The sequence below is a fragment of the uncultured Mucilaginibacter sp. genome (genome assembly GCF_903893715.1).
Taxonomy (GTDB): Bacteria; Bacteroidota; Bacteroidia; order Sphingobacteriales; family Sphingobacteriaceae; genus Mucilaginibacter.
Genome location: NZ_CAITNG010000119.1, coordinates 1 through 57,671 on the forward strand (window position 1 = coordinate 1; position 57,671 = coordinate 57,671).

At 44.3% G+C, this 57,671-nt stretch carries 62 protein-coding genes (1 of these 62 running past the window's edge); 23 read left to right on the forward strand and 39 right to left on the reverse strand.

Annotated elements, in window-relative coordinates; all coding sequences use genetic code 11:
- From QZX97_RS13470 to QZX97_RS13485, 4 genes are all read right to left on the reverse strand, one after another.
- Window positions 1-809 (reverse strand): terminase small subunit (locus QZX97_RS13470; protein WP_295647813.1); only part of this gene is annotated, 809 nt, incomplete at its 3' end.
- Between the two features lie 50 nt (window positions 810-859).
- On the reverse strand, window positions 860-1,027 hold the full coding sequence (locus QZX97_RS13475; RefSeq protein WP_295664722.1) for a hypothetical protein: 168 nt from the start codon (window positions 1,025-1,027) through the stop codon (window positions 860-862).
- A 223-nt stretch (window positions 1,028-1,250) separates the two neighbouring features.
- A complete protein-coding gene (locus tag QZX97_RS13480) occupies window positions 1,251-1,646 on the reverse strand; it encodes a type II toxin-antitoxin system VapC family toxin (RefSeq protein ID WP_295647815.1) in 396 nt (131 codons plus the stop codon).
- A gap of 3 nt (window positions 1,647-1,649) precedes the next feature.
- Window positions 1,650-1,865, reverse strand: a complete 216-nt coding sequence (locus QZX97_RS13485; RefSeq protein WP_295647818.1) for a DUF2281 domain-containing protein — start codon at window positions 1,863-1,865, stop codon at window positions 1,650-1,652.
- A gap of 275 nt (window positions 1,866-2,140) precedes the next feature.
- Between QZX97_RS13485 and QZX97_RS13490 the strand changes: the two genes are divergently transcribed.
- Genes QZX97_RS13490 through QZX97_RS13515 form a run of 6 tightly spaced genes read left to right on the forward strand, consistent with a single transcriptional unit; the run spans window position 2,141 to window position 5,376 of the window.
- Window positions 2,141-2,479, forward strand: a complete 339-nt coding sequence (locus tag QZX97_RS13490; RefSeq protein ID WP_295647821.1) for a metalloregulator ArsR/SmtB family transcription factor — start codon at window positions 2,141-2,143, stop codon at window positions 2,477-2,479.
- 33 nt (window positions 2,480-2,512) lie between these two features.
- The gene (locus QZX97_RS13495; RefSeq protein ID WP_295647824.1) at window positions 2,513-3,358 is read left to right on the forward strand and encodes an arsenite methyltransferase; all 846 of its coding nucleotides are present in this window, start codon (window positions 2,513-2,515) and stop codon (window positions 3,356-3,358) included.
- Window positions 3,359-3,364: 6 nt separating this feature from the next.
- On the forward strand, window positions 3,365-3,796 hold the full coding sequence (arsN2, locus tag QZX97_RS13500; protein ID WP_295647826.1) for an arsenic resistance N-acetyltransferase ArsN2: 432 nt from the start codon (window positions 3,365-3,367) through the stop codon (window positions 3,794-3,796).
- A gap of 24 nt (window positions 3,797-3,820) precedes the next feature.
- Window positions 3,821-4,270, forward strand: coding sequence for an arsenate reductase ArsC (locus QZX97_RS13505; RefSeq protein WP_295647829.1), 450 nt, complete (start codon window positions 3,821-3,823; stop codon window positions 4,268-4,270).
- 42 nt (window positions 4,271-4,312) lie between these two features.
- A complete protein-coding gene (locus QZX97_RS13510) occupies window positions 4,313-4,726 on the forward strand; it encodes an arsenate reductase ArsC (protein ID WP_295647832.1) in 414 nt (137 codons plus the stop codon).
- Window positions 4,723-5,376: an aquaporin gene (locus tag QZX97_RS13515; protein WP_295647834.1), complete on the forward strand. Its 654-nt coding sequence runs from the start codon at window positions 4,723-4,725 to the stop codon at window positions 5,374-5,376. The genes QZX97_RS13510 and QZX97_RS13515 overlap by 4 nt, the downstream gene beginning before the upstream one ends.
- A gap of 79 nt (window positions 5,377-5,455) precedes the next feature.
- On the opposite strand, the gene QZX97_RS13520 is transcribed toward QZX97_RS13515, so the two are convergent.
- A complete protein-coding gene (locus QZX97_RS13520; protein ID WP_295647836.1) occupies window positions 5,456-5,911 on the reverse strand; it encodes a dCMP deaminase family protein in 456 nt (151 codons plus the stop codon).
- Between the two features lie 3 nt (window positions 5,912-5,914).
- A complete protein-coding gene (locus QZX97_RS13525; protein ID WP_295647839.1) occupies window positions 5,915-7,522 on the reverse strand; it encodes an MFS transporter in 1,608 nt (535 codons plus the stop codon).
- Window positions 7,523-7,683: 161 nt separating this feature from the next.
- Here QZX97_RS13525 and QZX97_RS13530 point away from each other — a divergent pair, with 161 nt between their 5' ends.
- The 3 genes from QZX97_RS13530 (at window position 7,684) to QZX97_RS13540 (ending at window position 9,022) form a co-directional block, all read left to right on the forward strand.
- The gene (locus QZX97_RS13530) at window positions 7,684-8,325 is read left to right on the forward strand and encodes a LysE family transporter (RefSeq protein WP_295647842.1); all 642 of its coding nucleotides are present in this window, start codon (window positions 7,684-7,686) and stop codon (window positions 8,323-8,325) included.
- Between the two features lie 78 nt (window positions 8,326-8,403).
- On the forward strand, window positions 8,404-8,616 hold the full coding sequence (locus QZX97_RS13535; protein ID WP_295647845.1) for a hypothetical protein: 213 nt from the start codon (window positions 8,404-8,406) through the stop codon (window positions 8,614-8,616).
- Between the two features lie 13 nt (window positions 8,617-8,629).
- Complete coding sequence (locus tag QZX97_RS13540) at window positions 8,630-9,022, forward strand: hypothetical protein (protein WP_295647847.1); 393 nt, start codon at window positions 8,630-8,632, stop codon at window positions 9,020-9,022.
- Between the two features lie 152 nt (window positions 9,023-9,174).
- Here the strand turns inward: QZX97_RS13540 and QZX97_RS13545 are convergent, their stop codons facing one another.
- From QZX97_RS13545 to QZX97_RS13625, 17 genes are all read right to left on the reverse strand, one after another.
- A complete protein-coding gene (locus QZX97_RS13545) occupies window positions 9,175-11,082 on the reverse strand; it encodes a class II glutamine amidotransferase (protein ID WP_295647849.1) in 1,908 nt (635 codons plus the stop codon).
- Between the two features lie 199 nt (window positions 11,083-11,281).
- Window positions 11,282-12,586, reverse strand: a complete 1,305-nt coding sequence (locus QZX97_RS13550; protein ID WP_295647851.1) for an ammonium transporter — start codon at window positions 12,584-12,586, stop codon at window positions 11,282-11,284.
- A 151-nt stretch (window positions 12,587-12,737) separates the two neighbouring features.
- Window positions 12,738-13,070 carry a hypothetical protein gene (locus tag QZX97_RS13555; RefSeq protein WP_295647854.1) on the reverse strand — a complete coding sequence of 111 codons (333 nt, stop codon included), beginning with the start codon at window positions 13,068-13,070 and terminating at the stop codon, window positions 12,738-12,740.
- Window positions 13,071-13,082: 12 nt separating this feature from the next.
- Window positions 13,083-14,585 carry an NADH-quinone oxidoreductase subunit N gene (locus tag QZX97_RS13560; RefSeq protein WP_295647856.1) on the reverse strand — a complete coding sequence of 501 codons (1,503 nt, stop codon included), beginning with the start codon at window positions 14,583-14,585 and terminating at the stop codon, window positions 13,083-13,085.
- A 3-nt stretch (window positions 14,586-14,588) separates the two neighbouring features.
- Window positions 14,589-16,712, reverse strand: a complete 2,124-nt coding sequence (locus QZX97_RS13565; RefSeq protein ID WP_295647859.1) for a mucoidy inhibitor MuiA family protein — start codon at window positions 16,710-16,712, stop codon at window positions 14,589-14,591.
- Window positions 16,713-16,716: 4 nt separating this feature from the next.
- Entirely contained in the window at window positions 16,717-18,321 is a 1,605-nt protein-coding gene (locus QZX97_RS13570) for an NADH-quinone oxidoreductase subunit M (RefSeq protein WP_295647862.1), read from the reverse strand.
- On the reverse strand, window positions 18,322-20,346 hold the full coding sequence (gene nuoL / locus QZX97_RS13575) for an NADH-quinone oxidoreductase subunit L (RefSeq protein ID WP_295647865.1): 2,025 nt from the start codon (window positions 20,344-20,346) through the stop codon (window positions 18,322-18,324). It lies immediately after the preceding gene.
- Window position 20,347: 1 nt separating this feature from the next.
- Window positions 20,348-21,106, reverse strand: coding sequence for a hypothetical protein (locus QZX97_RS13580; RefSeq protein ID WP_295664723.1), 759 nt, complete (start codon window positions 21,104-21,106; stop codon window positions 20,348-20,350).
- Window positions 21,106-21,411, reverse strand: a complete 306-nt coding sequence (nuoK, locus tag QZX97_RS13585) for an NADH-quinone oxidoreductase subunit NuoK (RefSeq protein ID WP_295647870.1) — start codon at window positions 21,409-21,411, stop codon at window positions 21,106-21,108. Before nuoK ends, QZX97_RS13580 begins: the two co-directional genes overlap by 1 nt.
- Complete coding sequence (locus tag QZX97_RS13590) at window positions 21,408-21,962, reverse strand: NADH-quinone oxidoreductase subunit J (RefSeq protein ID WP_295647873.1); 555 nt, start codon at window positions 21,960-21,962, stop codon at window positions 21,408-21,410. The genes nuoK and QZX97_RS13590 overlap by 4 nt, the downstream gene beginning before the upstream one ends.
- A complete protein-coding gene (locus tag QZX97_RS13595; protein ID WP_295647876.1) occupies window positions 21,959-22,549 on the reverse strand; it encodes a 4Fe-4S dicluster domain-containing protein in 591 nt (196 codons plus the stop codon). Before QZX97_RS13595 ends, QZX97_RS13590 begins: the two co-directional genes overlap by 4 nt.
- Before the next feature lie 6 nt (window positions 22,550-22,555).
- Window positions 22,556-23,647: an NADH-quinone oxidoreductase subunit NuoH gene (nuoH, locus tag QZX97_RS13600; protein ID WP_295647879.1), complete on the reverse strand. Its 1,092-nt coding sequence runs from the start codon at window positions 23,645-23,647 to the stop codon at window positions 22,556-22,558.
- 73 nt (window positions 23,648-23,720) lie between these two features.
- Window positions 23,721-24,551: a glutamate racemase gene (gene murI / locus QZX97_RS13605; RefSeq protein WP_295647881.1), complete on the reverse strand. Its 831-nt coding sequence runs from the start codon at window positions 24,549-24,551 to the stop codon at window positions 23,721-23,723.
- 73 nt (window positions 24,552-24,624) lie between these two features.
- Complete coding sequence (locus tag QZX97_RS13610) at window positions 24,625-25,161, reverse strand: OmpH family outer membrane protein (RefSeq protein WP_295647883.1); 537 nt, start codon at window positions 25,159-25,161, stop codon at window positions 24,625-24,627.
- Between the two features lie 49 nt (window positions 25,162-25,210).
- Window positions 25,211-25,741 carry an OmpH family outer membrane protein gene (locus QZX97_RS13615; RefSeq protein WP_295647886.1) on the reverse strand — a complete coding sequence of 177 codons (531 nt, stop codon included), beginning with the start codon at window positions 25,739-25,741 and terminating at the stop codon, window positions 25,211-25,213.
- 7 nt (window positions 25,742-25,748) lie between these two features.
- Window positions 25,749-28,301, reverse strand: coding sequence for an outer membrane protein assembly factor BamA (gene bamA, locus QZX97_RS13620; protein ID WP_295647887.1), 2,553 nt, complete (start codon window positions 28,299-28,301; stop codon window positions 25,749-25,751).
- A 62-nt stretch (window positions 28,302-28,363) separates the two neighbouring features.
- Window positions 28,364-29,104: an isoprenyl transferase gene (locus QZX97_RS13625; protein WP_295647889.1), complete on the reverse strand. Its 741-nt coding sequence runs from the start codon at window positions 29,102-29,104 to the stop codon at window positions 28,364-28,366.
- A 375-nt stretch (window positions 29,105-29,479) separates the two neighbouring features.
- On the opposite strand from QZX97_RS13625, the gene QZX97_RS13630 reads away from it, so the two are divergent.
- Window positions 29,480-29,821: a hypothetical protein gene (locus QZX97_RS13630; RefSeq protein WP_295664724.1), complete on the forward strand. Its 342-nt coding sequence runs from the start codon at window positions 29,480-29,482 to the stop codon at window positions 29,819-29,821.
- Here the strand turns inward: QZX97_RS13630 and QZX97_RS13635 are convergent.
- From QZX97_RS13635 to QZX97_RS13675, 9 genes are all read right to left on the reverse strand, one after another.
- The gene (locus tag QZX97_RS13635) at window positions 29,818-30,603 is read right to left on the reverse strand and encodes a DUF6089 family protein (protein ID WP_295647894.1); all 786 of its coding nucleotides are present in this window, start codon (window positions 30,601-30,603) and stop codon (window positions 29,818-29,820) included. The two genes, QZX97_RS13630 and QZX97_RS13635, sit on opposite strands and share 4 nt — an antisense overlap.
- Window position 30,604: 1 nt before the next feature.
- Entirely contained in the window at window positions 30,605-31,486 is an 882-nt protein-coding gene (locus QZX97_RS13640) for an NAD kinase (RefSeq protein ID WP_295647897.1), read from the reverse strand.
- Window positions 31,487-31,497: 11 nt separating this feature from the next.
- Window positions 31,498-32,160 carry a CBS domain-containing protein gene (locus tag QZX97_RS13645; RefSeq protein WP_295647898.1) on the reverse strand — a complete coding sequence of 221 codons (663 nt, stop codon included), beginning with the start codon at window positions 32,158-32,160 and terminating at the stop codon, window positions 31,498-31,500.
- Complete coding sequence (locus QZX97_RS13650; RefSeq protein ID WP_295647900.1) at window positions 32,161-32,922, reverse strand: alpha/beta hydrolase; 762 nt, start codon at window positions 32,920-32,922, stop codon at window positions 32,161-32,163.
- A gap of 123 nt (window positions 32,923-33,045) precedes the next feature.
- Complete coding sequence (locus QZX97_RS13655) at window positions 33,046-33,495, reverse strand: GatB/YqeY domain-containing protein (protein WP_295647903.1); 450 nt, start codon at window positions 33,493-33,495, stop codon at window positions 33,046-33,048.
- A gap of 60 nt (window positions 33,496-33,555) precedes the next feature.
- Entirely contained in the window at window positions 33,556-34,317 is a 762-nt protein-coding gene (locus QZX97_RS13660; protein WP_295647906.1) for an SDR family NAD(P)-dependent oxidoreductase, read from the reverse strand.
- 50 nt (window positions 34,318-34,367) lie between these two features.
- Window positions 34,368-35,102 carry an outer membrane beta-barrel protein gene (locus QZX97_RS13665; protein ID WP_295647909.1) on the reverse strand — a complete coding sequence of 245 codons (735 nt, stop codon included), beginning with the start codon at window positions 35,100-35,102 and terminating at the stop codon, window positions 34,368-34,370.
- Window positions 35,099-35,830, reverse strand: coding sequence for a bifunctional demethylmenaquinone methyltransferase/2-methoxy-6-polyprenyl-1,4-benzoquinol methylase UbiE (gene ubiE, locus QZX97_RS13670; protein WP_295647910.1), 732 nt, complete (start codon window positions 35,828-35,830; stop codon window positions 35,099-35,101). Before ubiE ends, QZX97_RS13665 begins: the two co-directional genes overlap by 4 nt.
- A 112-nt stretch (window positions 35,831-35,942) precedes the next feature.
- Complete coding sequence (locus tag QZX97_RS13675) at window positions 35,943-36,431, reverse strand: VOC family protein (protein WP_295647913.1); 489 nt, start codon at window positions 36,429-36,431, stop codon at window positions 35,943-35,945.
- Window positions 36,432-36,483: 52 nt separating this feature from the next.
- Between QZX97_RS13675 and yihA the strand changes: the two genes are divergently transcribed.
- Window positions 36,484-37,128: a ribosome biogenesis GTP-binding protein YihA/YsxC gene (yihA, locus tag QZX97_RS13680; RefSeq protein ID WP_295647915.1), complete on the forward strand. Its 645-nt coding sequence runs from the start codon at window positions 36,484-36,486 to the stop codon at window positions 37,126-37,128.
- Complete coding sequence (locus tag QZX97_RS13685; RefSeq protein ID WP_295647916.1) at window positions 37,125-37,982, forward strand: UbiA-like polyprenyltransferase; 858 nt, start codon at window positions 37,125-37,127, stop codon at window positions 37,980-37,982. The genes yihA and QZX97_RS13685 overlap by 4 nt, the downstream gene beginning before the upstream one ends.
- A gap of 64 nt (window positions 37,983-38,046) precedes the next feature.
- Here the strand turns inward: QZX97_RS13685 and QZX97_RS13690 are convergent, their stop codons facing one another.
- Window positions 38,047-41,106, reverse strand: a complete 3,060-nt coding sequence (locus QZX97_RS13690) for a DUF2723 domain-containing protein (protein WP_295647919.1) — start codon at window positions 41,104-41,106, stop codon at window positions 38,047-38,049.
- Between the two features lie 46 nt (window positions 41,107-41,152).
- Window positions 41,153-41,524, reverse strand: a complete 372-nt coding sequence (locus QZX97_RS13695; RefSeq protein WP_295647921.1) for a twin-arginine translocase TatA/TatE family subunit — start codon at window positions 41,522-41,524, stop codon at window positions 41,153-41,155.
- A 292-nt stretch (window positions 41,525-41,816) separates the two neighbouring features.
- Between QZX97_RS13695 and QZX97_RS13700 the strand changes: the two genes are divergently transcribed.
- Window positions 41,817-43,124: a divalent metal cation transporter gene (locus QZX97_RS13700; protein WP_295647924.1), complete on the forward strand. Its 1,308-nt coding sequence runs from the start codon at window positions 41,817-41,819 to the stop codon at window positions 43,122-43,124.
- A gap of 16 nt (window positions 43,125-43,140) precedes the next feature.
- Here the strand turns inward: QZX97_RS13700 and QZX97_RS13705 are convergent, their stop codons facing one another.
- The 4 genes from QZX97_RS13705 to QZX97_RS13720 all read right to left on the reverse strand — a co-directional run bounded on the left by QZX97_RS13705 (window position 43,141) and on the right by QZX97_RS13720 (window position 47,331).
- Window positions 43,141-44,220, reverse strand: a complete 1,080-nt coding sequence (locus QZX97_RS13705; protein ID WP_295647927.1) for a fatty acid desaturase — start codon at window positions 44,218-44,220, stop codon at window positions 43,141-43,143.
- A 124-nt stretch (window positions 44,221-44,344) separates the two neighbouring features.
- Window positions 44,345-45,349, reverse strand: a complete 1,005-nt coding sequence (locus QZX97_RS13710) for a hypothetical protein (RefSeq protein ID WP_295647930.1) — start codon at window positions 45,347-45,349, stop codon at window positions 44,345-44,347.
- A gap of 54 nt (window positions 45,350-45,403) precedes the next feature.
- A complete protein-coding gene (locus tag QZX97_RS13715; RefSeq protein ID WP_295647933.1) occupies window positions 45,404-46,657 on the reverse strand; it encodes a HAMP domain-containing sensor histidine kinase in 1,254 nt (417 codons plus the stop codon).
- On the reverse strand, window positions 46,654-47,331 hold the full coding sequence (locus QZX97_RS13720) for a response regulator transcription factor (protein ID WP_295647935.1): 678 nt from the start codon (window positions 47,329-47,331) through the stop codon (window positions 46,654-46,656). The genes QZX97_RS13715 and QZX97_RS13720 overlap by 4 nt, the downstream gene beginning before the upstream one ends.
- A 786-nt stretch (window positions 47,332-48,117) precedes the next feature.
- On the opposite strand from QZX97_RS13720, the gene QZX97_RS13725 reads away from it, so the two are divergent.
- From QZX97_RS13725 to QZX97_RS13770, 10 genes are all read left to right on the forward strand, one after another.
- Window positions 48,118-48,651 (forward strand): hypothetical protein, encoded by a 534-nt coding sequence (locus QZX97_RS13725; protein WP_295647938.1) that lies wholly within the window; start codon window positions 48,118-48,120, stop codon window positions 48,649-48,651.
- 55 nt (window positions 48,652-48,706) lie between these two features.
- Window positions 48,707-50,098 (forward strand): SUMF1/EgtB/PvdO family nonheme iron enzyme, encoded by a 1,392-nt coding sequence (locus QZX97_RS13730; RefSeq protein WP_295647941.1) that lies wholly within the window; start codon window positions 48,707-48,709, stop codon window positions 50,096-50,098.
- A 35-nt stretch (window positions 50,099-50,133) separates the two neighbouring features.
- On the forward strand, window positions 50,134-51,258 hold the full coding sequence (gene gldN, locus QZX97_RS13735) for a gliding motility protein GldN (RefSeq protein ID WP_295647944.1): 1,125 nt from the start codon (window positions 50,134-50,136) through the stop codon (window positions 51,256-51,258).
- 401 nt (window positions 51,259-51,659) lie between these two features.
- On the forward strand, window positions 51,660-52,301 hold the full coding sequence (locus QZX97_RS13740; RefSeq protein ID WP_295647947.1) for a GNAT family N-acetyltransferase: 642 nt from the start codon (window positions 51,660-51,662) through the stop codon (window positions 52,299-52,301).
- A 22-nt stretch (window positions 52,302-52,323) separates the two neighbouring features.
- Window positions 52,324-53,511, forward strand: a complete 1,188-nt coding sequence (locus QZX97_RS13745; RefSeq protein ID WP_295647948.1) for an argininosuccinate synthase domain-containing protein — start codon at window positions 52,324-52,326, stop codon at window positions 53,509-53,511.
- A gap of 44 nt (window positions 53,512-53,555) precedes the next feature.
- A complete protein-coding gene (locus QZX97_RS13750; protein WP_295647950.1) occupies window positions 53,556-53,942 on the forward strand; it encodes a cupin domain-containing protein in 387 nt (128 codons plus the stop codon).
- Complete coding sequence (argC, locus tag QZX97_RS13755; protein WP_295647952.1) at window positions 53,939-54,964, forward strand: N-acetyl-gamma-glutamyl-phosphate reductase; 1,026 nt, start codon at window positions 53,939-53,941, stop codon at window positions 54,962-54,964. Before QZX97_RS13750 ends, argC begins: the two co-directional genes overlap by 4 nt.
- A 53-nt stretch (window positions 54,965-55,017) precedes the next feature.
- Window positions 55,018-55,374: a four helix bundle protein gene (locus QZX97_RS13760; protein ID WP_295647955.1), complete on the forward strand. Its 357-nt coding sequence runs from the start codon at window positions 55,018-55,020 to the stop codon at window positions 55,372-55,374.
- A gap of 67 nt (window positions 55,375-55,441) precedes the next feature.
- On the forward strand, window positions 55,442-56,593 hold the full coding sequence (locus QZX97_RS13765; RefSeq protein WP_295647958.1) for an aminotransferase class III-fold pyridoxal phosphate-dependent enzyme: 1,152 nt from the start codon (window positions 55,442-55,444) through the stop codon (window positions 56,591-56,593).
- Between the two features lie 57 nt (window positions 56,594-56,650).
- The gene (locus QZX97_RS13770; RefSeq protein WP_295647959.1) at window positions 56,651-57,598 is read left to right on the forward strand and encodes an acetylornithine carbamoyltransferase; all 948 of its coding nucleotides are present in this window, start codon (window positions 56,651-56,653) and stop codon (window positions 57,596-57,598) included.
- Window positions 57,599-57,663: 65 nt separating this feature from the next.
- On the opposite strand, the gene QZX97_RS13775 is transcribed toward QZX97_RS13770, so the two are convergent.
- Window positions 57,664-57,671: the final stretch of a hypothetical protein gene (locus QZX97_RS13775; protein WP_295647961.1), read on the reverse strand. Its footprint extends 445 nt past the window's final position; 8 of the gene's 453 nt are visible here — the last part of the coding sequence; the start codon falls outside the window, past its right edge; its stop codon occupies window positions 57,664-57,666.

The window sequence follows — 57,671 nt, forward strand, 5'->3', positions numbered from 1 at the left end:
GACTCAGAACTCCCGACTCCACACTCAGGGCTTCCATCCTCCACATCACCCACGCCGTTGTTGGTGTCCCGATAGCTATCGGGATCACCAACAACCGAAAAAACCCCGTCATCATCAGAACTCTGATCGCCGACATCCGACATCTGACCTCCGTCCTCCGACTTCTCAACCACAGTCTCTCCCATATACCACCCCGCGGCCCTCATCTTGTCCCCATCACGCTCCAGCAATTGTGCATACAATTCGTCGCTCACCTCTTGGGTAAAAGCCGCGCTGGGCCGTGTTTGCCCGTGCTCCGCTTCAAAAGCAATATCCTCGGCCGTTTCCGTCCGGTCAACCTCGGGCAAAGGCTTCCAATTCGCTTTGTAAAAACCCGTATGTTTACAAAGCCTGTCCAAAGCCGCCATTTTGTTGTGGAGTTTTATTTTGACGAGTTCACCAAAAATGTGCCCGTCCTGGTAGCACATATCCGCCCTCTGGTAATAGCTTACCGCCGCTTTTTCTTCGTCCGTCAACTGGTGCATCTTCTTAGGTAGCCCATAATCGTCATAATAATTACCCATATTACAAAATGCGATTTTCATCAGTTCGCGTAGCAGCATATCATGCGTCAGTTCCGCACGTGCCGCGCTGCGGCTCATCGCCGCCTTTAAATACGCCTGTATCTTGGGCACGTGCAACAAATCGCCCTTCAAGGCTGTGTTCTCGCTATACCCCGCCGCCACTGCGGCCCGGTAAGCGTTAAAACTCAATAGATACTCCTCACAAAATTTTTGTTGTTTAAACGATAGTTCCTCTAAAATTGCCATAATGTTGTTGTTTTTGGGTTTGATAATGAATTAATGTTAAATACCTAAAATTATGTTCGCACCCAGTCGGTAAATAAGCTTCGGCCAAAAGCAGAGAAAACTATGGTGGCCTCGCGCGTTGGCAGGGCATAGCAAATTTTGTCCGAAGCATGGGCCTTGCGCACAATAGCGACAAAAGATTGCAGCACAGGTTTTCTCAGCTTGTGTGCGAAGGCCAAGAGCGTAAAGAAGCCTATTTCCCGACTTGATTTTTTGTTTCTTTTGTATCAAGACAAAAGAAAAAGAACGACTTACAAATGTCGGAACAATTCACATCAAATTAAAGAAATTTCGGAAATTTTTTTTAGTTAAGATATTGAATTCCAATAACTTACTCGAATTCTAAAAACACTGATAAGCTACCACAAAAGTCACCGTTATAGCATCAGAAAATAAAAAAAATTAAATAATCGAAACCAACGATGAGTATAACTGAAACTTAGCATCCGAAGTCATAATGGTAAATTTCTCGTGTTGGGCAACCGCAATCAAAAAGCGGTCGAAGGGGTCTTTATGTTCCGAAAACAGCGGTAAATGCTCATACAAAAATATATGCGTATTGGTCAACGGCAGCAGTTCAAAACCATTGCGCAACAATTGCTCTGTTACGGTTTTAATATCAGGCACAAAACCGGGCAATTTGTTGATGTTCTTTTTGATGGCAAGCTCCATCAAGCTTATCTGGCTTACAAAAATTGTGTTCGCACTATCCTCAAGCAATTTCCGGTGCGTATCGCTTAGCGGCGAATATACATCGAACGACCAAACAAGTATTTGGGTGTCAACCAGGATATTCATTGGCTACATATAATCTTTCAGGTCGTCCAACGGCTCGTTAAAATCCTCGGGAATAGCCACCTTACCTTCCAAACCGCCCAATTTCCTTTTCGGTGACGGTTTTACTACGGCCTCTTCAGTCAAAAAGGTAACCATCACCTCGGTTTTCACATCAACCGGGGGCTGTTCCTGTAAAACGATTTTGCCATGGTCATAATAACCCTTTATCGTGGTCAACATACTGCGTCTCTTTTTCGTAAAGTAAAAATACAAAATTTTTGGCTTTTATAATAAGGCAATACTGGTCGATGTTTAGCGGCAGCGTAAATCGTCCAAAAATATCGAAAGCATCCTGCTTGCATAAACACCGCATTTAATCAACCCCGCTGTTCGATTCTCCGACCTCAAACCCCTATGCCTGTTTCTGCGACTACAGCCTCCCTTCCCACAATTTTCAAATTTATTTGCATTTCAAATTTTTATCATCGTATATTTACGATATATAATTTGATACCATGGCCATCAACAAAAAAGAAGCCTTTACCGATACCGACCAAAAGCTGGCCGACCTGGCCAAAGCCATGGCGCACCCGGCGCGTATAGCCATACTGCGCATATTGGCCCAACGCAATACCTGCATCTGCGGCGAAATTGTCGAAGTAATGCCCCTGGCACAGGCCACCGTATCGCAGCATTTAAAAGAGCTTTTGAACGCCAACCTCATCAAAGGCACCATCGACGGTAAAAAATCATGCTATTGCATCAACTGGGAAACCTTTAAAAACTTTAATGCCGACTTTAATACCCTCTTTGGCGATTTGCAGGTTTCGGCCGCCAACCAGGCTTGTTGTTGATTTTTTTATGAACTGATATTCATCCCAAATAAAATGGAAAACGAAAAAGAACTGAAGGAACTGGTGAGGCAAAAATACAGCGAGATTGCTTTGCAGGACAAAGAAACAAACGAAACCTCCTGCTGCGGCTCGGGCTGCTGCTCAACCGAGGTGCACAACATCATGAACGACGATTATAGCGGGCTTGCCGGCTATAACCCCGATGCCGACCTTGCTCTGGGCTGCGGTATGCCTACGCAATTCGCCAAAATAAAAAAGGGCGATGTAGTGATTGATTTAGGCTCAGGCGCAGGCAACGACTGTTTTGTGGCCCGTGCCGAAACCGGCGAAACCGGCAAGGTGATCGGCATCGATTTTACCGAAGCCATGATCAACAAGGCGCGTTATAATGCCGAAACGCTGGGCTTTAACAATGTGGAGTTCCGCTTTGGCGATATTGAGCACATGCCCGTTACCGCCAACATAGGCGATGTGGTGGTGAGCAATTGCGTGTTGAACCTGGTACCCAATAAATCGGCCGTGCTTAAGGACATCTACCGCGTATTGAAACCGGGTGGGCATTTCAGCATATCTGATGTAGTGTTGGTGGGCAATTTGCCCGATCAACTCAAAAACAAAGCCGAAATGTATGCCGGTTGTGTATCCGGTGCCATCCAAAAGGACGTTTACCTCGAACTCATCAAGCTGAACGGCTTTGAAGATATCACCCTCCAAAAACAAAAAGTAATCACCATACCCGATGATATTTTGAGCCGCTATTTAACTGCCGACGAACTGACCAATTTTAAAAATGGCGGCATGGGCATTTTCAGTATCACCGTTTACGCGCAAAAACCATTAACAAAAGCACCCTGCTGCGCACCCGGATGCTGCGATTGAACCGAAATGACAACACATAAAGCAAACCCCAACCGCGATGACGTTATCGCCCTGCTCGCTGCCGAAAAGCTGCCCGTTGATGACCTGCCCGAAACTTTAAACAATTTCGTGGTAGCAACGGATGGCGAAACGTTGACCGGTGTAGCCGGATTGGAAATTTACGGCCAATATGGCCTGTTGCGCTCTTTGGCTGTTGATAAAGCTTATCGCGATAAAGGCATTGCCAACAACCTGCTGGCCCAAATAGAAGGCCTTGCAAAAACGGAAAAGCTATCGGCAATTTACCTGCTCACCGAAACCGCGCCCGATTATTTTTTCCGAAAAGGTTATCGGGTTATCAACAGGAGTTCTGTTCCATCCGAGGTGCAGCAATCCACCGAATTTAGTCATGTATGCCCGGCATCGGCCATCGTAATGAAAAAACCAATCCAATTATAAACACTAACCATTAAACCTATTATTATGATACAGCACAGCGTTTTGTTTGTTTGCATTCACAATTCGGCCCGCAGCCAAATGGCCGAAGCATTTTTGAACACCTTTGGCGGCGATTACTTTATTGCCGAAAGCGCCGGCCTGGAAGCCGGGAAACTAAACCCCAACGTGGTAAAGGTAATGCAGGAAGTTGACATCGACATCAGCCATAAAGGCACACAGGATGCTTTTGAGCTTTTCAAAAAAGGGCGTTCGTTTAATGCAGTTATTACTGTTTGTGATGAAGCCAGTGCCGAAGGCTGCCCTATTTTTCCGGGTGTGATTAAAAGGCTGGGCTGGTCATTCCCCGATCCTTCAACTTTTACGGGTACGCACGAAGAAATATTGGAAAAAATCCGAAAAGTGAGGGACCAGATCAAGGAATCGGTATTGGCCTTTATCGAAGAAGGTAAACACATGGAATATTGGATCAAATAAAAATAACTTTACCCATCACAATTAAATACGTTTAAACCCCAAATGAAAAACATCTTAGTACTATGCACCGGCAACAGTTGCCGCAGCCAGATAGCCGAAGGCTATTTGCAACATTTCGCCGGCGACAAAGCCAAAATATACAGCGCGGGCATCGAAACTCATGGCGTAAACCCCAAAGCCATACAGGTAATGGCCGAAGACGGTATCGATATCTCACACCACACTTCCAACAATGTCGACGAGTACATCAACATCCCTTTCGACTACGTCATTACCGTATGCGATAACGCCAAAGAGAACTGCCCCTACTTCCCTACCACCGCCGAACGCTTCCACTACAACTTCCCCGACCCGGCCAAAGCAACCGGCACGCCCGAAGAAGTGATGGCCGAGTTTCGCCGTGTACGCCAAATGATCAAAACCTATTCCGAAGAGTTTATAAAAGCACATTTATGATGCTGCGTAAATACACCGCCGAGCTGTTGGGCACCTTTATACTGGTGTTTTGCGGCTGCGGCGCCATGGTAATCGACCAGCAAACCGGTGGCGCCATTACCCACGTAGGCGTGGCTATCACCTGGGGGCTCATTGTTATGGGTCTCATATACGCCCTCGGCGATGTGTCAGGCTGCCATATCAACCCCGCGGTCAGCATTGCTTTTACCTTGGCGGGACGTTTTAAGGCCATCCATTTGCCCGGTTATATCGCCAGCCAGTTGGCGGGGGCTTTGCTGGCAAGTATGGTGCTAAAGCTGCTGTTCCCCTCAAGTCCGTTATTAGGCGCTACCATGCCCGCCGGTACCGAAATGCAATCCTTTATCCTCGAACTGTTGCTCACGTTCATCCTCATGCTGGTGATTATGCAGGTGGCCCATGGCAGTAAAGAGCAAGGCCAGGCAGCAGCAATCGCCATCGGTGCCATCGTAGGCCTCGAAGCCATGTTCGCCGGCCCCATCTGTGGCGCATCCATGAACCCAACACGTTCTTTGGCGCCTGCGCTAATATCCGGTCATTTTGAACACTTGTGGATATATCTCACCGCACCCTTCTTCGGGGCTGCATTGGCCATACCCCTTTGGCGATATTTGGCCAAGCAAGACAACTAATACCTAATCTAATCTACCGATTTACAACCCAATGCCCAATGACCAATGACCAATGACCAATGACCCAATGACCAATGACTCAACCACCCATCTTCCCCGCAACCACACCAAACCGGTTCAAAAACTCCACGCCTTCGTCAAGGGCAATACCCTTATACTCTGCATACGAATGTTTGAAATACACCCGTTTTATCCCGGCCGAGTAAATCAACCTCGCGCAAGGCAAACAAGGGGATAAGGTGGTGTACAGCGTGGCACCCTCCAGTTTGGTGCCGTTCTTCACCGCGTACAAAATGGCGTTCTCTTCAGCGTGCAAAGCCAGCGAGCAACTCCCTTTCGAGTCGCGCGGACAACCTGCATCCGGCCATTCTTCATCGCAATTATGCGTACCGGCCGGCGGCCCGTTATAACCGATGGAAATAATGCGCGTATCCTTGGTCAGCACTGCCCCCACCTGCGCCTTCATGCAATGCGAACGCTTGGCCAAATCGAGCGCAAGGTTCATAAAAATATCATCAAAACTTAGTTTGCTCATAGCTTAGTGCGCCTCCGCCGTTTCCAATGCCTCTACATCTACACCCTGTTTCTTCAACTCGCCGCTCACTTTCCAGGCAAAAAAGGTAAGGTAGGCAAAGCCCAATAATGGTACAATGTACGAGTGGTGTATACCGCTGGTATCGGCCAAAAAGCCCTGTATCGGCGGGATAATGGCCCCACCCAAAATCATCATAATCAAAAACGCCGAACCCTGGCTGGTATATTTGCCTAACCCGGTAATCGCCAAAGCAAAAATAGACGGCCACATAATCGAGCAGCACAAACCACCGCTGATGAGCGCATATAAAGCCACCTTACCTGTCAATGCAAGCCCTACAAACATGGCGATAACACCAATGATGGTAAATATGGCCAAAGTACGCGCGGGCTTTTGGTTGCCGATGTAAAAACCAACGATCAGTATCGCCACACAAATAGCATAGGTAAACATGTCCCGTACATCGGTACCGTTAAAATAGTTCACCAGCAGCACCACGCCAAAGGCCACAAAGGGCACTACCACCGTCAGGGTATTCTTCCACATCTTAGTTAGTTTAAACGCGCCTATGGCACCCGTCCACCTGCCTATCATCAAACTGCCCCAATACAACGATATAAACTGTTTGATGTTCGATTCCGCGTAGCTGCCAAAGTCGGGCGTCTTCAACAACGCGCCTAAATTACTGGCAATGGTTACTTCCACACCTACGTAGGTGAATATCGCTATCATACCCAATATCAACTGCGGGTATTGCATAGCGCCCCAGCCCTCTTTGTTTTTGGCTGATAAGGGTATACAAATGATCAGCGACAACAAAATAACCGCCAATGCCGAATACACATAATACGATTTCGATATGCCGGTCGCGGCCGTCAGCGGGTCAGCAGCCATAATCAGTATAAAGCCCAGTAGAATCACAAACAACGGCAGATTGGCTTTATGGCTCGATTCGATCTTCTCATCGCTGGTAACCACCGGTAGTTTCGAAACATAAAAAAAGATAGCCACGGCTATGAACAGCCCGGCCAAAATATAGTACTCGTTATCTACCGCCGAAATCTGAATTTTATTGATATCCGGATTGGTAGCCACGCCAAACAACAATTTATTTACGATAACCGGCCCTAAAATACCGCCGATGTTGTTCAAACTGCCCGCGAGGTTTAACCTGTGCGCCCCCGTTTGCGGCGAGCCCAAAGCGATAACAAATGGGTTTGCCGCCGTTTGCTGTAGCGAAAACCCGATGGCGATAACAAAATACGACACCAAAATAAAGATAAACGAGCCCGAATTAAGCCCCATCACCATCAATAATGCGCCAACAGCCGAAATAACTAAGCCTATGATGATACCATTTTTATACCCCATCTTGTTCAGCAAATCAACCTTAATCAACTGCGAGGCATAATACAACACCAACGAACCGATAAAGTAACCGCCGTAAAAAGTATAGTCAATCAGTTGCGATTGAAACTGCGACAGGTGAAAGTAAAACTTACAAAAAGGGATAAAAATACCGTTCGAGGCGGCTAAAAACCCCCAGAAAAAAAATACGGTAATAATGGTATACAGCGCCGACCTGTAATTAGCTTGCTTGTTTTGTTCCATTGTTGTGCCAGGTGTTATTGGTTAACGTTTTAAAAACCCTAACTTAATTTAAATTTTATAAATATCTAATTTTAAATTTTAAATCGTTTTGCCCTAAAGTTTGGTGTGATATGGCATAATTTGCATATTCGCATTAATAAATACACCAAAGGCTATAATTAATGATAGAAGCCATTATTACGGGCATCGGGTTTGGGTTGGTACTGTCGGTTTTAACCGGGCCCGTGTTTTTCGCATTGATTAAAACCAGTATCGAAAAAGGTTTCCATGCCGGCGTAGCCATGGCCCTGGGCGTAGTAACCAGCGACATGGTCTTTATCGGTGCCATCCTCTTTGGTTCGCAGTTCATCAACGTAAAGGCCGATACGCACATCGTGGGCATCGTAGGCAGTACCATCCTGTTCACCATCGGTGTATACTACATATTTAAAAAAGCCGAGATCAGCTATGCCAAAACACCCGCAAAAATAAACCGTGCGGGCTTCTTTTTAAAAGGCTTTGTCATGTGCATTTTTAACCCTACCCTGCTCTTCCACTGGGTAACCGTTATCGGTGCCGCCAGTACCTTTTACCGTACCGACCTGCCCAACCGCCAGTTAAAGATCGCCATCATGTTCATCACCATCCTCGGCGTACAGTTCTCGCTCGATACCCTAAAAGCCTTTTACGCCAACAAACTCCGCGACCGCATCTCCGAAAAGTCCATCCACCGCCTCAACCAGGTAGCCGGCATCGCCCTCATCATCGCCGCGTTGGTATTGGTGGATAAGCTCATCACGCATGTGGTGTTTGCGGCTAAATGAGCTAAAAGCGCAAAGCTGAAAGCATAAAGCTTTTTTGTTAATTAATTGTTATTTTTGTTTAAGACAATTGAATGTATCATGAGCATTTCTTCCGTTCACCCACCGCTTAGCAACGTACAAGCCGAACTGTTAAAGGTTTTTAGTGCCGATATACCCGATAGCGACCTTGCGGAACTGAAACACCTGATGGCCCGCTTCCTGCTCGATAGGGCACGCGACAAAGCCGATGCCGTCTGGGACGAAAACGGCTATACCGACGAAAAACTTCAGCAAGTGTTTCAAAGAAATTGAAGCAACCGAACTCATGTCAATTCTTCCAAGACAATTAGAAATTGAATTAGTAGACGACTTATTTTTAGCAATACCCCAATTTAAGAATTATGTTAAAAACTGTGACTTTCAATATTCGGAAAAAGTAGCATATCTATTATTTGACGATTTGGGAAGGTTTGTAACTGAATTGATGTTAAAAAACATAGATATCGAAATCACATATAATTGTTTTAACTATATAAATGTATTGGGTGAAAGAAAAAATGTTGATATCGACAATTTACTTGGCGTAACTTTCATCGAATCATTAGCAAGTATTGTTGAACTTAGAACTGCCGCAAAAGCAAAACTTAAAGGTCGTACCCTAACGATGTTTCAAGACGTTGTTGATGGACCAATGTTCAACTCCAAAAGCCGTAGATAAACTCGCTTATTGGTCGGGATTTATAATCCTCGACCCACGTCATTGGGGGATTTGCAATCCTCGTCCAACAAACAAAAACCAATCCAAAAAGCTTTCTGCTTTTAGCTTTCCGCTTTAAGCTAAAAACAACTCACTATTCACCACTCACCAAATCACATATAAGCCCGCTGGTTCTTCCCTTCCATCCAGTTCACAAAAGCGCGGTTAACCACTTTATTGCCGCCCGGGGTGGGGTAATTGCCGCTAAAGTACCAGTCGCCCTTATGGTCGGGGCAAGCTTTGTGCAGATTATCTAAAGTTTGATAGATCACCTGTACCTCAGCGTTTATCTCTTTTGGTGTGATGATTTGCGCAATCCGGTCCGATATTTCCTGGTCGGTAAACGGCGCGTATATCTCCTTTACATAGTTCTCCACTTCCTCTTTCGGCAGTTTCGAGCTTTCCTTGCATTTTTGGTACACGTCGGCAATAATCTGGTAACGGCCGCTGTCTTTCAGTAAGCTTATCGCCGCCTCAAAAGCCACAAACTCGCCCATGCGCGACATATCTATCCCATAACAATCCGGGTAACGTATCTGCGGTGCCGACGATACCACCACAATTTTTTTCGGCTTTAACCGGTCCAGTATCCTTAAAATACTCTGTTTCAGCGTCGTACCGCGAACGATCGAGTCGTCCAAAGCCACCAAAGTATCCGTATGATTCTTTACAATGCCGTAAGTGGTATCATACACATGCGCCACCATTTCGCTGCGGTCGGCGTCCTGGGTAATAAAGGTGCGCAGTTTAACATCCTTAATGGCTATTTTTTCGACGCGTGGTGCCATTTTTAGCACCTCGGTCAGTTCCTTGTCGGTAATTTTATCGGCGCGGTTCAGCAAAATATCGCGCTGGCATTTTTTGATGTGCTTATGTATACCTTCCACCAAACCATAATAGGCCACTTCGGCCGTGTTCGGGATATACGAAAACACCGTATTTTTGATATCGTAATCTACCGATTCCAGTATCTGGTCGCACAATAAGCGCCCTAATTGCTTACGTTCCTTGTAAATAGAAGCGTCGCTTCCGCGCGAAAAATAGATACGCTCAAACGAACATGCCATTTTTTCCTGAGGCTCGCTAAACATCTCCTCGCTTATCTTGCCGTTCTTTTTGATGATGAGCGCATGGCCGGGTTTCACTTCCCTGATGTCATCAATCTGTATATTGAATGCCGTTTGCAAAGCCGGGCGTTCCGAAGCGGCAACCACAATCTCATCGTTATAATAATAAAACGCCGGGCGTATACCCACCGGGTCGCGCATAATAAACGCGTCGCCGTGGCCAAATATCCCCGCAATGGCATAACCACCATCCCAGTTCTTGGCCGATTTCCGCAATATCTTCGCCACGTCCAAATCATTAGCTATCAGCTTACTGATTTCAGCGTTATCGTCCAGGCCTTCGCGCTTGTATTGGTCAAATAAACCCTGGTTTTCGGTATCCAAAAAGTGGCCTATTTTTTCGAGAACGGTTACGGTATCCGCTTTTTCTTTGGGGTGCTGACCGAGGTCGTACAACTGTTGCAATAACTCGTCAACATTGGTCATGTTAAAGTTGCCCGCAATCACCAAATTACGCGTCATCCAATTGTTTTGACGCAGAAACGGGTGGCAATTTTCCACGCTGTTATTTCCGTGGGTGCCGTATCGCAAATGCCCTAACAAAACTTCGCCGGTAAAACTCACATTATTTTTCAGCCATTCGGCATCTGAGAGTTTTTCCGGCTGTTCTTTTTGAATATCTGCAAACTTCTTCTGTATGTATTCAAATATGTCCGAGACCGCGTTCTGCGCCATCGATCGGTGCCTGCTGATGTAGCGCTTACCGGGTTCAATGTCGAGTTTTATGGTGGCCACACCCGCGCCATCCTGACCCCGGTTATGCTGCTTCTCCATCAGAAGGTACAGTTTATTGAGGCCGTAAAGTGCAGTGCCGTATTTTTTTTGATAAAAGGATAGAGGCTTTAGAAGACGGATAAATGCGATGCCGCATTCGTGTTTTATCTGTTCGCTCATGCTGGGTATTAAGCACGCAAAGTTACGACTTTAAATCAATTTCAAAACTTTTTTGAGCGTTCGGGTTAACAATGATTTTACGATTACAAAACATTCAGGGGCCTTTTTGGCCCCCGAAAACAGAAGTGTTTTTTAAAAGTATTTTATGCCAAATTTTGCAAAAAGCAATGCCTGTAAAACAAAATTAGCTAACATAATTTTACAGCTTTTCGCCATGCTGGCTCAGGTCGAGCCCGATAGCCTCATGCTCCGGCGAAACCCTTAACGGCGATATCATATCGGTAACTTTCAACAGCAGCAACGAGCCAAAAAACGCGAATACCGAAACACCAACCAGTGCCTCGCACTGCACAAAAAATAAATGTGTCTCACCAAAAAACAAGCCGTTGCCGGTGGTATTAGCCGGGTTAATTTGCTGATGCGCAAAAACGCCGGTAAGCAGCATACCCACCATACCCCCTACACCATGGCATGGGAAAACATCCAGGGTATCATCAATAGTAGTGCGCGTGCGCCACTCCACCACCAAATTGCTTATCGAAGCCGAAACTATCCCAATAATGAGCGATGCCGGTATCGACACAAAACCCGAAGCCGGGGTAATGGCCACTAAACCGACCACGGCGCCGATACAGGCACCCATGGCGCTGGGTTTGCGCCCCCTGGCCATATCAAAAAACATCCAGCTTATCGCTGCCGCCGCCGATGCCGTGGTACTGGTAGCCAATGCGCTTACCGCGAGCGAGTTGGCCGCAAATGCCGATCCCGCGTTAAAACCAAACCAGCCAAACCATAACAAACCGGTACCAATCATCACATAAGTGATACGCGCAGGCTCATGGGTTTGTTCGCGCCGGGCTTTCAGATAGAGTGCCGAAGCCAGTGCCGCCCATCCCGCCGACATATGCACTACCGTTCCGCCCGCAAAATCGAGCACACCTAACTTATTTAAAAAACCGTCGGGGTGCCAGGTGGAGTGCGCCAGCGGAGCGTATATAAAAACAAAAAACAAGCAGATAAACAACAGGTACGAGTTAAAGCGTATCCGCTCGGCAAACGCGCCGGTGATCAGCGCCGGGGTAATAATGGCAAACTTTAACTGGTACATGGCAAAAAGCAAAATCGGTATGGTAGGTGCCAGTTTCCAGGTGGCGTTGCCCAGCATGCCCCGCATCATAAAAAATGTGCCGGGGTTGCCTATCACACCATGGAACGAATCGCCAAAGGCCAAACTAAAGCCAAACACCACCCAAATAACGGTGATAATAGCCATACAGATAAAACTCTGGAACATCGTAGAGATCACATTTTTTTTGTTCACCATACCGCCATAAAAAAAGGCGAGGCCGGGTGTCATGATCAGCACCAAACCCGTTGCCGAAAGCATCCAGGCCGTATCGGCAGCGCTGATATGCGCGTCGGGTTTCGAAATATCGATAGAGGGGAAAGCCAGGCACAGGCCGGCAATAACAAGCAAAATAGCTACAGGTATAAATCTTTTCATCAACGCAAAGGGGTAATAATTGCGCTAAATTATAAATTTTTACATTTTACCTATAGAATTAATAGAATTATATGATATATATCACATTTAATCAAAATCAAATAAATGTAGAAAGCGAAATAAACAATAACAAAACCTGTAAGCAATATAACTACGGCTTTGTATACGGGGGTGATGGGAATTGTATTAACGGAGAAAAATCCGCCTTAAAAATATCCAACTCAAAAATATCGCCTTCTTCATCAAAGAAGATTGCAAAACTAACCATTATTCCATCCAAATCCTTCAATGAAAACTCAGCGATTTCTTTACCAAACTTTCTTTCCGTTCCGTCATTAGATACGAATCGCAAGCTACCCATTCCCCCATCATCCATTTCCTCAACTTCTCTAAAATGAAGGGTGTCAACGATTTGCTGAGTGTCTGGTTTATCCTCTAATAGGAAGATTACCAAATTATACTCATCATTAGTCAACTTACGCATGATAAAAATAACTTACACTTTCAAAAATTCCAAAATCTGCGGAAAAACCCCTACCGCCAACAAAAAAAAGCTGATAAAGCAAATAAAGAACAGCAGATAACGGTGGTTAACAATCAAATCCTCGGCATGGTGCTCGTTCTTTTTCAGGAAAAGGTGCAGCGGTATCTTGATATAGTAAAAAAGCGAGATCAACGTGGTAGCAGCCCCAACGATCATCAAAGCCAGCAGCCAGCTATTATGCCCCTGCTGGTAAACAGCATATACCGCCGAAAATATCAGCACCTTGCCGTTAAAACCTGCTGTAACCGGCAATCCCGCTAAGGAAATCAAAATGATTACAAAACAAACCGATGGCAGCGGATAACGCAGGCCAACACCTTTATAGCTGTTCAGGTCCTGCGCGCCAATCTTGTTGACGTAGTACGTGCAAAGCATCAGCGCGCCCGCGTTGGCAATGGCATACACGGCCAAATAAAACAACAATGCCGATAATCCCTGCTCCGTAAAAGCCACAATCCCCATCAGCGCGAAACCCGTATGCCCTATACTGGAATAAGCCAACATTCTTTTGATATTGGTTTGCCAGATGGCCGCCACATTCCCTGCTATCAGCGTAACAATACCCACTACCGATAACAACAATCTGAAATCGAACGCTGTCCACTCGGGTCGGAACACAAACGGACTTAAAAAGTTCACCAGCAACCCAAACCCCGCAATCTTAGGCAGGGTCGACAAGTAAGCCGTAACCGGCGTAGCCGCGCCCTGGTAAACATCGGGCACCCAAAAATGCATGGGCACAAAGGATAGCTTAAAACCTATCCCCACCATTACCAGTACCAACGCCAGCGAAACGCTCACCGGGCTAACATGTACCAGGTTTTGGATAAACCCGTCGTTCCAAATATCCAGCGTACCGCTAAAGCCATACAACAGCGATATGCCGTACAGCATTATCGCCGACGATACCGCCCCAAACAGCACGTATTTCATCCCGGCTTCGGTACTTACCCCTGTATCCGACCGGTAGGCCACCATCAGGTACGACGCGATGGACACCATCTCCACCGCCAAATAAATGCTCAGCAGGTTCACCGCCATCAGCATCAAATGCAAACCAAATACCGACGCTATAATGATGGAATACAGGTCGCCCAGTCCTTTAAAATGCGCCCGCAAAGCCTTGTCCCAGGGGATATAGATCACCATCACCAGTGCGAGCACATCAATAACCAGTTTAAAACAAACCGAACTATGTTGCAACAGCAACATGCCGTTAAAAATAAAACGCGACTCGGTTATATTTGATAATTGCAGCAAATCGGTAAACAATACCACCACCACACCCGCAATAGCAGCGTTACGGCTTAAATTGGGGTATCGTTTACCGAAAATAAGGTCCAGCACAAAAACCTTGATAAACAACGCCACCAGGATGATCTCCGGAATGAAGTACCACATACTTTGCAGTATATCATTTAATTGGGCAGGTATGAGCTGGGGCAGGTTGTTCATTAACTATTGTACAATAACTTGTTGATTTTTTGGATATTTTACCTGGTAGCGCAACTCCAGCTTCTTATCGTCGGCCGGGGCCAGTTTCAACACCCATTGCACTTTGCCGCTGTCATCGTTCACCTTACCACCCGATAATTCCTGTTTTTCCACCTCTATCCCTGTATTTTGCGATACCGGCACCTGGTCTTCCACCAACAGGTTGATGGGTTGGTTTTTGCGGTTCTTAACTTCAACTACCCAATCTTTGGTTTCCTTAATATTGGAGCCAATGGCCTGGCGTTGTGTCAAATTCTTTTGCAGGGTACGTGTTACCACGATATTCTTATCCACGCCTAAACTCAGGTTCAAAGTATCGCCCGAAGCACGCGTATCCAATAATGATTTACCGATGTAAGTCCCCTCAAAAAACAAATTCGCCTCTCCCGAAAGGAAATTATACTTGTTCCAATCCACCAACTGGCTGGTCAAAAAAACGTCCGTGTTCAGTTTAGGCGCAACGTAATATTGAAAGGATGCGTTCAAATCATAATTGCCAATTTCCACGGCATATTGTTTGCCATCGCTTGGTATATCATAAGGGTTGGCAATATCAAATTCAAAATTGGTCTGCCTCTCGTTTTCTTGTACATCCAATGGCGTCGAAACCGAAAAGTAGTTTTTGTCTTTAGTGGTAAAGTTCAATATCTTCCTTGGTTCTCCTGTCTTAATTCCCGTCATATTTGCCTGGTCCCCATAGTCGTCAATCACCTGCATGCTCTCAATCACGTCTGCGGGCAAATTCTTCATAGCTGTTGCTACATCGCCACTTGAAAAATCTTTTCCGTTCAACCGTACGCTTGCTATTTGCTGTCCCTGGCGGGTAACTGAACCATCGCTGCCTACATCGAAACCCTCCATTTTTTTTAGCAGCTCGTTTATACTGGTTTTTTCCAAAACCTTATAAGCACTGGCTTTATATTCCACGGTATCCATGGCATAACGGACGCTTATTTGTTGCACCGATTGCACCTGCGAAACCAATATGGCATTCATCGTTGCGGATGTAACACGTTGCTCGCTGGGTTGGTAACCCAGTTCGACAAACTGCAACACTATATTATCGCCTTTGGGCAGTTGGATAGAATAATTGCCGTTGGCATCGCTGACTGTGGCTATGGATGTACCTTTCACCCTGATGATAGCACCCGACAAAACCGCACCCATATTATCCGTTACGCTGCCGCTTACTTTGCCAATACTTTCTGTTTGGAAATTATAGGTAACGCCAAAGTTAAGGTACCAGGGCTTCAACTCCGGCTTAATAGCGTTAACGCTCGGGTTAGCTGTCGATAAGGTCAGCTTTACCCCTTTCCAGTCTTCGCCGCATTTTTGGTATACATTGGCCTTATAGGCGATATTCAATGGACTATTTACATCTTTTGCACGAATATCATAACTGGGGTACCAGGCCGCGTTATGCACCATATAGCTAATGGTAAACGAAGCGAAAACTATTGTTTTTGCAGAAACAGTAACAATAACATCGGCGGTTGTTTTCGCCTCGCCTTTGGTGATATCATCAATTTGACGGTTATACTTTTGAATTTGGGCGTTCAGTTCAATAATTTGGTTATTGGTGTCCTGCTCTTTTTTCTTCAATCCCAACAAACGTTCCGTCTGAAAATCGAGGGCGGCCTTTAGTTTTAAAATGTCAAGGCCGGTGTTCTGGCCGCTCACTACCTGATTTCTGGCCAATAACTGTTCTTCTTGCTTGTAAACCGATAATATATCGTTTTGCATGCCCAGCTTGTCGCGAAGTGTTTTTTGTTGGGTAAGCAAGTCGACTACCTGTTGTAATCTCGTTTGCACGTTCAAATAATTTGCCTGGCTTTTTACTGATAAGATGGTAAAAGGTCCATCTGCATGCACCTGTAGGCTCTCAACATCTATATCTGCCGACAATCCCTCAAACGTAATGGTGGATTGCCCGGCAGGGATACTCACGTTAGCCGAACGTGTTACCTGCGCCCCACCTAAAAAAACGGTCACCTTTTCAACTTTCGAAGGGACCTTCTGGTCGCCGATGGCCATTGCTGAGGCCGACAGCAATAGTCCGAAGAACATGAACATTAGTTTTTTCATCATTAGTTTAGTTTACGTGAATAAATTGAACAAATGCCAAAACCGAATCGTTGATCTTGGCAAACACTAATGATGGCATTAAGCCCAAAGCCAATGTTAAGATAGACAAAGGCACCAATACCAGCATTTCGCGAGTACTGATGTCAACTAAGGCCAATTTCCATACTTGCCCCCCTTTTATTTTTAATTCGCCGAAAAACATGCGCTGCAGCGTCCATAAAAAGTACCCGGCGCCCAATAATATACCCACCGATGCACCCATGGCCATCCAGGTGGGCAGCAGTCCGTTGGCGGTTTGCGAGTTGAACGCACCTATCAAACTGAACAGTTCGCCGATAAATGCCGAAAAGCCCGGCAAACCCAGCGAGGCGAAGAACGCGATCATGATAAATACCGTGTACTTCGGCATCAAATTGCTCAGGCCACGGAAGCTGTAAATGTCCCTGTCGTGCACACGGTAGTAAATAACTCCCACCAAAAAGAACAACATCGACGATAAAAAGCCGTGGCTCACCATCTGCATCATCGCGCCGCTCAAACCTTCGGCCGTTTGCGAAGCTATCCCCAGCAAAACAAAGCCCATGTGCGATATAGACGAATACGCGATCAAACGCTTCAGATCGCGCTGGGCCAATGCATTAAACGCACCGTATAGTATCGATATCATCCCCAACAAACCAATCCAAAACGCGCCATGCGTAGCCACTTCCGGGAAAATGCCAAAGCATATCCGTATCATACCATAACCGCCCACCTTGAGCAATACGCCCGCCAATATGATGGAAACCGGCGTAGGCGCCTCCACGTGCGCGTCGGGCAGCCAGGTATGCAACGGCACCACAGGTATTTTAATAGCGAAGGCAATGAACAAAGTAATAAAGCCAACCGTACGCGCCGGCATACCCAACAGCATATGCGTGCCGATAAACCCGAATATCGAATCCTTATCGTAATTAGCGGGGTTCATCATCTGGATGATGTTAAAGGTATGGTAACCCGTGGCAGGGTCTTTTACCGAGAAGTACAATCCCACCATCACCAGCAACATAAATACCGAACCGAACAGCGTAAACAGGAAGAATTTTATCGCCGCGTACTCCCGCTTGGCACCGCCCCATATCCCGATCAGGAAATACAACGGCAGCAACATCAACTCGTAAAAAATATAGAACAGGAAGAAATCCAGCGAGCAAAATACGCCCGTAATCGCCATATCCAGCAATAAAAACAGCGCGAAATATCCTTTGTGGTTTTTATTAATTTCCCACGATGCCAAAGCCGCCACCACCATCACAACCGACGACATCAGCAACAGCATAATGGATATCCCATCCACCCCCACAAAATAATCGATCTGCATTTTGCCCATCGCGCCTAAGTTCAGCGCTATCCAGTGGAATTTCTCAACAAATTGGTATTGGCCCTCGTGGTTTACACCTGCAAAGCCTGCCCCCGTTTTAAACTGCACATAGAGCCATATACTCAAGCCTAACTGCAGCAAAGTGGCGCAAAGGGTTACCGACCGGTATATATAACGCAGGCCCGCAGGCAGCACCAAAATGATGAGCCCAAACAGGATAGGTATAAAAATGATGAGCGAAAGTATATTCATTTACATAAACGTCTTTAAAACATAAATAACCACAATAAGCAGCAGCATGCTGAGCAAATAGGCCTGCACCCTGCCGGTTTGAAAACCCCGCACAAAATTGCCGGCCTGTTTTACCACCGTTACCAACAGGTTGATGAACCCGTCGATCAGGTATTTATCTATCCAGGCCGTAATCTTCCCGATAAAAATACTAACCGAGCCAAACAGATGGATGATGCCGTCAAAAATATTTCGGTCTACCCATGATAGTACGCTGCCTATCCGCAATACATCTTTGATGATGACCCGGTGGTAAAACCAATCGATATACCATTCGTGGTACGATAGTTTGAACAAAAAGCCCGACTGTTTGATGGCCCTGCTCCTGCTGATATACAGGGTGTAAGCTAAGTAAACTATAGCGATACCAAAAATATTGACAGTCAACGCCACCAACGTTTCATAACTTATGCTGCCGGCTGCCTTTACAGCGATGCCAAAACCTTGAACGATCCATGCCTCGCTATAATCAAACGGATGGAATGAGAACAGCGGGAACAAACTGCAAAGCGCCAAAAATATCATCGGCAGGCTAAACAGCCAGCCACCATCATGCCCCACCGTTTTCAGGTTGGGCACCATCTCTTTTATTTTGGCCTCGCCAAAAAACACTTTGAAGAGTAACCGGCTGATATAAAATATAGTGAGCAAACTGGTGAGCAATGCCGTTACCGGGACAATAAAATGCGGCCAGCTTTTACCCTCAGCCCAGTAAAACGCCTGCACCATAATGCCGTCTTTCGATAAACAGCCCGACGTAAACGGAAAACCGATCAAGGCCAGCGAGGCAACAACACAGGTAACAAAAGTTACAGGCATCCCCTTGCGCATGCCGCCCATATTGTTGATATCCTGCGCATCGATATCGAGTTGATGTTCGTCTTTCAAATGCTGCATTTGATGGATGATAACACCGGCTGCCAAAAATAATAAACATTTAAAAAAGGCATGCGTGGCCAAATGCAGCAAGCCAGACGAATACGCGCCTACCCCCATCGCCATCATCATAAAACCCAGTTGCGATATGGTAGAGTAAGCCAGAATACGTTTCAAATCGTTTTGCGTCAGCGCGATGGTAGCGGCCATAAAGGCCGTAAAACAACCGATACAAGCCATCAAAGTCAACACATCCGGACTAAACATTACATACACCCTGCCCAATAAAAATATACCTGCTGCGACCATCGTAGCGGCGTGGATCAATGCGGATATGGATGTCGGCCCTTCCATCGCGTCGGGCAGCCAGGTATGCAGCGGGAACTGTGCCGATTTCGCCATCGCGCCGATCAAAAAGCATATCCCCGGCAGGGTGATCCATGTACTGTCCGCAGCATTGACAAATGCCGCAGTGGCATGGTTATCAAACAAGGTAACCATGTTAAACGTATGAAAATCAGCATACAAAATCAGGATGCCCGACAACAACGCCACATCCCCGATCCTGTTCATAATAAAAGCCTTTTTATTGGCCTGCACCGCCTTTTCACGCGTGAACCAAAAGCCAATGAGCAGGTAGGATGCAAAACCCACCAGCTCCCAAAACATATACAGCAGCAGCAGGTTATCCACCACCACCAAACCCAGCATGGCAAAACAAAAGAAACCGAGATAAGCAAAATAGCGGCTGTATTTTTCATCGCCCTGCATGTATGCGATGGAATAGATATGCACCGGCAAAGCAATGCCCGTAACCAGCAACAGCATCAATACCGAAAGGTTGTTCAGCCACACCCCGGCACCCACCTGCAGCTTGCCCGCCGTAAACCATAGCCATTGGGAGTGCAGGTCGCCCACATTCCAAACCCTGCTAAAAACAACTGCCGAAAGCACAAAACTGATGAGAATAGCCAACGTACCCAGCCAACCCGATACCTTGCTTTGGTTCTTCACCAAAAACAAATTCACCAAAGCCACCGCAAACGGTATCAGCACCGCTAATAAGGCGAGTTGGATGGTTGGGTCGGTATGTAGTAAAGTTGTTTGCAAATTATTTTTTTGTGGTGATGATTACCATTGGTATTGAGTAGAAACCTGAGTGCAAATCTTTTGTCATTTTAAAGGAAATGTGTTTTATATTTTTATTGATAGTGTCATATAAAAAAACCACGTAATCTTTTGATGGATTTTTAATTAATTCGCCGTCTACCAGGTATACTACATCATTATCGTTTCCATTTTTCTGCTGAATATAGTTGAGATATTTTGAAGATAATTGTCCGAGTTCTTTTTCATATGACAGCTTCTCGCCTTTTATGGTGGTTATGATTACTATCGGTCGCGCCGCCCTCTGCGAATAAATAAGTACGTTAGAATATTTCAATATCTCCACATTTATGATACTGTCTGGATTCAGTCTATCCATATTTTCAGCAGGGACGCCATCGACAACATAAAATGGGTCATTGCCTAAAAGTTTTGGTAAAGTCATCGCCTCAGCTTTCTTTTTAGCAAATTTTTCAGAAGTATAAACGTATACACCGTTAACTCCTCTTGAACCCCATATCGCTGCGGCCTCTGCGCCTCTGACTATTTCAATATTTCGAATTTTGGACGTATCAATTTGGTCTTTCTTAACCACTTTATCATCCAAAACATACAATGGACCATCCATCACAGTAGGCATGTCTCTAATCAATAACTGATGTTGCACAGCTGATTTGGAAGTGTCCTTCGGAACAACAACCACCTGCCCCATTGACATGAATGGCGACAACAAAAAGACAAAAGCTATAATCTTTTTCATCATCAGTCCTTTAATTTCTCCACCTTATTCGGGTCAATGGTTTTATATTGCTTGTACACATTCAGTATTATCGCCAAAGCCACTGCCGCTGCCGCGCCTGCCAACACAATGGCAAACAAAGCAAAGGTTTGCCCGCTGTTGTACAGCTTATCGTATTTGCCAAAGGCAACTAAGTTCAGTATAGCCGCGTTCAAAATAAATTCGATACCGATCAAAACCTGTATAGCATTGCGTTTGGCCAATACCATATAGATCCCGATAGCGAACAGCCCCGCACCGATCAGCAAAAAATTGGTGAGCGTAATCATTGGAATTTATGCTCCTCCTTTCGTGCCAAATGCGCGGCGCCTATCAGCGCCATCATCAGCAATATCGATACCGCCTCAAAGGGCAGCAAATACCGCGTCATCAAATTCACGCCCATATTCGGCACCATATTGTCCGCCGGCTGTATCACATTGTTGTTTTGTGCCGATATTTTTATCCAGGCCATATTATCCACATCTGCTTTGATAATGGCGTTCACCAAAATCAGTAAAAACAACACCGCCACCAAAATAGCCGGTACTTTTTGTATTGAAAAAAACCGGCTGTTGCGTTCCTGCAAATTGTTCAGCACCTCCCTGTTCGACAGCATGAACGCGAACAGCATCAGCACCAACACCCCGCCAACGTATACCACAATTTGCGTTACCGCGACAAAATCCGCCAAAGCGTAAACATACAGCCCGGCCAGCGCGAACAGCGTAACAAAGAACATAAAGATAGAACGCACCAGGTTTTTGCTCACCGCCACCGTTAACGCCGATGCCTGTACCACAAAACCCAATACATAAAATATCAATGTCGCTATGTTCATAGGCCTTCTTCCTTCTTTTTTAGGGCCGCTAATTTAGCGGCTTGTTTGGCTGCCTGCGCTTCTTCAAATATCCTGCGCTTTTCGTCGGCCACTTCAGCCGGCATGTCCGAAAACTGATAGGTCAGCAAATCAAGCTCCTGCACGCTTACATCGTATTCGCTGGTCATGGTAATGCATTCCGTCGGGCAAACAATGGTACACAGGCCGCAATACATGCATTTGGCCATATCGATATCAAACTTGGCCGCGTATAACCTTTTCGGCGAGCCATCTGATGTCAGCCCGATCAAATCCGGCGATTTGATGGAATCTATCTCAATGCAATCCACCGGGCAAACTTTGGCGCACAGGTCGCATACAATGCAATCGTCTATCTCCACAAAAAGCTGGTAACGCCCAACTTCGGGCACCGGCAACTCTTGCGATGGGTATTGTATCGTATTTGTGCCTTTGCCTTGTTGCTCAAAATAATTATCCGACTTTACGGTATCCATCACCCGCCGTTTTTTGGTCGCGAACAAGTGCTTTAGCGTGAGCCCCATGCCCACACCGGCCGTTTTCAATTCTTTTATGATATTCCTGAACATCCTTGCTTACATTAACAATAAACGCCACAGCCCCGATATCACCATACAAGCGAAGGCCAGCGGTGTCAGCACTTTCCAGCATAAGTCCATCAATTGATCGACCCTGAAACGCGGCAACGTCCACCTGATCCACATTTGTACGCCCACCAGCGCCAATGCCTTTACCGATACCCATAAAATACCCCAGCCCCAGCCTGTCGTCCAGTTAGCCAGTTGTACCACACCGATATTGGGCAGCGGCGTGTTCCAGGCCCCTAAAAACAAAATAACACCCAACATCGACACCAAAAACATCATCGAGTACTCCGCCAAAAACACAAAGCCAAAACGCAGACCGGTATATTCTGTATGGAAACCCGCTACCAGTTCCGATTCTGCCTCGGGTATATCAAACGGTGCACGGTTACATTCCGCCAGCGATGCGATAAAATAAATAACAAAGGCCACCATCAAATGCGGTGCCCTGAAGATATTCCACGACAGGATGCCACCGATATGGCTCACATCCAAAAAGCCTAAAAACTTGGTTGTTTCTGTGGATAAGATGCCTTGCTGTGTGGCTATTTGTTGCAGGTCCAGCGTTTGCGCGATCATTACTACCGATATCAGAGCGAAACCGGCCGGTATCTCATACGATATCACCTGCGCAACCGAACGCATCGCGCCCAACATGGAGTACTTATTGTTCGAGCCCCAGCCGGCCATCAGTATACCCAAAGTTTCTATCGATACAATCGCGAAAAAGTAAAACAGCCCCAAATTAAGGCTAACCGGCACCAAACCCGGCCCCCAAGGCATCACCGCGAAACCAAGGTATACGGCTATAAATATAATGAAAGGTGCCAGCGCGAACAGTAGTTTATCAGCTGCGGCAGGCGTTATCAGTTCTTTTTGGAGTAACTTAACGATATCGGCAACGGTTTGCAGCAAGCCGAATTTACCCGTCTCGGTAGGCCCCAGCCTGTCTTGTATAAAAGCCGATACCTTACGCTCGGCATACACCCCGAATAAGGCAAACACGGCCGAGAACCCAAAAAGCCCCAGGCCAACAGCTATATAGATCAAATAAAAGTTCAAATAATTTTGCTTTGGCTGCAAACTTACTTATTTGTGAGAAAATAAGGCCATAATATTATCCACCAAACGTAAAATCTATTCAATTGGTAGATTATTATACCACCTGTATAAACGATGAGGTAACCGGCTCGGGAAAGAACGATGCCGCCATATGGTCAAAGTCGGGTGTGTCGTCGGTCGTAGTAAAAAACTGGCGGTTGCCGCCTCTGCTCAATTTGTTTTCCATTTCGGGATGGCGCTGTAAATAATCCACCAAACTTTTTGCCACAATATCACCCTGCGATACCACGCGGATATGGTCGGGCAGGTAAGCTTCAATTTTTTGCGTCAACAAGGGGTAATGGGTGCAGCCCAACAAAATCGTATCAATATCCTGCGATTTGGCCAAAGCTTCATCCAGGTACTTTTTTACAAAATAATCGGCACCGGGTTTATCATGTTCACCATTCTCTATCAAAGGCACCCACAGCGGGCAGCTTTGTTGGTGTACTACCACATCCGGAAAAAATTTAGCGATCTCCAGCATGTACGATCCCGATTGTACCGTTCCCTTAGTGCCTAACACGGCTATTTCTTTTGTACGGGTATAATTGCCGATAACTTCGGCAGTGGGCCTGATAACGCCTAAAACACGTTTGGAGGGGTCGTTCTTTTTCAAGTCCTGCTGCTGTATGGTACGTAATGCCTTGGCCGATGCCGTGTTGCAGGCTAATATGACCAAAGGGCAGCCCATCTCAAAAAGGGCTTCAACACATTCCAGTGTGTATTGATGTATGGTTTTGAACGAACGGTTACCATAAGGTGCCCTCGCATTATCGCCTAAGTAGATATAATCGTATTGGGGCAATGCCTCCGCTATCGACCGGAATACCGTGAGGCCCCCAATTCCCGAATCGAAAATACCTACAGGCTGATTGTTTAACATGGGTACAAATGTAAAAAGCGCGACCCAATAAAAAAATCGGGTCCCGCCTTTAGCATAATGTTTTGATGGAAGATTATTTTTTTGCTGCGGGTGCTGCTGCAACAATACCTAATTTTGTTTTAACAGCTTCCGTCAGGTCGTCCGAATCAGGCGATACCAACATTATTTGTTGCGACGAATCGAATACATACGCGTATCCTTTTTCTTTCGCTACACCATTTACTGCCAACTTTACTTTGTCAAACAATGGCTTAGCTAATTCTTGTTGCCTTTGATCCAGTTTTTGTTGTGCAGTTGTGTTATAATCCTGCATCCTTTTTTGCATGTCGGTCAACTCGCCTTCTTTTGCCAAACGAACAGCATCGTTCATACCGGCCTGGCCTTTTTGGTAATCGGCCAATTTGGCTTGGTACTCAGCTTGCATGCCTTGTAAGCCGTCCGAATATTGTTTTGTTTCGGTTTGCAATGTTTTTTGGATAACCAATTTATCCGGCATAACGTCTATAACAGCGTTAAAATTTACGTAGCCAATTTTATTCTGAGCCTTTGCAAGAGTTCCTGCTAAAACCATACATCCGGCAATCAATACAACTTTAAATAACTTTTTCATTTTGGGGTTTTTCTGATTTTTATTTTTCTGCGATTTTAAAGATTTTTTTTTACTTAGCCAACACTCCGGGCTTTAATCCTAAGCGTTTTATAATATCATCGCTCCTGTCGTAGCGCGGATTGGCATAAAGCATAATTACTTCACTGTTTTTATCAAATACCATATCTATACCGTCGCTCTCGGCCAATTCCTGTATGGCTTTGGCTATTCGGTCTTGTATCGGTTTTATCAATGCGCTACTACGCTGTGCTAATTCGCCATCGGGACCAAATTTTGAGCGTTGAAAATCTTTCGCTGCCTTTTCTTTTTCTACAATGTCAGTTTCACGACGCTTTTTCATATCCGGCGTCATCAACACCTGATCCGCCTGATAGGCTTTGTACATCCTGTCGATTTCCTGAAAACGGGCATCACTTTCTTTTTGCCATTGGTCCGATAAGGCTTTCAACTCCTTCTGTGCCGAAATATAGTCCGGCACATGGTTCAAAATATATTGCGAATCGATATACGCAAAACGTTGCGCAAAACCGCTAAACCCAATAAACAACGCAAAAACCAGTGTTAAAAAAACCTTTTTCATATTCCGATCAATTAAAGCCGCCATTTAAACTCTGCGAGATAGAGAAGTGGAACTGGCTTTTGTTTGCACTCGGCGCGCCGGGTATTGCATCGAAACCATAACCATAATCTAATCCAAGCAGCCCAAATATAGGAAGGAAAATACGGGTACCAAAACCTACCGACCTTTTTACGTTAAATGGTGTAAAAGTACTGAAGCTGTTCCATACGTTTCCGCCCTCTGCAAATGCCAGCAACAATATTTTTGCCGACTGACTATCAATAATCGGGTGGCGCAATTCCAACTCATATTTGTTAAACACCGGACTGCCCGGGTTATTATTTGCGTTATAGCCCGAACCATCAGGAACGATTGAAAAGTTCTGATAACCGCGCAAACCAATGATTTCGCTGCCTTGTAAAAACTGGTAACTCTGCATACCGTCGCCGCCTAATTTAAAGCGCTCAAATGGTGCCGGACCTACCGCAGTATTGTATTGGCCCATAAAGCCGAATTGCGCCTGACCCTTTAACACCAATTTACCAACAATTTTCTGGAACCATTGCGACTCGAATTTCCATTTGTGATACTCAACAAACTGGTAGCGTTGTTGTGGTGTAGCTATTTCATAATTTACGCCGTTAAACAACGAGTATGGCGGCGTAGCCTGCACGGTAAACTTAATATTAGATCCCGACGTAGGGAAAATAGGCTGGTCCAACGAGTTACGGCTCAACTCCTGTGTCAGCTTAATGTTCCACGATGTACCGTTTTTAAACAAATAACCGGGATAGTTATTCAAATTATAGTGATCAACATTTAACGAGTAGTTCAGTTGGAAAAAGTTATCCGGAACCTTCAATTGCTCGCCCAAAGTGATACCGGCACCATTGATACGTAAATTATAAAAATTAGGGTCGGTGCTGGCATACGCCGAAGCATTCGAACTTAACTGGGTATAGGCTGTTACCGCGAAGTAGATAGGTTTTTTTCCACCCAACCAAGGCTCCGAAAACGTAAACGAAAAATTCTGGTAATTCTGCCCGTTCGATTGACCGCGCAAACTCAACTTTTCGCCATCGCCCTTTGGTAATGGTTTGTAAGCGCTTTTGTTAAACAAGTTACGTATGGAGAAGTTGTTGAATGTTAAACCCAACGTACCAACCAATTGGCCGCCACCAAAACCGCCCGAAAGCTCAACCTGATCTGATGGTTTTTCAACCACATCATAAACAATATCAACCGTACCATCCTGCGGGTTGATGTTGGTAGGTTTCGGTTCTGTTTTTTGCTCATCAAAATTACCTAATTGGGTAATTTCACGTGTACTGCGCACAATGGCTTCCTTCGAGAATTTTTGCCCCGGCAAAGTACGTATGGCCCTGCGCACAACTTTATCGTTGGTAACATCATTACCCTGTATAATAACACGGTTAATGGTGTATTGCGGCCCTTCATACATCCTGATGTCAACATCAATCGTGTCATTGTATATTTTTGTCTGTACAGGATCGGCCTGGTAGGTCAAATACCCGTCGTTTAAGTATAACGATGATATATCGTCCCCATTGGCTGTTGGCCCGCTCAAACGTTTGGTCAAATTGTCTTCGCTAAACACATCGCCTTTTTTGATGCGCAAAATTGAATTTAGAACACTGGTAGGGTATTTTGAATTGCCCGAAAACGTGATCTTACCGAAGTAATATTTCGGCCCTTCGTACATTTTAATTTTTACGTTTACCGTTTGCTCGTCGTTTTTCCAAACCGAATCACTCAAAATTTCAGCGTCGCGGTACCCTCTTTCCTGTAGCTTTTGTACAAATTCCTGCTTATCGTCTTCGTATTTATCGCGGATAAACTTCTTCGAACCAAAAATATGTGTCCATTTTTTCTCGCGGGTATCTTTCAAAAAGCTTTTGAGTTTCTTTTGAGTGAATACTACGTTCCCCTCAAACATCACCTTATTGATCTTCACTTTCTGCTTTTTATCGATATGCACATCCAGTATCACACTATTGGCATCCGATGGATCTTTACGCTGTTGTATATCAACTGTGGTATTCAAAAAGCCTTTATCGCTAAAATGCTTCTTTATGATGTTGGTGGTAGTGTTCAACAGGTTTTCGTTAACAATTTTACCGGCCTTGTCGTTCAACATTTTTTGGATATCTTCTATCTCGCCTTTACGTATGCCCAATAAGTGCATCCGCGATAGGCGCGGACGTTCTGTTATTGCTATTTCCAAATAAACGGTATCCAAATCTATTTTGGTAATATTCAGCTTCACATCGTCAAAAAGCCCTTGGTCCCACAAGGCTTTGATCACGTTTGCCGAAGCTTCGCCCGGTATGGTTATCTTATCGCCTTTGTTTAATTTTGATATGGTGATAAGCACATCTTTTTCAAGATACTTGGTACCGCTCACGCTAACGCCGCCAATGATAAAATCACGCGGACTTAAATAACTTATACTATCGGCCGGTATTGATTTTGTAAGTTGTGGCCTTGGTTGGTTTGAAACCTGCGCCCATGCGGCCGAACAAATGACTGAGAAAAATAGTGCAATAAGGAGTTTATTCATTCGAATATTTTGATGGGCTAAAATAATTTATACAGTTGTTAAAAAGTGTTAAACATAAAAATTTAGTTGATTTGCTCACTGATGAGGCCAAACCGACGTTCCCTTTTTTGATAATCAAGGATAGCCTCGAACAAATCCTCACGCCTGAAATCGGGCCAGAGTTTATCTGTAAAATACAGTTCGGCATAGGCAATTTGCCAAAGCAGGAAGTTGCTTATCCTGTATTCGCCACTTGTCCTGATCAGCAGTTCGGGATCAGGCATATCAGCCGTGTGCAAATGTTGTGCAAAAAGCGCTTCATCAACATCTTCGGCTTTTATCAACCCCTTCTCAACTTTTGCGGCAATGGCCTTTGCCGCGTCGGTAATTTCGCGGCGCGAGCTATAACTTAGGGCCAATGTTAATACCAACCCGGTGTTTGCCGAAGTCTTTTCAACGGCGTTCTTTAATTCCACGTAGCATTTTTCGGGCAGTTTGTCAATATCGCCAATGGTATTCAAACGTACATTGTTCTCCATTAATTTTTTTATCTCTTTATTAATGGTCGATATCAACAATTCCATGATGGCGGTAACCTCATACTTTGGCCGGTTCCAGTTCTCGGCCGAAAAAGTGTACAACGTCAGATATTTTATCCCCAGTTCGCCGGCACCTTCAACCACATCCCTTACCGATAGCACACCGTTATGATGCCCAAATACGCGCATCTTGCCCTTCCCCTTAGCCCACCTGCCATTACCATCCATTATGACAGCAACATGCTTTGGTAATTTGTGTGTATCTATTTCTTCTCTAAATCCCATGGGTGGCTGCTGCTAAAAACAAACTTTATTTGCTGTTTAAAGCCAAAGTATTAAAAAATTTCAGGGGACAAAGGTAAAACTTACTTTGTATATTTTTATTATAAGCCCAAAAAGAAAAAAAACGGCAAAAACACCGTCCTAAAACAAATAAAAAGCCTGCATATGCAAACCAAAGGCAAATTAAACCGTATACATGGCAAAGCGTTGCACCCAGTTTAACATTAACATATCCTGCCTGCCTTCATAATGTTAGTTAAATTGCAATTGTGCAAAAAAAAGGGGTGTAATTTATGCCCGATATTAGTTTTTAAATAAAAAAGAGATATTTTTATTCCAAATTTAAGCGGTATGATCTCATCGGTGAGTTGTGTGTTTATGATTACCTGTTATGCGTATTTTAAACAGTACTATGAGAAATTGATTGCAGCCCAAATACACGACGAAACACTCCGCAAAAACTGGGCAGTTTTATTAAAGAAAAAGCTCATCATTTTCCCGCTTGGGGTTGTTATTGTGGTGATATTATACGCCTGCTCCTTTACCATCATCCGCCTGGCCCCTACCATCGAAAACGTTAAACTGATACGCCGCATTTGCGATTTGGCTACTGTAGCTATTTGCGCTGTATTGTTTTATTTAGACAAGCTTGATCTTGATAAAAAACTGATCAAAGACTCGGCTCCCGCGCCCAAGCCACTTGACGAAGAAATGGCCTAAAAAGTCGGGCATTTTTGGCTGATGAAGGTATACGATACCGAAAAACCAAAAAACATATACGTATCGTTTCCCCGGTAATTGCCGCGTTGCGTGCCTGCGGTTCCTATATAATCACCTGTCTTTTCGCCCGACCTGTCTGATAGCGCTAACGCTACTCCGCTCAACTGGCTTTTATTAGCGTAATTATTGGCTACGTCATCCAAATATGGGGTGGTAGTAGCGCGATACCCAAGGTCTACAATAAAGTTCCAGGCCCCCGAAAAGTTGAATTTGATACCTGCCCCATAAGGTATGGCGATAGTGGAGTTTGAATAAGGTGCTTCGCCCTCCGTACCCAGCGGCCTTAAATTGTACACCACCCCTTTATAAGTTGCCTGTGGGTTATAAGCTGTTGTAGCAATGCCGGCAAAAATATACGGTGTAAACACATTATCGCCTATTTGAGGTATATAGTTTTTAAAATTGAACTCTCCGGTAAGGCTCAGCTCGCTCAGCGAGGTGGAAAAACTCAAATTGCGGTTAACATATTGCGGGTTTGATGACGTACTGTCGGCACCGCTTATGGTGCCGTACATATAGCCAAGTTTTACCGATAAATACCCGCTGAAATTGTGTTTTACAAAAATACCACCCGATATGCCCGAAAATTTCAGGGGATTGGTAGGGTTAAGGTCGCCGATATAACCCGATGGCCCTATTGTGGCGCCCGCTTCCCATTTCTGGGCGTCGGCCCCGCAAATAAACAAACATGATAAAATAAGGGCGGATAAAAATTTGGGCATCTTAATAATTCCGGGCATCTATTCCCCAAAGTAGTTTGTTCCTTAACGTAGATAAGTACGATTCATTATCCAAACGGATCAGGTTTAGCTCAAAAGCGGCTTTGCGGATATAAAATTTAATCGGGCTGTCAACGGTAACCGTCCTCGAATCGCACGATACCAGATAATTGGGGCCACGCCCTTCAACCTCAAAGCTAAGTACATTATCGTCCGACAATACGATGGGCCGCACGTTCAAATTATGTGGCGCTACCGGTGTTACCACAATATTGCCCGACTGTGGCAGGATAATTGGTCCACCACAGCTCAACGAGTAAGCCGTCGACCCTGTTGGTGTAGATATAATGATACCATCGCCCCAATACGAGTTTAAGAGCTCGTCGTTCAGGTATGCATGTATGGTAATCATGGCCGAATCATCACGTTTATGAAAGGTAATATCGTTTAGCGCGAAGTTATCATCTCCAAACACCGCCGGCGCCGATTCTATTTTAAGCAACACACGGCTGTCTAAAGTATATTTATGGTTTACTACATCGGATATGGCCTTCGCGATATCATCCTTGTTAACGCTGGCCAAAAAACCCAGACGGCCAAAATTGATACCGATTACCGGGATACCCGAATCGCGGATAAAAGCTACGATATCCAACAGGGTACCATCGCCGCCCAACGTCAAAAAAACATCTATTATGCCCTTTAGGTCCTGTTTTTTTTCGAACGTTTGGTAAGGGTACGAAAAAACTATTTTACCCGACAAAAAGGCATCCAGATCCTTAAAAATATAAATCTCAACCCCATGTTCCTCCAGTTGGGTAAAAACCTGCTGTACATAAGGCAACACCGAATTGTTGAACTGCCGCCCATATATCGCTATCTTCATCTGCAGGCAATTTATATATTGAGGTAATTCATAAACGAATCATACCGGTTCATCGAGTCATCATCAACCGGAGTAAAGTTAAAAGTAGCCTTTACGGTATAGTTGTATCGTAAAAAGGCAGCTACTATGCCCGATATATCCTGTTTGTTTACTTTTAAGGTAACCTCCAAACGGGTCGAATCAGGAAATGAGCGGATGTACGAGCTAAGCACCTGTGCATTGTCCGACTCTACAATCTGTGCCATATGCGCCAGCGAGTTGTTACGGTTGCTTATTTCGAGTACGATAATGCCACCAGGCTCAGCCACCGAAGTAATACGCGCAAAGTATTCGTTCATACTATTTAACGAAATAAGACCCAAATAGTCCTTCTTTGCATCCAAAACAGGTACAACCGTCAATTGGCGCTCATAAAATAACCTGATTACATCGTAAATGTGCTGATTCTCAAAAACGTAGGGGTTTACCAACGACAAGGATACCGAACCGATAGCTAATGTATAGTCGGTGGTTTCAATCAGGTCGTCTTCCGACACGAGGCCCAAAAACTGGTTCTCGTTCACTATCGGCAAGTGCCTCACCTTAAACTCTGTCATCCGGTCAACAACCTGTTGTATCGTAGCCGAAGTACGAACCGCAGGAATGATGTCGGATATGAGTTCAATGGCTAACATCTATACTTTTATTTTTTCTAAAAATCCTTTTAATACCTGGTTAAATTCCAATGGCCGCTCCATCATGGGCGCGTGGCCGCATTGGTCAATCCAATGCAATTCCGAGTCGGGCAATAACCGGTGAAACTCCTCAGCCACCTCCGGCGGCGTTATTTTATCGTTTCTGCCCCAAATTAACAATACGGGTATTTCTATTTTGTGCAGGTCCTTACCCATATTGTGCCTGATGGCCGATTTTGCCATCGCCAAAATTCGTATCACCTTATGCCTGTCGTTCACCGTTTGGAAAACTTCGTCAATCAATTCCTTGGTTGCCGTTCTCGGATCGTAAAATGTATATTCTACCTTTTCTTTTACAAAATCATAGCTTTCGCGGCGCGGGAATGTGCCACCAAAAGAATTTTCGTACAACCCCGAACTCCCGGTCAACACCAACGACCGTACATGCTCCGGGTGCGATAAACAATAAATCAACCCAACATGGCCGCCCAACGAGTTTCCCAACAGGCAAACCTGATCCAACTCCATGTGGTTGATGAACTTATTAACGTATTTAGCCAGGCTTTTTACACCTGTAGTCAACAGCGGCAGATCGTAAATAGGCAGCATCGGTATAATAACCCGGTACTCTTTGCTAAACTCCTCCACCACATCTTGCCAGTTGCTCAAAGCGCCCATCAGGCCATGCAACAACAACAGAACTTCGCCTTCGCCCTCGTCGATATAACTAAAACCGTTTTCATCTTTAAGCACGAAATCCATATAAATTATCGGTGTTTTTTGTGTGTTTAAAATTATATGCCGTTGTAAAAAGCGGCACGCAAATAAAATTGCCCGCCATAAAAATAGTTTATTGCAACGGAGTTACAACAAATTATTAATTATTTAACTCAGTAAGCGCTTCACCACTTCCGATATGGTTTTGCCGTCGGCCTTGCCCGCCAGCTCTTTGTTTGCCGCGCCGATTACCTTGCCCATGTCTTTTACCGATGCGGCGCCGGTACTGATAATCAGTTGTTTCACCACTCGTTCAATGTCGGCAATATCCATTTGCTTAGGCAAATATAATTCTATTACCTCCAGCTCTTCCATCTCTATTTTGTACAAGTCTTCGCGGTTTTGCGCCTTGTATATATCCGACGATTCTTTGCGTTGTTTAACAAGCTTTTGCAAAACTTTGATCTCCGCTTCTTCCGTCAATACATCCGAAGCACCTTTTTCTGTACGTGCCAACAATAACGCGGCCTTTACTGCACGCAACGCGCGCAAATTGGCCTCCTGTTTGGCCAACATAGCTTTCTTAATATCCTGGTCTATTGTTTCGATTAGTGACATCTTCTGAGTTATTTGTTTTTTTGTCCATGGTCCGTGGACTATAGACCATGGACTTATTTTCTAAACTTTCCTGTTAAATACCGTAGCATTTGCTTGTTGCGTCGGCATAATGATGAGCTCGTTAATGTTCACATGCGCCGGCCGTGATGCCGCGAACCATATCGTTTCGGCTATATCTTCAGCAACCAAAGGCACAATGCCCTCGTAAACTTTTTTTACCCTTTCCGTATCCCCCTTAAAGCGTATCAGCGAGAACTCGGTCTCCACCGCGCCCGGGTGTATGGCCGTAACTTTTATGCCATAAGTAAGCAAATCAAACCGCATGCCTTTGCTCAAAAAATCCACAGCCGCTTTTGTGGCACAATACACATGGCCGTTGGCATAAATTTCTTTTCCCGCAATCGAACCCAGATTAATAATATGACCTGAACCGTTGCTTATCATCCAGTTAGCCACTACTTTACTCACGTAAAGCAAACCTTTAACATTGGTATCTATCATCAGGTCCCAGTCTTCGTATAAACCGCTTTGCACCGGGTCGAGGCCTTTGCTTAAACCGGCGTTGTTGATCAGTACATCCACCTTTTTCCAACCATCGGGCAAGCTTTCCAGTTTGCTTACCACAGCGTTTTTATCGGTAACATCAAACTCCAGGGTCAATACCTCAACACCATACTTTTCGGTAATTTCTTTCGATAGTTTTTCCAAGCGTTCAGTGCGGCGGCCGGTCAGTACCAGATTATATTTTTCGCGGGCAAAGGTGTGTGCACAGGCTTCGCCTATCCCGGCGGTGGCTCCTGTTATGAGTACAATTTTAGACATGAGTGCTTTATACGCCACGAAGTTAAGTTTTTTTGCTTAATTGGCTTCGATTATTCAAAATAGATGGTAAAAACCAAAGTATGCAAAAACAAGGAATCCAATGGTTTTGAGTATGGATTATTGCCCGTGGCCAGTATATTGCCAAACGAATTTGATATCTTAAACTCGGGCGAAAACTTAAAATATTCAAAGTAAATGTCCATACCTATACCTGCTTCATACGATGCGTACCCCCTATTGGTAACCACCATTTTATCCAGCGGCGATAGGTTAGGGTCTTCGGCAGGTATTTTACTGATGCCGTACGAATACTTTACGCCACCCAGCAAATAAGCCCTAAAGTTGACAATGCGGTCGGATTTTATTTTTAACGATAGCGGCACCTCCACCAGCGAAGCGTTTACCTGCTTAAAAGTCTGTGTGGCGCTGTTGATGTATTGATAGATGAGTGTTCGGTCGGTAAATGATAGCGACGGTGTTGTGCGTACTTCCAGGTTGTCGGTTATCCGGTACCGGGCAACAAAACCAACACCAAAACCTTGCGTTGAGGCCGTGCTGATGCTCGACAGTGAGTCGGTTACGTTCGACTTGGAGCCCGTATCATAGTAGGGAGTTCTCCAATCGGCGGTTTTCAGAATCTTAAAATCGGAGCTTATGTACTGGAACCCGAAACCAAAGCTAATATCCTTTAAATCGGCACCACCACCCCATGCAGGCACCTGGGCCAGCACGCTTTTGCCGCAAAATATGAGGATGAGTAAAGTAAGGTACCGGGTTTTTATCATTTAACACCTGTATATATCGAACAGATACCAAACGCCAAAGGCCTTTGTTTGGTATGTTTAAAGCCTACTTTATCCATTAACGCGATAAAATCCGTACCATCCGGAAAGGCAGCCACCGATTCGGGAAGATAAGCATACGCCCTTGCATCTTTCGAAAACAGCTTACCTATGCCCGGTGTAATATAGTTAAAGTAAAAATTATACAGTTGCTTCACCGGGAAAACACGCGGTTTCGAAAACTCCAGTATAACCGCTTTTCCACCCGGGCGTAACACCCTTTGTATATCGACCAGGCCTTTTTCAAGGTTCTCAAAATTACGTACGCCATAAGCTACGGTAACCGCGTCGAACTCACCGTCCGCAAAAAGCAGTTTTTCCGAATCGCCCATGCGTACCTCAAAACGCTCGCTTAATTGGCGTTTGGCTATTTTCTGGTCGGCAATATCCAACATACCGCGCGAAATATCCACACCGATAATTTTCTTCGGCTTCAATATCTTCAACGATTCGAAAGCGAAATCGCCCGTACCGGTCGCCACATCCAAAATGTATTGGGGTTTATCCGGCTTCAATTCGTTAATGGCCATTTTACGCCAGATAACGTCAATCCCCAGCGACAAAAAATGGTTTAAAAAATCGTACGTTTTCGAAATATTGTTGAACATGTCGGCCACCTGTTCTTTTTTGGTAGCCTGCTCGTTTTGGTAGGGCGTTACAGTTTTGCTCATGGAGCTGCAAAGATAGGAATTTGTTCATAGATCATGGTTCATAGTTCATAGCCACTCTGTGCTATTTCTACTCTTACAATGAACCATGATCTATGAACCATGAACAAAAAGATTACTTCAATTCTGCCAACAAACTATGCACATCCAAACGCTGCGTAAACATCGTCAGGTCGCCGTTCTCGTCTTTTGGCCATTGTTCTTTGGGCCTGTCCCAATACAGTTCCACGCCATTGTGGTCGGGGTCGTCTAAGTAAATGGCTTCCGATACGCCATGGTCCGACATGCCCGTTATCGGGTATTTCTTATCTATCAATCGCTGTAGTATCGCCGCCAGGTCCTTCCTTTCGGGGAATAAGATGGCGGTATGGTATAAACCCGGTGCACGTTCGGGTGCCGGCCCCGATCCTTTACTATGCCATGTGTTCAGCCCTATGTGATGGTGGTACCCCCCTGCCGAAATAAAAGCGGCTTCGGCTCCATATTTCATTACCAGTTCAAACCCCAACACACCGCAATAAAAATCAAGCGATTTCTGTAAATCGCTCACCTTTAAATGCACATGACCAATGCGTGTTGCAGCGGGTATTTTGTAAGTATCCATAATTATATGTTTAAACATCAAATCTACAGCTAAATAATCTTAATTTTGTCAAATGATCATCAAATCGGCCGACTTTATTTGCAGTAATACGCAGGTATCAAAACTACCGCCACCGCTAAAACCGGAATATGCTTTTATTGGCCGCTCAAACGTGGGCAAATCATCGCTCATTAATATGCTTGTCGCGAAGAAAGGTTTAGCAAAAACCTCACAAACACCCGGCAAAACGCAGCTCATCAACCATTTTTTGATCAACGAGAACTGGTACCTGGTTGATTTGCCGGGTTATGGCTACGCCCGTATCTCCAAAAGTAAAAAAGAAGACTGGAACAAATTTATCCGCACGTATTTAAACAAGCGCGAAAGTCTACAGTGTGTGATGGTGTTGATCGACAGCCGGGTTGAACCCCAAAAAATTGACCTCGAATTTTGCAACTGGCTTGGCGAAAAAGGCCTGTCCTTCGTGCTGATATTTACCAAGGCCGACAAGCAATCGCGCGTTAAAACCGACCAAACGGTTGCCGCTTTCCGAAAAGAACTGCTCAAAACCTTCGAAGAAATACCTCAGGTATTCATCACCTCGGCCGAAGAACATACCGGCCGCGAAGAAGTGCTGGCTTTTATTGATTCGATAAATGCTAATTTTGACCCCAAAGCCGCCGCTTTGCTGTTTGAAGATTTTAAAAACTCGATATGAAAAAATACCTTTCATTAGTTACATTTTCGCATACCATTTTTGCCATGCCTTTTGCCTTTATAGGCTTTTTTTTGGCGGTAACCACAACCACCGGCCACCCTTTTGAATGGCAAAAACTTGTGCTCATGGTATTCTGCATGATATCCGCACGCAACTCGGCCATGGCCTTTAACCGTTATCTCGATAAGGATATCGACGCCAAAAACCCCCGCACCAAGGTCCGCGACATACCGGCTGGCAGGTTGACAGCTAATTCGGCACTCATTTTTACATTGATTAACTGCGCCATTTTTATAACCCTCACTTGGTTTATTAATCACCTATGTTTTTACCTCTCACCCATAGCATTGTTTGTTGTTTTAGGATATAGCTTTACCAAACGCTTTACGGCGCTTTGCCATATGGTGCTGGGCTTGGGGCTGTCGCTTGCCCCCATTGGCGCTTATTTGGTGGTAACGGGAGCATTTGCGTTGCTGCCTATCTTCTTCTCGCTATCAGTATTATGCTGGGTAAGCGGGTTTGATATTATTTATGCCTTACAGGATGAGGATTTTGACCGCGCAGAAAACCTCCATTCCATACCCGCCTGGCTCGGAAAAGTAAACGCTCTGCGCTTATCAAGTGTGTTGCATGTTCTGTCGGCCATCTTTATCGTATTGCCGGCCGTGTTCACTGTAGTGGGATGGCCTTATTATGTCGGGATAGCGTTCTTTTGCGCCATGCTGATTTATCAACACAGTTTGGTTAGGCCAAACGACCTTAGCCGCGTAAACTTTGCATTCATGACCACCAACGGTATTGCAAGTGTTGTTTTTGCCGTGTTCTTTTTGATTGACAGGCTTTGGGTGAAATAAAAAAATCCATATCGGTCCGCAAGGGTTTAAACCTTAACGGACCGATATGGATGTATAAATAGGATTAACGGCTTCCTATCAGGCTCGAAAACTTGACTTTGTAATCGTTAAACTGCGCTTCAAACTTTTTGTGCAGCGCTGTTTGATGGTATCTGTCGGTTACCTGCACCATATCGTTCAAGGTAGATAGTCCACCTTGCAGATCGTGTTGGTTTAATCCTTCGCCGTTCTTTTCCTGCAGCAGGTAGCTGTTATAATTCAGCTGGTCAACCAGATAAGTATCAACACTGTTCAGTATTTTATTGGCCAACACCGGATTGTTTACCTGATAAGCCATTTGTGCCAAATAGTTTTTAACATAGGCTTCTTCAATATCAGGGTAAATATCGGGCATCACTTCGTCATAGCGTTGCATTACCTTAGCGGCAAGGTCGGGATGGCCTTCCTGTACCAGGCTCTGGGCAAGGTTACCAAAAAGCTTCAATATCAACGGGTAGAACATCGTGGTCGACTCATGGTCCAAATAACGGGCGTTCTTCATATTGCCCCATTTAAACTTGTTCATCACGTTATCGTACATCACTAGTGTGTTCGATTTTTCCAATTGCTGCGCCCTTGCCGCAGTATCAACCTTGTAAGGCATCAAATGATAGGCAAAACCCTCTTTATACAGGTATTTGTCAAGGCCCATCATATTTTCTGTACCAACAGTAATGGCAAAATAAACCGGACGTTTCCACTCATTGTGTGCCAAAATATCCATCATGGCCAAATTATCCTTGGTTACATAGTTCGACGCATATTTCCATTCCATTACTTTGGCAATACTGTCTTTTTGCGATGCCGGTATAACGCCGTTTTTGATTACAGCGTCAGCATTCACCGTCATCTTAAAGTTTTTGGTAGGCAAATAATTCTCTTTGTCGCCGGGCTCGTATTCTACTTTGGTACGTTCATCGTCGGATGTTAGAAAATCAAATACATCCTTTAACTCTATCGCACCGGGCACTTTGGCATCGTTGTAATAAATGATATCTCTTACACCCAATTCAAATTTCTCGTCGGGCATGGTAATCGGCAACGGTTCAGAAGCGTTCATTTTGTGCTTCATGCCACGTATGTACCAATCGGTACCCAATAAGCTCAAGTTGACAATGCGCACATCGGGCCTTATGCCCTCAACCTCCTGGTCGTACCATAACGAGTAAGTATCGTTATCACCATACGTAAACAAAATAGCGTTTGGCGCGCACGAGTTAAGGTAATTATAAGCCATATCGTGCGGTGTATATTTTGTCGACCTGTCGTGCGCTTTCCACTCTTTGCTGGCCAATAATACTGGCGCTATCAGTAAACATATTCCTGTAGCCACAATACCGCCAACTTTGGGGTCTATCTTTTTAATGGCCAAACCAATCAGGTCGGCTACGCCCAAAACGCCCAGCCCTATCCATATCGCGAAAGCATAAAAAGACCCCACGTACGAGTAATCACGCTCGCGCGGTTGCATAGGCGATTGGTTGAGGTAAAGCACAATGGCCAATCCCATAAAAAAGTACAACAAAGCCACAATGGCCGCATCGCGTTTGTTTTTCCGGAAATGGTAAATGGCGCCTATCAGGCCCAATATCAAAGGCAAAGCATATAACGGGGTATAGGTGTTGCCGTGCAATGTAGTTTGGGGCAGGTGCGCCCATTTGTCGGTTATGCCCGATGTCCAGTTGCCATCCAACGCAACAGTGCTGGCTTGCCCGTCCATATCGTTATAACGGCCAACAAAATTCCATAAAAAGTACCTGAAATACATCTGGTATATCTGCCAGCCAAACATGAATTTTATGTTATCGGCAAACTCGGCATTTTGACCTTCTGCAATATGCAACCAGTCTTTATAAAACTGCGGATGGTCGCCTTCCTGATCGTATATACGAGGTAAAAAGGTATTGCGGGTATACGGAATGCTATATTTACGGCTGGCTTCTTCGTATTTGGTTTTACCTTTACGGTAAATGATCGTCCCGCTGTTCCTTAATTCAGCTGCACTATCAGCCGACATCCTTACCTGCTCCGCATCAAAATATTGCCCGTACAACAACGGCCTGTCGCCGTATTGATCACGGTTCAAATAGCTCAGCATAGTAAAGGCGTTATCTGGGGCAGTGTTGTTCAAATCCGGGTCGGCCTTTGCCCTGATAATGATCATGGCGAACGAACTGTACCCTATATAAATAAACACCACGCATAAAAAGGCCAGGTTAAGGGTGGCTTTATTTTTAAGGATGGAATAACGGATACCGTAAACCAATGCAGCTATCAGGATGATAAAGAAGAAGATGGCACCACTGCCAAAACCCATCCCAAATGTGTTAACAAACAACAAATCGAAATAAGCTGCAAACTTCACAGTATACTGTATCAGGCCGAATTGAATGAGGCCCAATACGCCAATACCGCAAAACAACGCGATGATGGTGCTTTTTGTGGTGATGTTTTGATACCTGCGGAAATAATACACCAACGCGATGGCCGGTATAGTCAACAAGTTTAGCAAGTGGATACCGATGGACAGACCTATAACATAGGCGATAAAGATGATCCAGCGGTCGGCACCGGGTTCGTCGGCGTGGGCATCCCATTTCATGATAGCCCAAATTACCAAAGCGGTACATAACGATGACCAGGCGAACACGATGGTTTCAACAGCCGAAAACCAAAAGGTATCGGTATAAATAAAAGCCAACGCCCCTACCAAACCCGAGCCCATAATCAAAATGGTTTGCGTTTGATCGGCAACTTCGCCACGTTTAACCAATAATTTTTTGGCCATGGCAGTGATGATCCAAAACAAGAGCATAATAGCTGTTGCGCTGGCTAAAGCCGAACCCATATTGGTAAAAAACGGCACCTTGGCATTGTTGCCCATGGATAGCAGCGAAAATGCCTTGCCAATCATGGCAAACAGCGGATAACCCGGCTGGTGCGAAATTTGCAAACGGAACGCGCACGAGATAAACTCGCCGCAATCCCAAAAACTAACCGAAGGCTCTAATGTTAAAATGTAGGTAACTGACGCTGTTAAAAAACAAAGCCAGCCCAATAGATTGTTTATCTTGTTGTATTGCATGGCTTTAAGAAATAAGGAATATCATGTTTAGGTTATGGTTTACTTTTTATAAAGGCGTTTCGCGCGGGTGGGTTGCAGCCTGCGAAGTGGTATCGGGTGCCGGGGCGGTTGGTGCTGCCGGGTCTGTATGGAAATTGGTGTCTTGTACAGGTGTAGCACCTGGATGGTTTACCGGTGCCGATGGATCAGGCGTCAACGCGGCACTTGGCGGTGGAACATCTTTCCTTTCGGTTTCTTTGTTTATCTGCTCCTGGATATCCCTTTTTACACCTTCCGAAGCATCTTTGAACTCACGTATCCCTTGTCCTAAGCCTTTGGCCAATTCGGGCAGCTTTTTGCCGCCGAACAATACCAATGCCACCAACATGATAATGAGCGTATCCTGACCACTGAAAAACAACAACATTGAACTTAACATAACAGTAGATTTTAAATTAAACATTAAACCGGCCCGTCTCAAGGCCTTTAACAATGTGCAAAGATATGCTAAAAAACAAAGTATCCGAATTGGATATAAATTTTGAAAAGCCCTTTTGCAATTGCCCCGTAAAATTTAAATGATGAACAAATATAACTGCATGCATCTTAATAAATGTTAAATAATGATAGTTTAACAGTTTTTAACATCATATCACCTTTTTAACCACAATTATCAGTTATTTAAAACAAATCCCTTAGTTTTATCTTATATCTCAATATTTGCGCGATACATGAAACCAGAGGAAACTCCAAAACCCAAAAGAAGTAAACTGCTACGCTATTTTAGCCTGTTGGGACCCGGTTTGGTTACCGGCGCTGCCGACGACGACCCTTCGGGCATAGCTACCTACTCGCAAACAGGTGCGCAGTTTGGCTACGGTCAATTGTGGACAGCCCTGTTTATGCTGCCTTTTATGACGGCCGTACAGGAAGCCTGCGCACGCATAGGGATGGTTACCGGTATGGGCATAGCCGCCGTTGTAAAAACACATTATAGCAAAACGGTATTATATGCGGTTGTCGCGCTGGTAGTTATTGCCAACGTCATCAATATCGGTGCCGATATTGGTGCCATGGCAGCAGCTGCCCAGTTGTTGGTGCCATTGCCTTTTATTGCGCTTACTTTGTTTTTTACCGCGTCCATCTTGCTGCTCGAAATTTTTACCAATTACAAAATATATTCAAAAATTTTAAAGTGGCTGGCCCTAACTTTGCTGGCCTACCCGTTAACGCTCTTTATTGTACATCAACCTTGGGGCACCATATTAAAAGCATCGGTGATACCTCATTTTGAGTTCTCTTTCGCGTTCTTGTTTATTATCACCGGGGTATTGGGCACTACCATATCGCCTTATATGTTTTTTTGGGAAGCATCGCAGGAGGTTGAAGAACAAAAAGAAAACAAACTGGTGAACGATGTTACCGGCGGCCCAATCGTAAGCTGGACCTATATACGCCGCATGCGGTTCGATAATAACTTCGGGATGATTTTTTCGGAGTTTGCTACCTGGAGTATTATTGTTGTTGCCGCTACCGTTTTGCATAACAGCGGCGTAACCGACATCAAAACCGCTGCCGATGCCGCCAAAGCGTTGGAACCTCTGGTGCACAGTTTCCCGCATGCGGGTTTTTTGGCAAAACTCATTTTTTCTGTGGGCATTATGGGTCTTGGTCTATTGGCCATCCCTGTATTATCAGGTTCAGCATCGTATGCCGTTTGCGAAGCTTTTAACTGGCGGGCCAGTCTCAATTATAAGTTAAAAAGGGCACGCGGGTTTTATGGGGTAATTATTGCCGCCACTGTGGTGGGATTGTTGATCAATTTCATCGGTATCGACCCGGTTAAGGCCCTGGTATATGCCGCCGTATTAAACGGCGTTGCCGCCGTACCCCTATTGTTTTTGATAGCCAAAATTGCCGCCAGCGACGAGATTATGGGCGAATACAAAAGCAAGGCCTTATCAAAAACTTTGCTTTGGATAACCTTTGTAGCAATGGGTGCAGCCGCGATAGCGATGTTTTATACAGTGCTGAAGTAAAACGCTGTCGCTAATCTTATAACACGTTAGCTGTCACTAATTCTTTTTCAGTTGCCTCCGGTTTTCCGTTCTTACCATCCAAATAAGGCTGGCGGTATTGTGCCATAAACTCCTTTTTTGAGTCGCGGTACGATGTTACGGCTCCTATCATACTTAAGAATTTGATATAGTACCAGGCAAAATCAATTTGATGAGCCATAAAGCCTGACCGGGCGCTTTTAGGATAAAGGTGATGATTATTATGCCACTCCCCAGCTACAAAACCCGGCCATAGTTGGTTTATCGACATATCGTTGCGGTTGTAATCCACCCCGTCTTTGCGTTTGTCTTTACCCTGACCATGCCCGTCGTAATTAAAGGTGCGCACACCGATGGCCCAAAAACCTGCAGCGCCAAACAAGGTGCAGGCTAAGGCATGCCCGCCAAGCAGGTAAAATATGCCATACCAAATACCCCAGTTCACTATCCACGATAGTACCGAAGCTACCGGGCACGCCATTGAACCCCATTTTTGGTATTTGGTGTACGAGTTGGTTTTAACCCCCGTATGCTTCATCAGGTTGGCCGCTTTGGCATAATCGGCTTCGCTCAAATCCTGGTTCATGGGCTGGTGGTTTACATCGGCCAAAAAACAGTATAAAAAACCGCCGTTTGCATTGTACGGGTCGCCGGGCTGGTCCGATTTGGCATGGTGCACATGGTGCGAAACCACGTATATTTCTTCGGGTATGATTTGCAACGTGAGGTTATGCGTAACAAACCTCCAAAACTTATTTTTGAACTGATAAGCACCATGTGTGCAATATCGGTGATACCAAATAGTACCATGCGAACCCATAATGATCATGCTGTAAACAAATGCCGCCAGCAACATCCACAAGCTAAAAAACTTGAAGATAAACAGGAAAAAGAAAGGCACAAGGCATATCACTTTGAGCCAGCTAAAAAAGGCAAGCCAGTTTTTGCGGTCCTTAAAAACGTTCAATCGCGAAAAAAACTCAGCGAATATTTGCTTTGGGGTGGGTTTTACCAGGTCTCCGTTTTCGTGCTGCCAACCATAAGCCGGTGGCTGGAGTACATAGTCTAAAAATGCCATTTCGTGTTAATTAGGTAATAATTGATATAACTCGATGGGTTTAATTAGCTATATACTTTGCTAAGGTATAAATAAAAAATGCGCCTTTGTTGTAAGGCGCATTTTTTATTTTGGGTATTATACCCTATTCGGGTTTGTAAACCAAAACTTTAAAAGTACCGGGCATTGGTTTTTTTGTGGTTGGATCCATATCCACAACGCTCAGGTATATTTTGTGTGTCTTGGTATCTAAAGCCAATGTTTTTGCACGAACCTGGGTTGCTAAAGTTTGTGTTACACTGTATTTATCAGCCGATTCTTGTTTGATGATCGTGGTAGTGGCATCGCCATTCGAGCAGAACACCAGTTTGGTCTCCGGATCGTAAGCGACGGCATCAACACCCGCACCTATCGGTAAAGTAACAATTACCTTGCCCGACACGGCATCAACAACAGTAACACCCTTATTTTCGCGGCAAACGCTGAACAGGCGTTGGTTTTTCTCATCCAAAGCAATACCTGTGGGGCCACCGCAAGGTGCAAGCGGGTAATTGGCAACCACTTTCATGGTTTTAGTATCAATTACATTCAGGCTGTTTTTGTCTTCAAGATTATTATAGATTTTACCTTTTCCGTCGGCCACAGCAAACTCCGGCGCACCGCCAAGGTCAATGGTACCAACTTGTTTCAGCGTTACCGGGTCAACTATGGAAGCACTGTTGCTTGATCCGTTGATCACAAATATCTTATCCGAATACGGGTCGTACAAAATGGCATCCGGACCTTTGTTGGTTAAAGGTATGGTAGCAACCTTTTTCAGGGTTTTCAGGTCAAATGCCACGGTAGCTTGGCCGCGCCCATCGCTAATAAAACCCAAATTGTGTTTGGTGGCATAAGCAATGCCGTGTGTGCCCTGCATACCATCAATGGTACCGATAACTGCACCCGTAGCCAGGTCCACAACGTTTACGGCCGTGCCGTGCGAAACAAATAAATGATTGTTGACTTTGTCAATCGAAAGGTAATCGTACCCGCCATCGCCGGGCAGGTCTATCTTTTTATCGAACACATACTTTGTTTGCGCATGCATCAATAGTGGGGCCGCAGTAAGCAATAACACGCCTGCAAGGCATAAAAACACTTTTTTCATAATTTTGGTTTTTTTATTTGTCTGTAAATGTATAGGGTTAATTTTAAGCTATCGTTAATTGTTGAATACAATGGTAAAAATATGGTATGGTGTACTGAACCGGTAACCAAAGCCATACTTATAGTTATCGCAAATTTGCCGGGTAATCGTTAGGCCCAAACCTATTCCTTCGGAGTTTGGCGATTTGTTGAAACGTTTCAATATCTCGTCTTCTACCAATGGGTTTTCCAGGCCGGTGTTTTTGATGATCAACTTTTCTGCATCCAACTGTATCTGGATTTCTCCCTTCACATAATTATGCCTGATGGCATTGCTCAACAGGTTGTTCAACAAAATATCGGCCAGATAGCGGCTAATGTTCAATTTTTTGTCGTGCAGATCAACATGCAGCACTAATTCCTTTTCATGGAACAACTCTTTAAACTGGCTCAGTTTTTCTTCGAGCAAAAGTTTGAAATCAACTTCTTGTTCATCGGTAACCAGGCGGTTTTCAATTTTAACCAGCAACAAAAGCGATTGGTTTAACCTGGTCAACCGGGTAACGGCCCCGTAAACATCGGCCAGCAATTTACTCTGTGTTTCGTTGTACTCCCCTGCCTGTATCAGCGAATCGAGCTTCGAATTGATTACCGCGATAGGCGTCAACAATTCGTGCGATGCATTCTCGGTAAAAGCTTTCAGGTCCTTGTAATCTTTTTTTACACGCACCGACATGGCTTCGACAGCCTTGTTCAGCTCTATAAACTCATCGATTGCTGAATCTGCCCCCCTAATCTCCTTGTTGTCGCTTAACGAAAACAACTTTAACTGGTTCAGCATATTATAAAACGGTTGCCATATCCGGTTCAAAATAAACCTGTTGGTAATAAACAGCACCAACAACAAGAACAGGATGACACCAATAGTGATGATGAAAATAATCCGGATCAAGTCTTCCGTCTCAACTTTCGATTCTACAATGACGATTTTGTGGTAAGTACCGCCGGCTGAAGCCGATATGATCAAAGCCCGCGCCGATTCATATTCATTCTCTTTTTTATTGTAAAAGTCCGTATCTGTATAATGGCGTTTTAATGGTGCGGCAATATCATAAAACGTAACATGCTGATCTTTATAATCTATCGCCGGGGGGAGTTTGTTGTATTGTTTGATGTAATTTAAAATCTCCTGCTGCTCTATCCTGATGTCCTTATCCACCTGGTGGTTCAAAATAAAACTAATGGCACCATAATAAATAATACCCGTTATAAACAATACAACTAATGTTGTGGCAAGGTTGATGCGGTTGTATCTGGTTAAGAGCTTCATTGGTCCGTTAATTTGTATCCCATCCCGTAGGCAGCCTTTATATAATCCTTACAACCTGCTTCCTCCAGTTTTTTCCTTACGTTTTTGATGTGGGAGTATATAAAATCAAAATTGTCGGCAATATCGATCCCATCGCCCCATAAATGTTCGGCTATGGCGTTTTTTGATACCACTTTGCCCTTATTGGCTAAAAAGTATATCAGCAGTGCAAATTCTTTACGGGTAAATTTTACAGTCACGTTGTTCACCTTCACTTCCTTTGCCAAAAGGTCGATATTTATTTCGTTAAAATTAAGGATATTGCTCCCGCCAAACGTCTTACGCCTGACGATGGCCATTACCCTGGCTTTCAATTCCGAAAGGTGAAATGGTTTTACCAGGTAATCATCAGCACCGATATCGAGCCCCTGAAGTTTATCGTCCAAAGAATTTTTTGCCGAAATAATGAGCACACCGGCCGGATCATTACTCTGTTTCAAGTGCTTTAGCAGGTTCAAACCATTGCCGTCGGGCAATGTAATGTCCAGTAAAACACAGTCATAGCTATATAGCTTGATCTTAGCCATAGCCGACATGTAATCTGCCGCCTGTTCACAAATATTGCCCGCTTCCGCAAAGTAATCGGCAATACTTTCACTCAAGCCCCGCTCGTCCTCAATTATCAAAATCTTCATTATGCCATAAATATGTTGCTCTTTTTTGGATAAAAATTGGATTTTTTTAAATTAATGGAAACTAATTGCGCGCTTTACACGTTTAACCACGAAAAACTTTTTTTAATTACTACTTGAAATTAAATGAAAAAAAACATAGATTTGTCTTTTTATCAACATTTAGAATGTTATAAACAATTTTACAAAACGTCTTTTATTAATTCGCTATTAATTAAGGCTGAATAATATACAAAATAAGTTCCCCAACATTTTTGTATATGTTACTTTTTTTTACGCTTTAAACGCAAAACGAAGAAAAAAATCATCTAATAAATGAATTTCAATTAGTCTGGAGTTATTTAGGAGTATACAAAAGCGGATTTTGAATTTTAATTAAAAAATTTAACTTGGTTTATTGTGTGAAAAAATGAAATTGTTAAAATATAACAATACAACCAAAACATAATTTAAATTAGAATATTGTTATTAAAAGGTTCAAAAAATTATATTTTAGTTACCAAATGGTTAAATTGTTTGTGTTAATTAAATTTTTTATATTTTTACAAAGCGAAAAATCTACCGTATGAAAATAACATTGATGAGTTTTTTTAAACTAAAAAAATACTTATTTTCACTTTTATTGGTGTTATGTTGCATCATCTTCCTTGCTAGGCCTGCGTATAGTCAAATAGATTACAGTTATGGTCTAAACAAAAGGGGGGGGTAAGGTTTAGTTTAGGTTTAGGAGGCAATGCCCTTCAAACTACGTGGAGCCAGACTCCCGTTGGATATACAATTGTTGGAGGTTTGAGTTACGATTTCAGTCAATATTTTGGCCTGATGGCCGAAGGCCAATACGGTAGCATGACGGGTGTTGACGGAACAAATACCTTTACATACAGTCAATCGGCAAATACATTTGAGGCGGCTTCAGTCAGTCTTCGCTTTTCCCTTGGTTTATTGACGAATTTTCCTTCAAAAAATGGTTTTACCGATGCCATAAAAAGGGGTTATCTAAGTTTAGGGTACGGTGATCTTTTCTCTGATGTCGTTTTAACTAAAGCCTCGAATGTTGCGCTCCGTGGGACTACCGTTACGTTATATCAAACAGGTGCTACAACTTACAAAAGCACTAAGATTTACTCAACCAGTATGATTCCAATGAGCATTGGCACTTATATTGCTTTGCCAGGGGTATGGGGAGACGATAAGATTGAACTGAACCCCAATATACAATATAGCTTGTTCAGAGAAGCCTTTGCCGATGGATACCAGCCTACACCTAACAGTACAAACGGCGGTTACGTTTTAATATCGGTAAGCTTGAGATATAAATTTTAACTATACTTTAAAAAAGAAACAACCCTAATCCAAAAAATAATTGATAAAAACAAATATGAGTACGAACTACACCAAAATAGCTTTAATTGCAGCATGTTCGCTTATTTGCGCTTGCAAAAGCACAAAAAAGATATACGAAGTACCGCAAGATACCCGCGCTTACAAAGGTAAGGCCCCGGCGGCGCCACCGGGCATGGTATACATACCTGCCGGTACCATATTTGAGCGGGCCCCACATACCGACTCGACCGACGTGGATACGGCCTCGACAAGAAGGGTCAGCTTGACCGCTTTCTTTATCGACGCTACCGAAGTGAGCAATAAACAATATCGCAAATTTGTTGACTGGGTTGCCGATTCGGTAGCCGTAACAGATTACATTAAAGACCCCAAGTTTTTTGTTGAAACAAAAATAAAAGCAAAGGGAAAAGGCGGTAAAGATACCACGATTAAAAAAATCAATTGGAGTAAAATTGATTTAAATGCAAAAGTGCCTTTCTGGCAAAACCCGGAGTATCTTCCAAAATTAACTGCATTAGTTAAAGATGTTGCTGGTAAAAAAGCATTGACCAGTAAATTGGTGAAATTCACTTATCGCCACGTTCAGGCCGGTGGCCCTAACGAAGGGAAAAGTGTTGTAGATACAGTAGAGGTTATGCCCGACAACAATGTTTGGGCTCAGGATTTTCCAAACTCGCAATCTGATATTTACGTAAACAACTATTTTACCAATAAGGCGTTCGACCAATATCCGGTAGTTGGTGTAAACTGGAAACAAGCCAGGGCTTACTCAAACTGGAGAGGTATCATATCGGGTTCGCAGGATGCAAATATTAAAGATTTTGGTTTAAAGTTTAATTTACCAACCGAAGCACAATGGGAATACGCGGCATCGGGCGGCGAAAACAATGCCGAAAGTATAGTAGGAAGTGTTACAGCACAAACAAATGTGAACGTTTTACCTTCATACATAAACAAAAAAAGCAAAAAGAACTTGGTGCTGGCCAACTTTAAACAAGGCGAAGGTAGCTACACCAAGGATGGTGCAACTTATACATTGCCTGTAAAATCGTACGCTCCAAACGTTTTTGGATTATACAATATGCAGGGTAACGTTGCAGAGTGGACTTTGGACGCCTACAGCCCGTCGGCCCGTGAATTTGTTGAAGATAATGACCCTGTTTTATTATATGATGCACCGGACAATGATGCAGAAGTAATGAAACGTAAAGTAGTACGCGGCGGATCGTGGAAAGATAATGCAAGTGAATTGAACACTGCAACACGTAATTTTGAAACACAGGGCACAGCACATTCGTATATAGGCTTCAGGTGCGCAATGTCGGCTCCGGATATATTAACAGAACAGGTTAAAACCAGGAAAAGGATTGAACCCAAGAAAAGTAAAACCCCTAAAACCCCTAAAGTAACGGCATCTGCTAATTAATTAAATTAAAAGTACAGACGATAGAAAGATATAACATGAAAAAGACGCTCATATTTGCTTTATTGGTTATACTGACGGGGACCACCACCCTGATGGGGCAAACAACCAAAAAGAAAAAGCCGACAACTAAGAAAAAAGCCGCGACTACCAAAACCACAAAGGTTGTTGCTCCGAAAGACACAACGCCAATCGTTGTGAACAAGCCAGCTGCTCCGGCGCCGGTTGACACCATGAAAAGGCTGGCGGCCGTGCCAGACTCGGACGATGGATACTACAAAAGCATAGTATTCACCAAAGCAAGGCCATTCCCAATATTGGAACCTGACCCAAACAATATCAAATTTTATCACCGCTACTGGAGGGATATTGATTTGAAGGATCCTAAAAACCAAAAGTTCAACACACCTGGTTCAACGTTGATTGAGGCCTTGTTAAAAGGAATGAAAGATGGTATAGTTGTGCCTTATGATCCAACAGGTGGTACAGCTCAAAACCCTACCGGTGATGAATTTACCGTACCTTTAACCTATAACCAGTTGATGGGCAAATTAAGGGACACCGTTAACGTTGATAAAATAGATACTGCCACAGGTGCCAAAATAGGCACCATCAGGAAAGCAAACGACTTTAGCCCATCCAAAGTGGTAGGTTACCGTATTAAAGAAGACGTGTATTTGGATAAACGCCGCGAAAAAGTAGAAACCAGGATTATCGGTATTGCACCGCTTATCAGGATTACATTGACCAATGGCGATACCGTAGGCGTACAACCGGTTTGCTGGTTAAAATACAAACAATGCCGTTTGGTATTTGCCACAATGGACATTTCGGATCCCGACAAAAACCTGTACGATGTAAGTATGGACGACATGTTTTTACAACGCCAGTTTAATGCCAAGATAATAGAAGAATCGAACCCGTTGGGCCGCAGGATAAAGGATTATATTTCTGATCCTGTTGAGCAGGACAAAGAATCGGCACGTATAGAGAAAAAATTGGCCGACTACAAGAACAACCTGTGGAAATACACTACCAGCGAAACGGTTAGCGCAACAACTACGGCAAAAGGTTCTAAAGCCACAACAACCAAAAAGCCGGCAACAACACCAGCTTCAACCCCTCCGGCTACAGGAGGAGCCGGAGCACCTGTTAAACAATAGTTCAAATCATCATCTAAAAAATGCCCCGTATTTTACGGGGCATTTTTTGTTTAAGGTATTTATCAGTTGAATGGCATTTTAAAACTACACCTATTGTATATTAAAAAAATTATGCCCTATTTTGCAGAAAATTTTCAAAGAGATAAAAAATTAAGGCAATGAATCAACAAAGCTTGTATACAGCGCAAATCAGGGTGGGAATTGCCCCGGTTGCGCGCGCTTTGGTTTCAACAGTTTTTGCTTCCAGCCTTATCCGACGAAGACTTTTTATATCGAGGCTTTGATCCGTTCGATCGCACCCGAAAATCCCCCGAAAAGGACATTTGTCCTTTACCCAAATCATTTGTTTCAATTAAGGCTTAGGGCCGGTTATTCTAAATTTATATTATATCCTTTTTAAAATGACCTTACAAGATTTCAATATCCAGGTTGCAACCGGTCAGCATGTTGAATACGCGCAACAGATATGCGATGAAATGGCCGAATCGGCGAAGGCCCGCGGCACAGGTATAGCCAAGCGCTCTGCCGAATACGTTGCCGATAAGATGCTGGAAGGCAAAGCCGTTATCGCTCTGCATAAAGACGGCACATGGGCGGGTTTCTGCTACATTGAAACCTGGAGCCACGGCGATTTTGTGGCCAACTCCGGGCTAATTGTAAGCCCTGAGTTCAGAAAAGTGGGTTTGGCAAAGGCTATTAAAGAAAAAGTGTTCGCCTTATCCCGCCAAAAATACCCTAACGCTAAGATATTTGGCTTAACTACCGGATTGGCGGTAATGAAAATCAACTCAGATTTGGGCTACGGACCGGTAACATATTCGGAACTTACCCAGGATGAAGATTTTTGGAAAGGTTGCAAAAGCTGTGTGAATTACGATATACTGATGAGCAAAGACCGTAAAAATTGTATGTGCACGGCTATGCTTTTTGACCCGGTTGTAAAACAACAGGAATATGAAGACAAAATGAGGAAGATAACGCATAAAGCTACCTTGTTGGAACGTATTGAAAACGCACTAAAAAAAATAGGTCAGGAACATTGATACCTGCCGTAACAAATATATAATGAAGAAGAAAGTAGTATTGGCTTACAGCGGTGGTTTAGATACCTCATTTTGCTGCATCTATTTAACACAGGATTTGGGCATGGAAGTGCACTCGGTTATTGTAAACACCGGTGGCTTTAGCAACGAAGAATTAATGACGGTTGAAAAACGCGCCTACGAAATGGGCGTAACCAGCCACCACGTAGTTGATGAGACCATCAATTTTTATGATACCTGTATCCGTTACTTAATCTACGGTAACGTATTAAAAAACAACACCTATCCCCTATCGGTAAGTGCCGAACGTGTGAGCCAGGCTACTGCCATTGCCAATTATGCCAAAGAAATTGGTGCCGAATATGTGGCCCATGGCAGTACCGGCGCCGGTAACGACCAGGTACGTTTTGATATGATATTCAATATCCTGGTGCCCGAAGTTAAAATATTAACGCCCATCCGCGATTTGAAACTGAGCCGCGAAGCTGAGATACAATACCTGAAGGACCATGGCGTGGTAATGAATTTTGAAAAGAACAAATACTCTATAAATAAAGGTATCTGGGGCACATCGGTAGGTGGCAAAGAAACGCTGACATCGCACCAGGGCTTACCCGAAGATGCATGGCCTACGCAGGTTACTAAAACCGAAACCAAGCAATTGACCTTAACTTTTGAGAAAGGCGAGTTTATCGGTATAGATGATGTGAAATACGCCCACCCTACCCAGGCCATACAGGCATTGCAGGCCATTGCCCAGCCTTATGGTATTGGCCGGGATATACACGTTGGCGATACCATTATCGGCATAAAAGGCCGAGTGGGTTTTGAAGCGGCCGCACCCATCATCATTATCAAAGCGCACCATACTTTGGAGAAACACGTATTGACCAAATGGCAGCTATCCTGGAAAGACCAATTGTCGACCTTTTACGGCAACTGGCTGCACGAAGGGCAGTTTCACGACCCGATAATGCGCAACATCGAGGCATTTTTGACCGATACACAGGTGAACGTAAGCGGTAAAGTATTTGTGGAGTTGAACCCTTACCGTTTCACAGTAATTGGTATCGAATCAGACCACGACCTGATGTCGAACAAGTTTGGTACTTATGGCGAGATGAACAACTCATGGAGCGGCGAGGATGTAAAAGGGTTTTCCAAAATATTTGGTAACCAGGTAATGATTTACCATAAAGTGAACGGATAAGCCCCCTAACCTCCGTTAGCTAACGGAGGAATAAAAAAAATAAAATGGATAATAACAACGAAAATAATCTTACAAATTCCCCCTTATTGGCCGCGGTCTCGAAATCGAACTGCATAAACCAATATACTTGGGGCGATGGTTGTTATGGATGGAATTTTGTTGAAACGGATGCTTTATCCATTAAACAAGAGTTGATGCCGCCCGATACTTCAGAAAAACTGCATTACCACGAAAAGGCAAACCAGTTCTTTTTCATCTTATCGGGTAAGGCAAATTTCATTATTGATGGTATTGAACATATTTTGAAGCCAAACGAAGGCATTGAGGTAAAAGCGGGGCAAAAGCATTTGATCGGCAATAAGAACGACAGCGACCTGGAGTTTATCCTCTACTCGCAGCCATCAACTAAAAACGACAGGATAACGCCATGAGCAACGCACAAAAAATAAAGGTGGGTATTATAGGCGGTGCAGGTTATACCGGCGGTGAGTTGTTGCGTATACTCATCAACCACCCCAATGTGGACATTGCTTTCATCAACAGCAGCAGCAATACAGGCAACTTTGTTTACCAGGTGCATACCGACCTGTTTGGCGATACCGACCTGAAGTTTACCGGTGAGTTAAGCGACAATATTTACGTACTGTTTTTATGTGTAGGACATGGCGACGCCAGGAAATTTTTGGATGCCAACCCCATAGCCGCGCATGTAAAGATCATTGACCTGAGTCAGGACTTTAGGTTAAGTCAAAATTCAAAATTCAGAACACCGCATATCACGGCCGACCCGGAACCTACATTCCGTGAGTTTATTTATGGTTTGCCGGAGTTAAATCGCGAAAGTATAAAATCGGCGCATAACATCGCAAACCCGGGTTGCTTCGCTACATGTTTGCAATTAGGTCTGATACCGCTTGCTGCGAAAGGTTTGCTGACAAACGAGGTGCATATTACAGCAACCACAGGCTCCACAGGTGCAGGTCAAAAACCAACCGATACAACGCACTTTACCTGGAGGAACGACAACCTGTCAGTTTATAAGGTTTTTGACCACCAGCATTTAAACGAGATAGGCGAGTCTTTAACGCAATTACAGCCTACAGGCCTTGGCGCGTTAAACTTTGTACCTTACCGGGGAGACTATACCAGGGGTATCATCGCGTCAATGTACACGGAAAGTGATCTGACCGAGGAAGAAGCATTAAAATTTTATACTGAGTATTATGCCTCGCACCCATTCACCCATGTAACAGGTCGGAATATCGATTTAAAGCAGGTAGTGAATACTAACAAGTGCTTTATTCAGGTAAAGAAGTTGGGTAACAAGTTATTCATTGTATCGATAATTGATAATTTGACAAAGGGCGCATCGGGACAAGCGGTTCAGAACATGAATTTGATGTTTGGATTTGAAGAGGATGCAGGTTTGAGATTAAAGGCTGTCGCCTTTTGAGCGAAAAGCCGAAAGCATAAAGCTAAAAGCTTTTTCTTAGAGTATATATAAAAATGAGAGATTACAAGAAATTACAAGTTTGGGAAAAGGCGCATAAGCTCGTTCTTTTTGTTTATAAACAAGTAATTCCTAAATTTCCGAAGCATCAGCAATATGATTTAATGAGTCAATGCAAAAGAGCGGCTTATTCTATCACTTTAAATATTGTCCAAGGTAGCGGAAGAACCACCGAAAAGGATTTTACTCATTTTTTGGATATGGCGTTAGGTTCAGCTCACGAATTAGAGTATTCGTGTTTATTGGCAAAGGACCTTGATTATATAAATATTGAAACATACGAAGATGTAAATAGCAAAGTCAATGAAGTAAAGGCTATGCTTATTGCGCTAATTAAGTCAATCCGAAATTAGGTTCGGTAATTTGTAACCGCTGAAAAAAAGCTTTATGCTTTGTGCTTTCAGCTTTAAGCTAAATAGAATGAAACTATTTGATGTTTATCCAATTAATCCCATTAATATAGTTAAGGGACAAGGGAGTTTGGTATGGGATTCAAACGGCCAGGAATACCTGGACCTGTACGGTGGTCATGCCGTGATATCTATTGGTCACACCCATCCTCACTACGTAGCGCGGCTCGAAGACCAATTGCATAAAATAGGGTTTTATTCCAACTCGATAGAAATACCTTTACAGGTTGAACTGGCCACAAAGCTCGGCCATGTTTCGGGCAAGGAAGATTACCAATTGTTTTCGTGCAACTCAGGTGCCGAGGCAAACGAAAATGCCTTGAAACTGGCTTCTTTCTATAACGGGCGGAAAAAGGTGATCGCCTTCCGGAAATCGTTCCACGGGCGTACTTCGCTTGCTGTGGCGGTCACTGATAATCCGAAAATCGTAGCTCCGATAAACGAAACCGACAACGTCATATTTTTGCCATGGTGCGATGAGGCTGCCTTGGAGCAAACCTTTGCCGATCAAGGCGAACTGATTTCGTCAGTAATTATTGAGGGCATACAGGGCGTTGGCGGCATACAGGTGGCTACCAACAGTTTCCTGCAAAAGATACGTGCGCTGTGCGATCAATATAACACCGTGTTTATTGCCGATTCGGTACAATGCGGTTATGGCCGTACCGGCAAATTTTACTCGCAGGATTTTTCGGGCGTTAACGCCGATATTTACAGCATGGCAAAAGGTATGGCTAATGGTTTCCCTATCGGCGCTATATCTATCGCACCAAAAATAAAACCGGCTTACTTTATGCTGGGTACCACCTTTGGCGGCAACCATTTGGCCTGCGCCGGAGCTTTAGCCGTATTAGAAATAATGGAGCAGGACAAACTGATGGATAACGCGGCCAGCGTTGGCGGCTACCTCATCGATGAGCTGAAAAAATTCCCGCAAGTAAAAGAAGTACGTGGCCGTGGACTGATGATCGGCATTGAACTGCCCGACGAGTTGGCACATGCAAAAAAAGACCTGCTGTTTAAACATCATATCTTTACCGGCGAGGCAAAACCAAACGTGATCAGGCTGTTACCGGCCCTCAACCTAAGCAAAGCCCACGCCGACCGGTTTTTAGAAGCCTTCACCAGTGTGTTAAAAGCCAGCGAGGTGGTGGCCCATTAATAAAAATTTAGATAACAACGCTTTCAGCTTTATGCTTTAAGCTTTAAGCTCAAAAGAATGAAACTATTCTCTTCTGTAAACGACGTTACCGACATTAAACAACTGGTTGCCGATGCCCTGCATCTGAAACAAAACCCATACGGTTACAAGCATTTGGGCGAAAACCGAACCCTGGGCCTCATGTTTTTGAACCCGAGTCTGCGTACCCGTTTAAGCACACAAAAAGCAGCCATGAATTTGGGTATGAACGTAATGGTAATGAACGTTGACAAAGAAGGCTGGGCATTGGAGTTTAACGATAATGTAGTGATGAACGGCACTACGGTTGAGCATGTGCGCGAAGCGGCCGGTGTAATGGGCCAATACCTGGATATTTTGGGTATACGCTCCTTTCCGGGATTGAAAGACCGCGAACTGGATTACAGCGAAGAGATATTTAACAAGTTTGTTGAGTTTAGTAAGATACCGGTGGTAAGTTTAGAATCAGCAACGCGGCACCCGCTGCAAAGCCTGGCCGACCTGGTTACCATTGAAGAACTAAAACCCCGCCCATGGCCCAAAGTGGTATTGACCTGGGCGCCGCATGTAAAGGCATTACCGCAGGCTGTACCCAACTCTTTTGCCGAGTGGATGTGCAAGGCCGAGGTTGATTTTGTGATTGCCCAACCCAAAGGTTATGAGCTTTGCGCCGATTTTACCCAAGGCGCTACCATTACCCATAACCAGGAAGAAGCATTGACTGATGCGGATTTTATATACGTGAAGAACTGGTCGGCATACGAGCCTTATGGCAAGGTGATACCGGGTTATGATGATTGGATGATGACCAATGAAAAGCTTGCGGCCACCAACAACGCCAAAGTAATGCACTGCCTGCCCGTTAGGCGTAATTTGGAGCTCTCTGCCGAGATATTGGACGGACCAAACTCATTGGTAGTACATGAAGCCGGGAACCGTGTATGGTCCGCGCAGGCGGTGCTGAAGAAAATGCTGGAGGGATTATAGTAGCAGGTTTGAGTTGCAGTAGTAGTTTACCAAAAAGATTTGACAAGTTTTGAAACTTGTCAAATCTAACCAT

Bases quoted from the DNA above. Each gene is read 5' to 3' on its own strand.
- QZX97_RS13480 (WP_295647815.1), bottom strand. From the start codon at position 1,646: ATGAATATCCTGGTTGACACCCAAATACTTGTTTGGTCGTTCGATGTA.
- QZX97_RS13485 (WP_295647818.1), bottom strand. From the start codon at position 1,865: ATGTTGACCACGATAAAGGGTTATTATGACCATGGCAAAATCGTTTTA.
- QZX97_RS13490 (WP_295647821.1), top strand. From the start codon at position 2,141: ATGGCCATCAACAAAAAAGAAGCCTTTACCGATACCGACCAAAAGCTG.
- QZX97_RS13495 (WP_295647824.1), top strand. From the start codon at position 2,513: ATGGAAAACGAAAAAGAACTGAAGGAACTGGTGAGGCAAAAATACAGC.
- arsN2 (WP_295647826.1), top strand. From the start codon at position 3,365: ATGACAACACATAAAGCAAACCCCAACCGCGATGACGTTATCGCCCTG.
- QZX97_RS13505 (WP_295647829.1), top strand. From the start codon at position 3,821: ATGATACAGCACAGCGTTTTGTTTGTTTGCATTCACAATTCGGCCCGC.
- QZX97_RS13510 (WP_295647832.1), top strand. From the start codon at position 4,313: ATGAAAAACATCTTAGTACTATGCACCGGCAACAGTTGCCGCAGCCAG.
- QZX97_RS13515 (WP_295647834.1), top strand. From the start codon at position 4,723: ATGATGCTGCGTAAATACACCGCCGAGCTGTTGGGCACCTTTATACTG.
- QZX97_RS13520 (WP_295647836.1), bottom strand. From the start codon at position 5,911: ATGAGCAAACTAAGTTTTGATGATATTTTTATGAACCTTGCGCTCGAT.
- QZX97_RS13525 (WP_295647839.1), bottom strand. From the start codon at position 7,522: ATGGAACAAAACAAGCAAGCTAATTACAGGTCGGCGCTGTATACCATT.
- QZX97_RS13530 (WP_295647842.1), top strand. From the start codon at position 7,684: ATGATAGAAGCCATTATTACGGGCATCGGGTTTGGGTTGGTACTGTCG.
- QZX97_RS13535 (WP_295647845.1), top strand. From the start codon at position 8,404: ATGAGCATTTCTTCCGTTCACCCACCGCTTAGCAACGTACAAGCCGAA.
- QZX97_RS13540 (WP_295647847.1), top strand. From the start codon at position 8,630: ATGTCAATTCTTCCAAGACAATTAGAAATTGAATTAGTAGACGACTTA.
- QZX97_RS13545 (WP_295647849.1), bottom strand. From the start codon at position 11,082: ATGAGCGAACAGATAAAACACGAATGCGGCATCGCATTTATCCGTCTT.
- QZX97_RS13550 (WP_295647851.1), bottom strand. From the start codon at position 12,586: ATGAAAAGATTTATACCTGTAGCTATTTTGCTTGTTATTGCCGGCCTG.
- QZX97_RS13555 (WP_295647854.1), bottom strand. From the start codon at position 13,070: ATGCGTAAGTTGACTAATGATGAGTATAATTTGGTAATCTTCCTATTA.
- QZX97_RS13560 (WP_295647856.1), bottom strand. From the start codon at position 14,585: ATGAACAACCTGCCCCAGCTCATACCTGCCCAATTAAATGATATACTG.
- QZX97_RS13565 (WP_295647859.1), bottom strand. From the start codon at position 16,712: ATGATGAAAAAACTAATGTTCATGTTCTTCGGACTATTGCTGTCGGCC.
- QZX97_RS13570 (WP_295647862.1), bottom strand. From the start codon at position 18,321: ATGAATATACTTTCGCTCATCATTTTTATACCTATCCTGTTTGGGCTC.
- QZX97_RS13580 (WP_295664723.1), bottom strand. From the start codon at position 21,106: ATGATGAAAAAGATTATAGCTTTTGTCTTTTTGTTGTCGCCATTCATG.
- nuoK (WP_295647870.1), bottom strand. From the start codon at position 21,411: ATGATTACGCTCACCAATTTTTTGCTGATCGGTGCGGGGCTGTTCGCT.
- QZX97_RS13590 (WP_295647873.1), bottom strand. From the start codon at position 21,962: ATGAACATAGCGACATTGATATTTTATGTATTGGGTTTTGTGGTACAG.
- QZX97_RS13595 (WP_295647876.1), bottom strand. From the start codon at position 22,549: ATGTTCAGGAATATCATAAAAGAATTGAAAACGGCCGGTGTGGGCATG.
- murI (WP_295647881.1), bottom strand. From the start codon at position 24,551: ATGTTAAACAATCAGCCTGTAGGTATTTTCGATTCGGGAATTGGGGGC.
- QZX97_RS13610 (WP_295647883.1), bottom strand. From the start codon at position 25,161: ATGAAAAAGTTATTTAAAGTTGTATTGATTGCCGGATGTATGGTTTTA.
- QZX97_RS13615 (WP_295647886.1), bottom strand. From the start codon at position 25,741: ATGAAAAAGGTTTTTTTAACACTGGTTTTTGCGTTGTTTATTGGGTTT.
- bamA (WP_295647887.1), bottom strand. From the start codon at position 28,301: ATGAATAAACTCCTTATTGCACTATTTTTCTCAGTCATTTGTTCGGCC.
- QZX97_RS13625 (WP_295647889.1), bottom strand. From the start codon at position 29,104: ATGGGATTTAGAGAAGAAATAGATACACACAAATTACCAAAGCATGTT.
- QZX97_RS13630 (WP_295664724.1), top strand. From the start codon at position 29,480: ATGATTACCTGTTATGCGTATTTTAAACAGTACTATGAGAAATTGATT.
- QZX97_RS13635 (WP_295647894.1), bottom strand. From the start codon at position 30,603: ATGCCCAAATTTTTATCCGCCCTTATTTTATCATGTTTGTTTATTTGC.
- QZX97_RS13640 (WP_295647897.1), bottom strand. From the start codon at position 31,486: ATGAAGATAGCGATATATGGGCGGCAGTTCAACAATTCGGTGTTGCCT.
- QZX97_RS13645 (WP_295647898.1), bottom strand. From the start codon at position 32,160: ATGTTAGCCATTGAACTCATATCCGACATCATTCCTGCGGTTCGTACT.
- QZX97_RS13650 (WP_295647900.1), bottom strand. From the start codon at position 32,922: ATGGATTTCGTGCTTAAAGATGAAAACGGTTTTAGTTATATCGACGAG.
- QZX97_RS13655 (WP_295647903.1), bottom strand. From the start codon at position 33,495: ATGTCACTAATCGAAACAATAGACCAGGATATTAAGAAAGCTATGTTG.
- QZX97_RS13660 (WP_295647906.1), bottom strand. From the start codon at position 34,317: ATGTCTAAAATTGTACTCATAACAGGAGCCACCGCCGGGATAGGCGAA.
- QZX97_RS13665 (WP_295647909.1), bottom strand. From the start codon at position 35,102: ATGATAAAAACCCGGTACCTTACTTTACTCATCCTCATATTTTGCGGC.
- ubiE (WP_295647910.1), bottom strand. From the start codon at position 35,830: ATGAGCAAAACTGTAACGCCCTACCAAAACGAGCAGGCTACCAAAAAA.
- QZX97_RS13675 (WP_295647913.1), bottom strand. From the start codon at position 36,431: ATGGATACTTACAAAATACCCGCTGCAACACGCATTGGTCATGTGCAT.
- yihA (WP_295647915.1), top strand. From the start codon at position 36,484: ATGATCATCAAATCGGCCGACTTTATTTGCAGTAATACGCAGGTATCA.
- QZX97_RS13685 (WP_295647916.1), top strand. From the start codon at position 37,125: ATGAAAAAATACCTTTCATTAGTTACATTTTCGCATACCATTTTTGCC.
- QZX97_RS13690 (WP_295647919.1), bottom strand. From the start codon at position 41,106: ATGCAATACAACAAGATAAACAATCTATTGGGCTGGCTTTGTTTTTTA.
- QZX97_RS13695 (WP_295647921.1), bottom strand. From the start codon at position 41,524: ATGTTAAGTTCAATGTTGTTGTTTTTCAGTGGTCAGGATACGCTCATT.
- QZX97_RS13700 (WP_295647924.1), top strand. From the start codon at position 41,817: ATGAAACCAGAGGAAACTCCAAAACCCAAAAGAAGTAAACTGCTACGC.
- QZX97_RS13705 (WP_295647927.1), bottom strand. From the start codon at position 44,220: ATGGCATTTTTAGACTATGTACTCCAGCCACCGGCTTATGGTTGGCAG.
- QZX97_RS13710 (WP_295647930.1), bottom strand. From the start codon at position 45,349: ATGAAAAAAGTGTTTTTATGCCTTGCAGGCGTGTTATTGCTTACTGCG.
- QZX97_RS13715 (WP_295647933.1), bottom strand. From the start codon at position 46,657: ATGAAGCTCTTAACCAGATACAACCGCATCAACCTTGCCACAACATTA.
- QZX97_RS13720 (WP_295647935.1), bottom strand. From the start codon at position 47,331: ATGAAGATTTTGATAATTGAGGACGAGCGGGGCTTGAGTGAAAGTATT.
- QZX97_RS13730 (WP_295647941.1), top strand. From the start codon at position 48,707: ATGAGTACGAACTACACCAAAATAGCTTTAATTGCAGCATGTTCGCTT.
- gldN (WP_295647944.1), top strand. From the start codon at position 50,134: ATGAAAAAGACGCTCATATTTGCTTTATTGGTTATACTGACGGGGACC.
- QZX97_RS13740 (WP_295647947.1), top strand. From the start codon at position 51,660: ATGACCTTACAAGATTTCAATATCCAGGTTGCAACCGGTCAGCATGTT.
- QZX97_RS13745 (WP_295647948.1), top strand. From the start codon at position 52,324: ATGAAGAAGAAAGTAGTATTGGCTTACAGCGGTGGTTTAGATACCTCA.
- QZX97_RS13750 (WP_295647950.1), top strand. From the start codon at position 53,556: ATGGATAATAACAACGAAAATAATCTTACAAATTCCCCCTTATTGGCC.
- argC (WP_295647952.1), top strand. From the start codon at position 53,939: ATGAGCAACGCACAAAAAATAAAGGTGGGTATTATAGGCGGTGCAGGT.
- QZX97_RS13760 (WP_295647955.1), top strand. From the start codon at position 55,018: ATGAGAGATTACAAGAAATTACAAGTTTGGGAAAAGGCGCATAAGCTC.
- QZX97_RS13765 (WP_295647958.1), top strand. From the start codon at position 55,442: ATGAAACTATTTGATGTTTATCCAATTAATCCCATTAATATAGTTAAG.
- QZX97_RS13770 (WP_295647959.1), top strand. From the start codon at position 56,651: ATGAAACTATTCTCTTCTGTAAACGACGTTACCGACATTAAACAACTG.